We start from the raw sequence: 57,671 nt of genomic DNA, 5'->3' as shown, positions 1-57,671 counted from the left end.
GGCGCGGATCGGCTATAGTTTCTGATGGTCTTAAAGAACTGACTGCCGAGATAGGTGAATTACTGGCCAAGTCAACTTTGGGGGGTATCATGGTCGTTAGAAGTTATTGTTGGCCGCACAGGAAAGTTCAAGCTTGTGCTGGGTTCCGATGGTGTTAATCAGTGTCGACAGCTCATTCATCCAAGGGTGAGTAATGTCGCGTATCGCCCGATCATTTTTCATAATATCTTGAATAAGTTGTACTTTTTTCTTGCGTAAATCGCCACTTAGAGGTTCCACAGAACCTTCTGTTTTAAGAAGGTTAACATATTGAGTGCAGCGTGATTCCAGTGTAATCATTTGTTCCCAGTCACGGATATGTGCAGCTTCAAGCATTTGCCCGGTAATGGTTCGCACATGCTCGTAAACGGTGATAGTTTGTAAGTTATTTAGCATAATTGAAGTGTGTCCTAGGCTGTTTTTGCCAAGAGGCTAGTGGCTTAGTCAAAAAAATAACTGTTGATTTCATCTTGGTTATCGGTGTCTGATTTTTAAGTGAGTGATTAATGTTATTAATTTACGCTTTTACAGGTCATTATTACTCAAAAAAGTGCTTGCCAATTGATTGAGCTAATAGGCAAAACCCTGCGTGTAATTGATATTGCCACCGTAGCCGGGACTACCCCGCTCAATCGTCAGCTTTAGTTCTTCACGATCTGTTTCGGTAACGTCGCCCAGAGACAGTCAGGAAATTTGATACGCCGTATTATTGGTGCTGCCGATCCATTACGCGCCGACATGGGTAGATATCTTAAATGACATCATCTTTATAATGTTACTGCTAAATTTTATATGTCAACATTATGAGTATAGACATTTCTGCAGCATTGGCTGTTAAAGTCATCTATTAATTTCCCTTTTTGAAAAGCGATTCATCAAACATGATGAGTATGAAGGGTGCTTTTATGAAGTATCGATCAGGTTTTAGCGACTAGGAGGCAATAAAAATGCCTGTTATTCAGCGTTTTGATTTTACGCAACAAGGTTAAGATACCAAAAAAAATTGTAATGATGTTCTTGATGCCTTCCATATTTGCGAAATTCAGGCAAGTGTGGGGATATTATTAATAGCTTCTTTACAAACTCCCTGTTCCCCCTTTTTTCGCATAAGGTGCGTTATATGCTGATACTGCAATCTAAATTTGGTAAATACCTGGCTTTAATGATAAGTCTCTCGTTAACGATTATAGTACTGGTCGGTAGCAGTGCACTTTACGAACTGGATAAGTCCAGAGATACCATGTCTCGTCTTTATTCAGAGAACATGAAAAGCGTTGATACGCTTAATAAAATAAAATTTTTAATGCTGGATAACCGCACCCAATTTCGTGTGGCTCTATCCAATGTTTTAGTTATATCAGGTTTGGGTGTCAAGCCCGAGCTTGCCTTGGATCCAGAGTCTGCTCGCAAATCTGCGGCTACTATTAACAGTAATATGGAAGCCATTAATACCTTGTGGAGCAGCAACTTTACGAATATCGCCGATACGCAAGAAAATCAGTTGGCCAAAGACTTTGCTGATGCTCGTAGGCAATATGTTGAGGAGGCAGTGAAGCCAATTATTACTGCATTGAAAGCACTAAATTATCAGGATACGAAAGGACATGCCCTGGTTGCGCTTGAGCTATTTGTTGCCGCCAATGCCAATGTCGATAAGTTGATAGATTTTCAGTTTGCTAGCGCACAAAGCAAAAACATGGCGGCTGCAAGTCGCTTTGAAACGTTGCGAATTACTTTTGCTGTTTTTATGGTTGGCGTATTACTTATCATGGGTTGGCTCGGACAATTCATTATCCGTGGCTACAGTCATTCGTTAACAGGCGTTCTTAATACCTGTGAGGCAATGGAGCGTGGTGAATTTAATCACGTTATTAATGTGGAAGGCTCCGATGAGTTTAGCAAGATAGCAACGGCACTAAAATCCAGTCAGGCTGAGATCAATCGCTTCAGCGAAGAGAGTCTGCGTATCAAGTTGGCATTGGATAAAACCTCACTTGGGATAATTATTGTCAATAATGAGCGTATTGTTACTTATCTTAATGCGCGAGCTATTTCTTACTTACATCATGTAGAAGCTAACATACGTGAGCAGATGCCGCAGTTTAATGCTGATCGTGTAATAGGTATGAATATTGATGATTTCCATAAAGACCCTGCACATCAGGCCGCTATGCTGGGTAAGCTTACCGATACGGTTGAAGGCGAATTTACACTGGGTAAAGATCATGTAAAAATCATCGCTACTGCTATTTTCGGTGCCAACAATGAACGCTTGGGTACGGTTGCCGAATGGCATGATCGCACGACACAGAATGCCTCAGAGGTTGAGTTGTCTGATATGATCAGCAAGGTAATTGAAGGTGACTTAACCAAGCGAATCAATCATTCGGGGCAGCACGGCTTCTTCAAGAAATCAAGTGTTGGATTTAACACGGTTGTTGAGGTTGTTGATGCCTGGATGAACGAATTTGGTCGAATATTTTCCAGTATTGAGAAGGGCGATTTAACACAGAGAGTGGATGATAATGATGATGATACAGGTTCATTTATAGCCTTGGGTCGAAATGCCAATAATACTGTCGACAATCTGCATAAACTCATAGAACAAATTACTTGGGCGGCAGAAGCGATCGCTTCTGCCAGCAGTCAGATTGCCGAAGGTAATACTGATCTTTCTCAACGTACTGAAGAGCAGGCTTCCTCACTGGAAGAAACCGCTGCCAGTATGGAGCAGTTTGCTGCAGCCGTTAAAAATAATGCCGAAAACTCCAAGCAGGCTAATCAGTTGGCCTCGGCGACTTTTGATGTAGCGGAAAAAGGTGGCGTAGTGGTGAATGAAATGGTTCAAACCATGGCCTTCATTAATGAATCCTCCAACAAGATTGTCGATATTATCTCCGTCATGGATAGTATTGCTTTTCAAATTAATATTTTGGCGCTCAATGCTGCGGTGGAAGCGGCTCGGGCAGGTGAGCAGGGGCGTGGTTTTGCGGTAGTAGCTAGTGAGGTTCGCTCGCTGGCGCACAAAAGCGCCGATGCTGCCAAGGAAATAAAGTTGCTTATTTTCGACTCGGTTAAAAAAGTCGAAAGTGGTTCAAAACTGGTGTCCGAGGTTGGTGCTACGATGACGGAAATAATCTCTTCAGTTAGGCATGTTACCGATATTACCAACGAAATTAGTGCGGCGTCCTCTGAGCAGAGTGTTGGTATTGATCAGGTCAATCAGGCCATCATGCAGATGGATAGTGTTACTCAACAAAATGCGTCATTGGTGGAAGAATCTGCTGCTGCTGCTGCATCAATGGCACAAGAGGCGCAAGTTCTGATGAAAATAGTCGGTGAGTTTACGCTTACTAAAACCAGTTCATTGCCAGCAGTAAAAGAAAAAGTAACTCGTCAGGTAGCTCAACATCCCGGCAAAACCACCCCTATCAAGATGGCACGTAGTAAATCCAAGTTGGTGCATACTGCTGATGCCAACGACTGGGAGGAATTCTAAAGCCTATTTACTTTAGCCGGGATAAAAATATCGGAGTTAGACCTGACAGGTTTATAAAATTTGTCAGGTCTGTCCTGTCTTAAGGTGATCGCTCTCTTATGGAACGTATAAATGACAATATTTATGTTGCTTGGCAATGATATATGGCACTAACTCCGAATTTGGATGGGCTGGGACGTGATTTTCAGTTTACTGAAACAGATTTTCAGGATATCAGGCAGCTTATATACGCACATGCAGGAATCAGTCTGTCCAATACCAAAAAGGCTATGGTGTACAGTCGGGTAGGGCGACGACTTCGTGCTAACGGCTTTATTCGTTTTTGTGATTACCTGGATTTTCTCAAAGCCGGTGATGAGCTAGAGTGGCAGGCTTTTGTTAACGTACTAACAACTAATCTGACTGCATTTTTTCGTGAGAAGCATCACTTCCCTATTCTTGCCGAGCATGTTCACAGTATCGGGCATGATCATCCCATTAAATTATGGTGTTGTGCAGCATCTACCGGTGAAGAGGCTTACACTATGGCGATGACTATGGTGGAGGTGTTTGGTAGTTACACACCGCCGGTGCGTATCTTGGCCACCGACCTCGATACACAGGTGCTGAAAACGGCTATGGCTGGTATCTATCCTATAGAGCGCGTTGAGAATCTGCCAGCGAATATTCTGCAGCGATTTTTTCTTAAAGGGACAGGTAGGAATGCAGGTTGTGTGCAGGTTCGTCAGGAATTGCGCGATATGATTAGTTTTCAGCAACTTAACTTGCTGGATAAAAATTGGCCGATTCATGGTCCGTTTGATGCTGTTTTTTGCCGTAATGTGATGATCTATTTTGATAAGCCGACCCAACATAAGGTTTTGCAAAAAATTGTGCCTGTTATGCGTCGTGATGCACTATTTTTTGCCGGGCATTCGGAAAGCTTTCATCAGGCGCAGGAGCTGTTCTCCTTGCAAGGTAATACCGTTTATAATATCGCCAATGAGGCGCTTCATTTGAGTGTTTCTAAATGATGAGCTCTCATTGGTATGAGGAAAATATTGCGCCCAAGTTGTACTTTGACACTACTTTTGATATTGATGCAGCGAGGATTTTACCGGGTGGATATTACGCGACTCCAGGTCATATGATGTTGGTCACTACTTTGGGGTCCTGTGTCGCTGCGTGTATTCGTGATCCTCTTAATGGGGTCGGCGGTATAAACCATTTTATGTTACCGGAAAATGTTCAAGAACAGGGTGGGTGGGGTTCAAGTTCGGCCCGCTATGGTTCTTATGCCATGGAGATGTTAATAAATCAACTGCTTAAAATGGGCGCCAAACGGCAGAATCTGGAAGCCAAGTTATTTGGCGGAGGTGCCGTTATTAAGCATATGAAAACAATTAATATTGGTGAACGTAATGCAACATTTGCTTTGGATTATCTTAAAACAGAGGGTATTCCTGTCGTTTCGACGGATCTGCTGGATATATATCCGCGCAAGATATGCTATTTCCCCCAGAGTGGCAAAGTACTGGTCAAAAAGCTTTACGGTTTACATAATAATGAGGTTCTTAACCGCGAACAGGATTATCGGATGTTGCTAAAAAAATCCAAAGTGGAAGGTGATGTCGAGTTATTTACTTAAATTGTAAGTAAGCTGTTATTTTGGTGAAACTGTTTTTATGCCCTGTTTTTTGATTAGTAAAGCAGGTGAGTTGAATTGCTGGGTCTATTAATAGGATGTTATAGTATAGTATGCTCATAAAAAAACATGAGGTTAGACTATTAAATCCCCTATCAATCCTGCCAAAATCATTGTAGTTGACGATCACGATATTATTCGCCTTGCCGTAAAATATCTTGTTAACGAGACAGATTATCTTCAAGTTGTGGCAGAAACCGGTGAGGGTGGCGAGGCGTTAGCGTTGTGCCGCAAGCATTCCCCTGATCTGTTGGTGCTTGGCATCATGCTAAATAATCGTGATGGTCTTGATATACTGATACAAGTAAAAAAAGAATTTCCTAATCTCCCTGTGTTGATATTGACAGCACATGACGAAAATACCTATGGAATTCGCTCTTTTCAGGCAGGTGCGTCAGGCTATCTCAACAAACGATTTGCTGGTGCCCAGTTACTAACAGCGATTGATTGCATACTTACTGGAAATAAATACATTACTCCCTCAATGACGCAGATACTGGCTAGTTGGGTACAGACAGGCATGCAGGAAAATGCTCACGAAGCTCTTTCTGCCCGCGAATTTCAGACCATTCAACTAATCGCCAGTGGAATGTCTGTCGGTGATATTGCCGAAAAACTACATTTATCAGTTAAAACCATCAGTATGTATCGGGCTCGTATTTTGCAAAAGTTGGTGCTACGTAATAATGCCGAGCTTATGCGGTATGTATTCGATAACAATCTGGTATTGGACAGGCGGGAGTGAACTGTCGTGGTTTTAGTAACTTGGATTAATGCTTGGCAGTTAAAAATAGAACGCAGATGGACTTGACTGAATAGATATAGATAAAAGAAGTTTTTCATCGCATAAAAGTATTAATCATGCTCTGCATGGAGTATATACACTTTAGTTGTTTTTTCAATTAAAGAAATTGTAATTATTAGTTAACTTGAGCATTTTAAAGCCCATATACCGCTTGTTGGAGCTTAGGAGTTCCTTGGTGATTCGTATGTTTGGCCCGTGCGTACTCCTGAAATAAAAAATCCGTCTAATCCGTGTCCTATAGATTCTAAGATAAATTTTAATCCCAATCGATAAGATTGTCCAAGGACTTACGGGTTATTATCTGTAGATGCTTAAAGTGATGTGTAATCAAAGTTTACTTTCTGAAAACCTATATAAACGAAACCAGTATCTGGTGAGTAGTTGGATAATTTTTATAAAAAAATGATTTGGTTTGTATTTTATGGATAATGCCATTAATTTTACGTTTAAAGGCCTTATTAATAATATTGTCATGCTGTAATATTAAACATTATATTTACCCGAAATGCCTGTTACTGCTCTATTTATCTATCTATTGTAAGTTATCTTACTATTAAATAACCTGGCTTGTAAGACAAACCCTGTAGTTTATGTCTTTTTATCTGTATTAGTTAACAGCGCTAGGCTCATTTACGATTGCTGGCGAATCAGTCAATATCATGTTGACTGACTATTACTTGTTTACTGGTCATCATAACTAATGAGATATAGTATGAGTGCAAATAATATGGTGCAGGAAATTCGTGACATCAATCTAAGTTATCTGATGCTGGCTCAACATTTTATCCGAACGGATAAAGATGAAGCAGTATTTCGTTTGGGTATCAGTCGGGAGATTGCCGATTTACTTGGAGATTTGAGCGTCGCCCAAGTTATGAAGTTGGCTGGCGGACCAATGATGTTAACCCGTTTTCGCTTTGACGATGTGGCTATTCTTGGTATGCTGACTCACGATAGTAAAGTGCAATCCATGGCGCACTTACATGCATCAATTTTGCTGGCCAGGCAGCCTGTAGAAACAATATGCTGATCATGCAATGGTTAATTTAATACCCGATATCAAGATCACTTTTACTATTTTTTCTGAGTATGAAGGTTAAATCGAGATGGCCAAGAAACCCAAAAGTGTTCTTGAAGAATCGAAAGAAATCCAGCTTGCAGTTGAGCTAATCCAGTTCGGTGCCCGGTTGCAACTGCTTGAGTCTGAAATATCACTTTCGCGTGATCGCTTGATTAATCTGTATAAAGAATTGCGTGGGGAGTCTCCACCTAAGGGTATGTTGCCTTTTTCTGTCGATTGGTTCCTGACCTGGAAGCCAAATATTCACTCATCACTTTTTTTAGGTATATACCGACAACTGGTTGAGCATACTGATGCGAGCGGTATTCAGGGGATTATTAAGGCTTATAAGCTTTATCTTGAACAAATCCCACCAGACGAGGGCGAAGAGCCTATTCTATCGTTGACGAGAGCTTGGACTCTGATTCGATTTTTGAATAGTTTCATGTTGACAGTCACTCAGTGTGAAATCTGTGGCGGCGAATTTGTCGTTCAACCGTACGCTCAGCACCATTTTGTTTGTGGTTTGTGTCATGTGCCCAATCGGGCCGGGAAAACACGTAAAGTCGCGGTTGCGACCCGGATAATCTCAGTGGCTTGATTAACGAATTCAAATGAACAAAACTATCGCTGCGTCACCTCAATGGATATCTGTTTTAATCCTGTTATGTAGTTGGTTATTAGGTCAGATTTTTGCCACCGAAACCGTTTACTGGTTAGGACTCGACTTTTCGCCAGAAATGCCGATATGGTGGCAAGTCAGTCTTGCAATTGCAATGACTTGGTGCCTCTCTCTGCCCTCTTGGTGGTTGATTATTAATGCGGCTTTTCCTGCGGCTGTATTCTACACAGTAGAGTTAAACTGGCCGCCAATCGTCTTTATGGGGGCGCTGCTAGTCTTGGTGTTAAGTTATGGGGCAATTTTTTTGACTCGTGTGCCCTATTATCCATCACATCCAAAAGTTCATGGCCTGGTGGAAAAACTGGTCCCGGAAGGTCCCGGGCAGCAGTTTCTGGATTTAGGTAGCGGTATGGGAGGAATGTGTCTGCATCTGGCAACACAGCGTCCCGACTGCAAGGTATTCGGAATTGAGATGGCACCATTGCCTTGGTTGGTCAGTTGGTTACGCGCACGTTTTAGGCATATATCTTGTGTGTTTGTGCGCGGTGACTATCAAAATTATTCTTTGCAAAATTACAGTGTTATTTTCGCTTATTTGTCGCCTGCGGCCATGTCGGCATTATGGGAGAAAGCTTGTCTTGAAATGGTGCCTGGTACTTTACTGATAAGTTATGAGTTTGGTATTCCTGGACAGCTGATAATGCCGACATATTCGACGGATGAAACTGGGGCGGCAGCATTGTATGTTTGGCGTATGGGTTCAAATTCTATTTTGATGCCGGAACAACTGTCGGATTAACAATGAAAGTCAGTGAAATTATGAGTACGCCGGTTTTATCTGTGTTGTTGGATGATACCCTGCAAGAAGTTGAAGAAATCTTTGCAAGCAAAAACATTCATCATTTAGTTGTGATAGAAGACGGTAAGTTATTTGGCGTGCTGAGTGAGTGTGATCTTTTGCGTGCGATCAGTCCTTATGTTCATACCCATATTTATACGACGCGGGATTTGGCTAGCCTTAACCAGCGAGTTCATCAGATTGTGATACGAAATCCGGTATCATTAAATCTTCAAGCCACAGTTCAAGAGGCCATTTCGCTGTTCAATACCTTGCATGTAAGTTGTATTCCGATTGTCGATTTGGCTGAAATGCCGATTGGCATAATTACCCCCAGTGATGTCATAGGCAATTTTTATAATATTTGTGAGGCTAATGTCAGTAATAAGAGAGCGTAAGACGTGTCGGTAATTATTGGCTATGTTATTGTGATGGCTTCTGTGTTTGGCGGTTTCGCTTTGGCAGGGGGGCATGTGGCAGCGCTGTTTCAGCCATTAGAGCTATTGATGATTGGTGGAGGTGCTTTGGGGGCTTTTGTGGTCGGTAATGACATGAAAGTGATTAAGGCAACCCTCAAAGTGATTCCTACCTTGTTCAAGGGTTCCAAGCATACACGTGAACTTTATATTCAATTATTACTTTTGCTTTACCGGATGCTAAGCAAGATTCGTAACGATGGCCTGATGTCCATTGAAGCGGATGTTGAAAATCCCAAGGAAAGTCCGTTATTTACTGATTATCCATTGATTATGGCTGATCATCATGTGGTGGAGTTTTTAACTGATTATTTACGCTTAATGGTATCCGGAAACATAGATCCTTTTCAGCTTGAAAATCTGATGGACAACGAAATTGATACTCATCATGCTGAAGGCGAATTTCCTTTGCATTGCATAGCGAAAATTGGTGATGGTTTGCCTGCTTTTGGTATTGTGGCAGCCGTGATGGGTGTAGTGCACACCATGGAATCGGTTGGCTTGCCGCCTGCCGAGTTAGGGATGTTGATTGCCCATGCTTTAGTAGGGACTTTTTTGGGGATTTTGCTTGCCTATGGGTTTGTGTCGCCATTAACCGGTCTTGTTGAGCATAAATTACACGAATCTGCCAAGCCGATGCATTGCATCAAAGTTACCCTTATTGCCAGTCTTAATGGTTATCCACCGGCATTGGCGATTGAATTTGGTCGTAAAGTATTATTTTCCACCGAGCGTCCCTCATTTACGGAAGTCGATGACGAAATCAGGCAGTCAAAGGCCAAGTAGTTATGGCAGATACTCCGCAACGTCCTATTATTGTTAAGCGTAAAAAAATAATTAATGGTGGTAGTCATGGTGGTGCCTGGAAAATAGCTTACGCTGATTTTGTGACAGCTATGATGGCGTTTTTTTTGTTAATGTGGCTACTCGGTTCGGTTGATGGTTCTACGCGCGGAGGTATTGCTGAATATTTTAAGACACCGCTTAAAGTTTCTTTGTCAGGTAATAGCACCCTTGGGGAAAGCGCCATTATTCTTCATGGTGGTGGTAAAGATCTGACTAAAAAGTCCGGGCAAGCGAATAATATTGCTCCTGCGGAACCTTCCAAGACCTTCAATTTAAAAAATGCTAGTGAAGCCTTGGAACGAGAGGAGATGATCAAAATGCATGGCATGAAAAGTAAATTGGATACGCTTATTGAATCCGACCTCAAGTTGCAACCCTACAGAAAACAGTTGTTGATTGATATTTCTTCCGAGGGGTTGCGTATTCAGATTGTCGATGAGAGTAATCGACCGATGTTTGCTCTCTCCAGTGCTGAATTAGAGTCTCGTGCACGCGATATTCTTCGCGAGTTGGCACCAACACTTAATAGTATGCCAAACAAAATTAGTCTATCCGGACATACCGATGCCAAACCGTTTGCCCAAGGAAGTAAGATTTATAGTAATTGGGAGCTATCATCCGATCGTGCTCATGATGCGCGCCGGGTACTGGTAGAAGGGGGAATGGATGAGTCGAAGTTAATGCGGGTAATCGGCTTGTCATCATCGGTTTTGCTGGATGAGGAAGATCCCTTGAATCCTATCAATCGACGTATTAGCATTATTCTTTTAAACAAACGAGCTGAGCAGTCCGCTATCAATGAGGGGCGTCGGCAAATTGCACCACCATTGAATTAATTTCTCTATGCTTACATATGATATCGTAAGGTGGGTCTCTCGTATTTAAACAAATAGTTCTTCAGAGCATCGCTTTTAGCCCGCATAAATAATAGCAGTTAATACCGGGGATATTCCGTACGCGAATGAAGTTGTAGTCTACTATTGCCAGACTAAATTCGCTCTGATATTTTTCCAGTCCGCGTATTAATAAAGTGCTTTATACCTGCACGATATTTAGGATTACGAAAGGGGCGGTCTGCCAGTGTGTGGCGTTTTTTCATTATGCCCTATTTTGGAGCCATACGCTGTTGATGGCTTATCCTGTCAAAAGCTTCGGTGCTCTTAGTAGCAAACGGGATTGCGACGACCTGCCGGGTCATATCAGTTATTTATTCTGGAATCCATAGTGCTTCAAGTCAGTCGGTATCATCAATATCAGGTCGTTTTTGCCCTGTTCTTTCCTCTTTAATACATTACTTCAACTACTAAAATAGGCGAATACTATTGCCCTAGAGAGGAGGGATGTGTCCTATGAGTAATAATTTAGAAGATATTGATGATCTGTTTGAACAGGCTGTGACGGAATGGGACATTGCAGTTCCGTCTACAGTTGTTTCTGATGCTTTGAGTGCTCCTGTCGAAGATCATGCTTTATATGATCGTTTGGGGTCTGTTGTGCGCCAATTACATGATGCGCTACAACAATTAGGCTATGGGCAAATTTTAGATGCTACGCTAAGAGACATCAGTGATTCTCAAGACCGGCTCGAATATATTGCATCCTTGACTGAGCAGTCTGCCAATAAGGTATTAAATGCAGTAGACGAAGGCTTACCTGTCCAGGATGAGCAAATGATAAAGGCTGGTAATTTGGAGCGGCGTTGGAATGATATGCTCGTTGGCGAGTTCGCCACTGCCGAGTTGAAGTTGTTGGCACTTGATTCTTGTGATTTTACCAGGAACGTAGCCAGAGATTCGGAAGCAGAAAAAGCACGTCTGATGGAAATTATGATGGCACAGGATTTTCAGGATATTACCGGACAGATTATCAAAAAAGTCGTGACACTGACGCAAAAGCTGGAAAAAGAGCTTACTCAGTTATTACAAGATTATGCGGTTACGCCCTTACCCAACAAATCTGTTGATTTGCTTGCCGGGCCGTCCACTCCTGATTTGGCAATGGATCAAGATGATGTTGACAGTATGCTCGCAGATTTGGGTTTTTAATAGTCAAGACATTTTATAGTTTTTAATGCACTGGATTTGATGAGTCAGATTCAAGGCAACACTAAAAAATAGATCATATTATTTATTACCAGTAGTTTTAAAAAACCAGCGAATAATTAAATAGTAATAAGAAATATAGGGATGATAAATGTCGTTTTTTGAATATGTATGTTGGGGGCGGTTTATTAAGTCCTCTATCCGGACTAGAGAGCTGTCTGTTTACGACATAATAATGAAAAACGATAAGGCCAGCTATGAAGAAGCAAAAATACTGGTTGGAAAATCTACGTAGTGAAACTAGTTATAAAAATATCTGATTTTTTTGATCTGATAAATAATGTGACTTTTTTTTACATTAATATTACCCATTGTAATATTACTATTAAAATAAGGCTGTATTACCAGTCAAATTATTGTAGAAGGGTATATATTACAGTGAGTTTCAGTAATTAAATTAGATAATTTATTAGTGAAAGTCATCTACCCTTTGTAGAACTGTTACTAATCGCTGATGGCTGATTAGTTTAGTTGTCCTGATTTGTTTAAGGCAATATCCAGGAATAAAAAGATTGGTCAGTTAGATGAATTTCTTGTAGAAAACGGACTAGTACTCAGTCAATCTGATAATGTCGGATGCCATGTCAGTAATTTCGTTATTACAGGGCTACTTTTATCCGACATATCAACGCTGACTGAGTACTAGGTACTAGTTTTTAGGGATTACCTTAATACAAACATGAGCTCTGCAAGTAAAAATAACTTTGAATAATCTACTTATCGTCAAGTTTGTAAATTGAGAAAATATTATGTTTGAGAGTACTGAATCAACACCCAGTTATGGGCTTTCCTCAATCGGTGACAGAGAATCTATAGGGAAGGAGTTTTTGTCTTTTACCTTGGGGCAGGAAGAATATGCTATTGATATTTTGAAGGTTCAAGAGATTCGTGGTTACGAGGCGGTGACACGAATCGCCAATGCGCCTGAATTCATCAAAGGAGTTATTAATTTGCGCGGAATTATTATTCCTATACTGGATATGCGTATCAAATTCAATCTGGGGACACCTGTTTACAACGAGTTTACTGTGGTTATTATACTCAACATTACCGGTCGAATAATGGGTGTCGTAGTGGATGGTGTGTCTGACGTCATTATGCTCAACAATAATCAAATCAAGCCGCCCCCGGAAATGCGTGCAGCATTTAACACCGATTACCTCATTGGTTTAGGTACTATAGATGATCGTATGCTTATCCTGATAGATATTGATAAGTTGATGTCGAGCGACGAAATGGGCTTGGTTGAATCTGTCAACGATTCTTCTGTTAACTAAAATAATGACCATTAAAGTCCTCATCGTCGATGACTCGGCGTTAATTCGTTGCGTATTGACCGAGATGATCCAAAGCCAATCTGATATGGAGGTTGTAGGTACTGCATCAGATCCTTTGATTGCAAGGGATTTGATCAAGCAGACTAATCCTGATGTGCTAACTCTTGATGTTGAGATGCCTCGGATGGATGGGCTTGATTTCCTGGAAAAACTCATGCGCTTAAGGCCGATGCCAGTAGTGATGGTGTCCTCGCTAACTGACAGAGGATCTGAAATCACTCTGCGTGCGCTTGAATTAGGTGCCGTTGATTATGTGACAAAACCTAAGTTGAGCATTAAAGCCGGAATGCTCGAATACACACAGCTGTTAGCCGATAAAATACGGATTGCTTTTCAAGCGGGTATGAACATGAATTTTCGTACCAATATGGTGAAAAGATCTCTTCAGTATGAGCCATTGCCTCTTGTTGGTAACCGGTTTCTCAGTACCGAGAAATTGATTATTGTCGGTGCATCAACGGGAGGTACAGAAGCCATTAAGACATTCCTGTTACAAATGCCTGTCGATTGTCCGGGCATTCTCATTACCCAACACATGCCGGAAGGTTTTACCCGATCTTTTGCTCATCGACTTGATGGCCTGTGTAAAATTAGTGTTATGGAAGCAATGGGGGGTGAAAGGATTTTGCCCGGGCACGCTTATATTGCCCCCGGACATTCCCACATGCTACTGGCTCGTAGTGGTGCCAATTACATTACCCGCCTGGATCAAGGGCCGCCGGTAAATCGACATCGTCCTTCAGTGGATGTTCTGTTTCGCTCGGCAGCTCTACATGCCGGGAAGAATGCCGTGGGCGTAATTTTAACAGGGATGGGAAAAGATGGGGCCTTGGGGTTATTGGAAATGAAAAAAGCAGGTGCATACAACTATGCCCAGGATGAAAACTCTTGTGTGGTTTTTGGTATGCCCAAGGAAGCAATTGAGATTGGTGCGGTACACGAAGTGGCTCCATTATCAAGATTGGCCGGCATAGTAATAGATCATTTTGGCAAGCATGCGGTGAGCATACGTGAGGGATTGATGCCGCTGGCACAGCCTACGATCACCAACATTAAAGATTAAATTTTCGGAGTGAGTATGTCTGAGTTAAGTAAGATGCGTTTTTTGGTGGTGGATGATTTTTCTACCATGCGTCGAATTATTCGTAATTTATTGAAAGAGCTAGGTTATACCAATGTTACTGAAGCCGAAGATGGTAATAGCGCTCTTACCCAGTTAAATCGGGATTCATTCGATTTTATCGTTTCCGACTGGAACATGCCGGGTATGGATGGTTTACAGTTATTGCAGGCTGTGCGTGAGGCCCCCTCTCTATGTAAGATACCTATGCTAATGGTGACAGCAGAAGCCAAGAAAGAGAACATCGTTGCGGCAGCCAAAGCGGGTGCGAGTGGTTATATAGTAAAGCCTTTTACCGCTGCGACACTGGATGAAAAAATCAGCAAGATTCTTGAAAAACAGAATAAACCTTTATGAAGACCATGGACGACCGCATTGAATCAGCAACGGTTGTTCTACTTTCCAAGTTGTCGGACATAATTGATTCTCATCTTTTGGAGGCTGTAGACGATGTATGCCAGACACGTCTTATTCTAAATGAAGCAATCATCAAACTTGAACGCAGTTTTTATGGTATTCAAGATGAACTGGCGAAGCAACACAGACTGGCAGAGGCGACGGTCAATGATGCAGGCCAGGATAGACTGACAGCACATCTCCATCAAGCAATTATCGGGTTGCAATTTCATGATTTAACCGATCAGTTGCTTCAACGTGTTAATGCCCGGTTCGATGGTTTGCGTGAGATGTTGGTTGTCATGGATTACAAAAAAACAATGGTTAGTGGTCATGATCAAGCTGAAGATATTTCGATATCTCTGCGAAAAGCTGATGAAACGCTGACAGCGCTTAGCGTAAAATTGCAGCTTACGTTGAGTAAATCTCTGCGGCAAGAACATATGGGAAGTGGCGATGTTGAATTGTTCTGACCTTTACAATAATAACCAGGAATACATACAATGAAAACTATACTTGTTGTTGACGATTCGCGTTCGTTGAGACAAATGGTCGCTTTTTGTCTTACTTCTGCCGGCTATCAAGTCAGTGAGGCGGCAGATGGAGTGGAGGCTCTGGAAATCACCCAAGGTCAACAATTTGATTTGATATTGACTGATCAAAATATGCCGCGCATGGATGGGTTGGCCTTTATTGAAAGTTTGCGCACACAAACGGCTTATCAAAAGATACCGATTTTGATGTTGACAACCGAATCAAGTGATGAGATGAAAGCGAAAGGTCGTGCCGCGAAAGCGACTGGTTGGCTGGTGAAGCCCTTTGATCCGGAAAAATTGATCGCAGTCGTCAAAAAAGTTATTAGCTAAGCACTAAGGAAGCATTCGTATGAGCATGGATATTAGTCAGTTTTCCCAAATATTTTTCGATGAAGTCGAAGAATTACTGGACGATTTGGAGAGACTGGTTCTCACCGTGGATGTTGAGATTCCGGATTCCGAAGATATTAACAGTATTTTTCGGATCGCACATTCAATCAAGGGGGGAGCTGCTACTTTTGGCTTCTCTGATTTAATCGATATCACGCATGAGCTTGAATCGATGCTAGACAAAATTCGTCATGGCGAACTTAAATTTACGTCAAGGCATCAAGAGATTTTACTGCAATCACGGGATGTACTGAAAATGCAGATTGACGGACTAAGGCTTAATGCGCCCGTCGATAAGGAAAAAGTAGCCGAAGTGAGAGCAATGGTTGTTGAGGCCATGATTGACGAGTCAGCTTTGTCATCAGCTCATCAGGTACCGGATCTACATAACGAAAAGAATTTGGTCGTTGCAGACTCAGGTTGTACTTATGCACGGCGATTCCAAATTGACTTGCCGGCTATGTCCCAGATAGATGTCGAAGCTTTAATTGATGAGTTATCGTTGCTTGGAGAGCTAACTGTTAGTTCATCAAACCCTGAGAAAACTATTTTGGATCTGTGGACTAACGATGGTAGTTTGGAGATTCTTGCTTTATGTTCTTTTATTCTTGATCCGGATGATGTTCATGTTAGTGAAATTAGCGGTGATAGTGCTCTGAGTAAGAGTGCGCATATTGTCATTCAATCAGAGGAACCAGAAGATTCCGGTTTTGGATTTTTTGATTCACCATCACTATTTGTCGAGCCGATACAGGACGAAATAGTAGTCTCACCTGACGTATCTCTGCCAACTCCAGATAAGTTGCCAGTCAAGAAAATTTCGGTCAAGGCTGATACGGTGACTGCGGTTGCAGAATCCTCTACCGTTCGGGTAAGTATTGAAAAAGTAGACCAACTAATAAATTTGGTTGGCGAACTGGTCATTGCCCATGCCATGATTACAAAACGCGCAGAGGGCCTTGATCCTGCGCAGTATGAAATGTTGTTGAATGGTATTGCCCAGCTCGGCCAGAATAGCCGCAGCTTGCAGGAGTCGGCAATGTCCATGCGAATGATGCCAATGGACGTCGTTTTTTCGAGATTTCCTCGTATGGTTCGTGAGCTTTCAGGTAAGCTTGGCAAACAAATTACTCTGGAAACGAAAGGCAATAGCATTGAACTGGATAAAGGATTGATTGAAAAAATAGTCGATCCACTAACTCACTTGATCAGAAACAGTATTGATCACGGCATTGAAAGTCCGGATATTCGCGCGGAATCCGGCAAGCAAAAAATGGGGTGTTTGAGTTTATCTGCTGCGCATCAAGGTGGTCATGTGGTAATCAAAGTGATTGATGATGGTGCTGGTTTAAATCGTCGAAGAATTCTTCAGAAAGCCGGCGAACAAGGTCTTCCAGTAGACGATGATATGACTGACGAAGACATCTGGAAACTGATTTTTGCCCCGGGCTTTTCAACCGCAGAAACCGTTACCGACGTTTCCGGGCGAGGCGTTGGTATGGACGTAGTTAATCGTAACATCACCAGCCTTGGTGGAACCATTAGTATCCACTCGGTAGAGGGTCTCGGAACCACTACAACTGTTTCGTTGCCCTTAACTTTGGCGATTCTTGATGGCATGTCCGTTAAGGTAGGGGAGGAAACCTATATTCTGCCATTGAGCAATATTGTTGAATCTTTTCAGCCTGTCGCGACTAATGTTAAGGAGATTAGTGGTCAGGGGTCGGTGGTTTATATTCGGGGCGAATATCTCCCCATTATTCCTGTTTTTAAAGTTTTTACCATTGAGCCTATTCATCGACATCCTGTAACCGGTATGTTGGTGGTTATTACTGCTGATGGTCGGAAAGCCGCTCTGCTCGTTGATGAGTTGGTTGGTCAGCAACAAGTTGTTGTCAAGAATATCGAATCAAATTATCGTAAGGTATCCAATATTTCAGGTGCGACTATCATGGCAGATGGGAGCGTATCCTTGATCATCGACGTTAACGGGTTGCTACGGGAACATCATACAAAGACAGGCTCTTAGGCGATTTCTTGCGAATAATATATCCGCGACTTGTTGGTCTTTTTGTTCATTGACGCCGTAATCGTTACGTAGCCAGCTACATACCTGTTTTTTCACCTCGGCAACTGCTTCTGAATCTCTTAATGAGTCTACTGTTGCTGTCCTTGATCACTGTTCCGACGAGATTCTATCTTCCGCCACTTGGGTTATTAATTCTTGAATTTAACCTTAACCATTGACGCGCTTATTTAAAATTTTTAAATAAGACAAGAATCAAAACTTGGTGTGGAAAATTTATTTATAAGAAGATATATTTCAATTTTTTTACCATTTTTAGTGGTCATTTTTTATAAAAGTCAATGTCATAAGTTACTTGGATGAAATTAGATAAAATAAAGGAGCTTATAAAAAGTTGATAATGGCGATTTAATAATTAATTACACATTATTAGTAATAATCCTGTAATAATTTTTATCTATATTGATAAATATACCAAAAAATTCTTCTCGATTTATCGAGAATGCCAAAATCTCTGTCTAAGTAATAAATAATCATCCAGCAACGTCATAAAAATTGACGTTAATTATTCTTCAAATTTTTCAAAAAGCTTATATTCTAATATGTCCATTAAATCCATATCGAAGTTAGTCAGTTTGACGCTCGGAGTTATTTTTATTGGCTTTGCAGTTGCTGTCAGTTGGTCGTTAAATCATCTAAATCAATCTTTTGCCTCGGTCGAATTTTTTGGTCAGCAAAAAGACAAAATTTTTACCCAGGTTAGTCAACCCATTTTTAGTTATTTACTGACGAGTGAAGCCACCATATTGGGTGATGTTGAACAAGCACTCAGTCAAATCAAAGCTGAAGTTGAAGGGCGAGCTAATCTATCTGCCTCTTTACAAGCCCCGTTTATAGCGCTTATCAATGAGTTAGAACAAACGACTTTGGTAGAGCTTACCGCTACCGGTAAGCTGACTGACCCACAAACGCTACTGATAAATAATGAAAAACAACTGTCCAGGCATCTGCAAAAGTTATTGTTATATGTTAATCAAGCAAAAAAAGCATCACTGCCAAAGCAGCAACTTTATTTGCAATTAGTCAGTGATTCCCAGACCAAGCTCATCAATCTTGCAGGTGCAAGGCAAAGTTTTTTTACTTCTCACCAGCAAATGTCAGCAGATAATATTAACCGGCCATTACAAGAGCTGATTACTTTATCCGGTGAATTTAAAAAGTTGCCTTTGCTGGGAGTTATGAAACAAGAGTCATCGGGTAATACTGTTTTTAGTCTAGGTAACCAGTCAGAAAAAAAACAGCTTGAAGATATGGCGATTGAACCCATCCGTGAAATCCCGTCCTTGCTGCAACACTATGGTAAGGATATGGAAGTCGCTTTGAAAGTTGCGCAGAATAAAGTGACAGGCCAGGTAACGGTTAATCAGCAAATCAAAACGCTTCAGGAAAAACTGTTAACGCTGGAAGCTGAACTTACTAGTGAATATCAGTTCTACGAACACCTGATGTTCATCATCATGATAGTATTTTTATTATTGATAATTTCAGCCGTATTGATCTGTATTTTCGGTGGAACGCGAATTTTGCGCAGGGTGTCTGATCTGGAATTAATCATGTCAAAAATTGCCCATACCAGTGATTTGTCTCTGCGAGCTGAAGCGTTGCATACGGATGAAATTGGTAGCATGGCGAGGTCTTTTAATTCGATGGTCGAGAAGCTACAAGAGACATCAACCTTAGTCAGGCAAAAGATTAACGATATTCAAACAATGCTTAAAAATATGCCACAAGGTTTACTGAGTTTTGACGATCAAAACAAGGTGAAATCGGAATATTCCGCTTATTTGGAAAAAATATTGGAGACAGATCAGATTGCTGGTGCTGATTTGATAAAACTGATTTTTGAAAACTCTAATATTGGCTCTGATTCCATGTCGCAAATGTCAGCGGTCTCTGGCGCTTGTGTTGGAGAAGACGCCATGAATTTTGAATTTAACCAGCATTTATTGGTTAATGAAATTGAGAAAGTGATGCCGGATGGTTTGACCAAAGTCCTCGATTTAAATTGGGCGCCGGTGATTAACGATAATGATGTCGTGGAGCAAATACTGCTATGCGTGCGTGACGTAACCGAGTTGCGTAAATTGAGCGCAGAAACCGCAGGGCAAAAGCGAGAACTGGATATTATTGGGGAAATTCTTGGTGTTAATCAGGAAAAATTTCACCAGTTTATTACCTCAACGATCACTTATATCGCCGAGATTGAAAATATCATTCGGGATACTCCGAATGGTAGTCTGGATGCAATTAACATCATATTCAGAAATATTCATACGATCAAAGGCAATGCCAGGACATACGGTCTGACCAATTTAAGTAACCATGTTCATAATACAGAGTCAGTTTATGATGAGTTGCGCCAACCTGATTCCAGTATTGCCTGGGATCAGCTTCGATTACTGGATGATCTGGCACAAGTACACCAACTGGTTGAGCATTATGCCAAGATTAATGAAGTTAGTTTGGGTCGAAAAGGACCGGGCCGCAAAGGTAGTATTGAAAAATACGTTATGGTTGATAACAAGCAAATTCAAGAAACCATCAAATTACTGGAAAAAGTCAGTTATTCCAATGTCCACGATTTGATGGTGGCAAAAAACGCGGTACACAGCATGCTAAGGCAACTCGGAACAGAGTCCCTTGATACGGTTTTTTCTGCAATTGTTGAATCGTTGCCGGCGTTGGCAGAAAGCTTGGGGAAACAAGAGCCTAAGGTGTTAATAAATAATGGAACGCTGCTACTGAAAAGTAAAAGTGTTGGCGTGATTAAAGATATTTTTACGCATTTATTCAGAAATTGTGTTGATCATGGCTTGGAAATGCCTGCTGAGCGATTGGCTAATGATAAGCCGATACAAGGATGTATTGATGTGTCCATTGAAGTGGACGGTGAATTACTCAAAATATCTATCAACGATGACGGTTGTGGTCTTGCCCTGAACAAAATTCGTCAAAAGGCTTTGGATAATGGACTGCTACAGGAAAATGAAAGCTTGAGTGATGAACAAATCGCAGCGCTGATTTTTCTGCCCGGATTTACTACGGCTGACAAACTTACCGACATCTCCGGACGGGGTGTTGGCATGGATGCAGTTATTGGTTTTGCCAGAAAAGAGGGTGGACATGTAAAAATCAATTTTCTGGACAATAAGGACGGCTTTGATCAACGAACTTTTGAAACTGTTGTGTATCTTCCCGGTCATTTTGCTGTGAGTGCCAAAGCCCCAATAATGGTGGCCGCATGAGTTATCAATACACATTTAATCGGCAGATTGCGTACCGTATTTTGCTGTTAACGGTCTTTACAGAAGTTAATAAGCCTTTTGTTTACCTCTTGAGTTATTAAAGCCAAACTGACATGCAAATTACAATTTTGGCTTTTATTTTGGGATGTGTATTGGCATCCGGCCTTAGCGTCGCTTTACTTATACGTAGCAATAAAAAAAAACTTGGAGAGTCAATACTGACACACCAGGCTGCAGTTGATATTTTGACGATGAAACTCGTTAAGGCCAAAGAAAAAATAGATAACTATAAAGAAGAGCTGCAATTAAAAGTTACGGATATGGATTATCACGTGGAGCAGTCAACGCGCTTGGAGCAAGAAAAAACTGAATTATCAGCTCAAGTTAACCAGCTCCTGCAAAAGCATGAGTTAGCGCTTGATCTTTTGCAAGAAGAAACCGAAAAGCAATTGAGCCTTAACAAGCAGGAGCTGGAATTAAATCATCAATTGCAACAATCAGTGCTGCTGGAACAAGAACAAATAAAGCTTCTTGAACAAATTAATCAGCTTCAACAAAAACATGATGCTGAGTTGAATTTTTCTGAAGAGAAAAGAAATGCTGAACGACTGGATTTTCTTGAAAAAGCCGGTTGTCTGGCAGATAAAATAAGTCAGGCTACTAAATTTGCGGAAGTCTTTGAGCGTTGGCATACCGACATGAATACGTTGATGACTCAGAATATGGAAATGCATCAGCAAAATGACAAGTTTGCCATGATTGTTCAAACTATCGTGATCTTGTCATTGAACGCAGCTATTGAAGCCGCCAGAGCCGGTGAAAGTGGGCGCGGATTTGCCGTTGTGGCCATTGAAATTCGTAAACTTGCCACTGATTCAGAAGCGCTTTCCAAGAACTATGGCAAGAATCTGTACAAGAACGACTTGATAACTACCGCGACTTTTCAGGATATACAGTCGGGCGGAAAAATGATTACCTCTGCTTTGATTGGCCTTGACGTAACCGGTAAAAACCTGATTAACAGTCTACAGCTGAGATAAACGCATATGATCAGTGAGCAGGCGAAAATTGGGTTTGAACATATTTTCAAAAAAGCAGTGATGGCTAATATTACGGTATCTCCTGATGATATTTGTGAAATAGAAGCCATCAATAACCCGGAAGAAATTAGTGAAGGTGAATTTTCTGTCCTGACAATTTCATCGACCTCTTTTCGGTTATTGACGCTTTTTCATTTTAATAATAATGCGGCCACAAAAAAATATTTTGAAAAAAATTCCTGTCTTGATGCCGAAGCCGAAGATAACGGCGCATTTCTCGATATTTTTCAGGAGTTTTGTAATATTTGTTGTGGCGCCATGAATAGGGAACTAAACCAAACTTATTTTTTTTTGGGGATGTCAACGCCTTATATATTGTTAAGACAGTGTGCAGATTTCGTTTCGGCTCTTGATCCAGGGTATGTCAATTATTACCGGATCACTATTAATCATTCGTTAGTGTTACATGCCACTTTGTGCCTCTGTGATTATAGTGATGTGGATTTTACCGTTGATACCAGTGAAGTTGAAGACAACACGGGTGAGCTGGAATTTTTTTAAAAGCTGATTATTAAGGGATTTAAGTATGAGTGATGTAACACCATTAGTAAGCAAGGTCTTTGTTTTGGAGAATGCTTCAGAGGCTCTTGGACATATTAAGCAATTCTGTGATCAAAACAGGCTTATTGGTCTGAAGGTCATTTATGCCAGTAATATTATGGCCATTTTGAATTCCAATGTTGATTTGGGCGCGATTTTATTGGCTGAAGATTATTGTGATTCACTGGACAACACCATTGATTTGGCACGTCAAATAAATAGGGCAAGACCTGAATTACCGATTGTGCTGCGTAGAACATCGCCAGCCACTTTTGATGAGTTGTCAGAAAAACAACGTAAACTGTTTTGTGCGACGTATACAATTGATGACCTGTCACCACTTAAGAAAGTTATCGATGAATATATCTTTAGTCTTGTTTATCCCAATGCCTTGGTCAGAGGAATTTCGGATATTACAGTAAGCGCGTTGGCAAATCAGTTTAAGCATCTTAAAGCGAGTGCCCAAACCCCTTATATTGTTAGAGATCGGATCATCTTCGGTGAGGTATTTAGTCTTATTCCGTTGGCAAGCAGTTGGTGCAGGGGACATATGATGTTGCAGGCAGAAGAGAGTGCTATTCTCGATATACTAGGGTTTGATGAGTTAACCAACGAGGAAAATCCAGCTAACTTTAGAACAGTCAATAATGTGTTGGGGGAAGTAACTAATCTTGTTTGGGGATCCTTTAAGACACATTTTATTGCTATCGATGATCCAGGCCCAGGTTCGACATCGGAAGTACCCATGGTCATCAATCATCAACATAAATACATTTCATTTGGTTCTGAAAATCCGCATCTTTGTTTTAAATATACCTTAGCGGATGAAAGTAAGGATTACTGTATTTCGATTTATCAATGGTTTGTGTTCAATTTATATTGGTCCCCTGAGGATTTTAAGGAAATTAAAGCATCGGTTGATGATTTTGTTGACTCGGGTGAACTGGAATTATTTTAATAACTGTATTTGGAAAATTATTTTATGGCAAAGATTTTAATCGTTGATGATTCCAGCACTGTCAGAGATGAGGTTGGTGGTTTTTTGACAAAAAATGGCTTGAAGGTTATTACTGCAGTTGATGGCAAAGATGGTCTTAGCAAGTTAAAAGCCAATCCTGGCATCAAACTTGTGTTGAGTGACGTCAATATGCCTAATATGGATGGCTTAACCATGGTTGAGAAAATTCGTAGTGAGCTTGGAAATAGCACTGTCAGTGTGATCATGCTAACGACAGAGAGTAATCCAAATTTAAAAGAACGAGGCAAAGCTGCCGGCGTTAAGGGTTGGATCGTCAAGCCATTTAAGGGCGAGAGTGTCCTTGAGACATTTAAGAAGTTGTCGGCTTAAATTAACCGGATCCAGGACTGGTAAGCGCAATATTTATTAATAGTTAAGACTCTCAGATAAATAACTTCGATGCCAACAGATACCATCCCTTGAAGGGATGTTATCTGTGTCGACTTAGTGAGGTGTATTGGGAGTTTAATTTCTGAAAGTCTAAATATACTAAATTCAATTGTAGATATTTCGATTTGCCGGGTTACATCCTCCGGGGTACAAGCGCTGTCGCTAACCCTGGCTACGCGACTGGTAGAATAGCATCGCTTTTTATCAGTGAGAATTGCTGATCTAAAATTGACCGGTAAGATTTACAGCGCCATTGTGTTAACATTTGCTTATTTGTACAAGCCGGTAATGCTGCATGAGTATCATGCTTGTACTTCGGCGTTGAATTTAACAACGTCATAATTGCCAAGGAACCTCAATGTCCGCTAACCGTCCTGTTGTAATGTCATTTTCCGGTCATGATCCTAGCGGAGGCGCGGGCATTCAGGCTGATATTGAGACGCTGGTGAGTCATCAGTGCCATTCTGCCAGTGTTATCACGGCTTTGACCGAGCAAGATACCCGAAATGTAAAAAAGCTGATTCCGCAAAGTCCCGAAAACATTATCAGTCAGGCCAAGACCTTACTGGATGATTTGCCTGTTAATGTTTTTAAAATCGGTTTAATCGGGCATCATGAAACAGCGATTGCCATCTACGCGATTTTAAAACAATATCCGCATATTCCGGTTGTTTTTGATCCGGTATTGGCGGCCGGTGGTGGTACTGAACTGTCTAATGACCGACTGATTGCCACTATTGTTGATTTACTGTTGCCTTGCACTACCGTGTTAACGCCCAATAGCGAAGAAGCCCGCAGACTGGCAGGATTTGATGACCTGGAAGAATGTGGCTTGGAATTGCTGGAGCAAGGCTGTGAATATGTGCTGATTACCGGAACGCATGAAACGACACCGGCAGTCAGTAATCAATTATTTCATGACAACCGTAGCTGGGAAACCTATACCTGGGACAGATTACCCGCCAGTTATCATGGTTCCGGTTGTACCCTGGCTACCAGTATTGCTGCCTTAATGGCGCATGGCCTGGAACCTGTTCAAGCCGTTATGGAGGCTCAGGAATATACCTGGAATTCGTTAAACAGTGCTTATAAACCAGGACGAGGGCAGTTTATTCCCAACCGGTTTTTCTGGATGGAAGACGATACATGAGATTTCCGGCACGTGGCCTTTATGCCATTACCCAGACTGACAATAAATCTGCCGAGACGATAATTAATGAAGTTATTGCGGCGATTAGCGGCGGTGCAGTGATTGTGCAGTATCGTGATAAAAATCCGCTTGACGCTGATTTTTTAGCGAAAGAATTGGTTAAAGTCTGCCATCAGCACAAGGTTCCTTTGCTTGTTAATGATGATGTTGAGTTGGCTTTCAGGGTGGGCGCTGATGGTGTCCATCTAGGCAAAGAAGACGGTGCAATTGCTCAGGCAAGAAAACGTTTAGGTAACAACGCCATCATTGGTATTTCCTGTTATAACTTTATTGAACAAGCTTTGGAGGCACAAGGGCAGGGGGCAACTTACGTTGCTTTCGGGCGCTTTTTTCCGTCATCCTCGAAGCCACTGGCAGCCCCTGCGCAAATTGAGACGTTGCAACAAGCCAAACTTTTATTGACTATCCCCATTGTCGCCATAGGCGGTATTTTACCGGAAAATGGTGCACAATTACTGACCGCAGGAGCCGATTTGTTAGCCGTTATCGGTGGCTTGTTTGAGCATCAACCCGAACAATCAGCCCGAGCTTATCAGGCTTTGTTTGATTAAATCTAATCCCGGCTAATGATGGATTCCTTAAACCAGGCTTTGGTTATTTGGCTCTCACGGGCATGATCAATTATTGGTGCCGGATAATTACCGGGATGGTGCTTTTTGTCCCATTGATGGATGGTTTTTGGTGATAACGCTTTAAGCTCTGGTATCCAGTGATAAATATAGTGGCATTCAGCGTCAAATTTTTGTTGCTGTAGCCAGGGGTTAAATATTCTGAAATAAGGTTGGGCATCACAGCCGGTTGATGCGGCCCACTGCCAGTTGCCGTTATTGACACAGGGATCATAATCAATTAAATGTTGGGCAAAATAACGCTCACCCCAACGCCAGCTGACGCGTAAATCTTTGACCAAAAAAGAGGCAACTATCATGCGCAGTCGATTGTGCATAAAGCCTGTCGCATTTAATTCACGCATTCCCGCATCGACAATAGGGAAGCCGGTTTTACCTTCGCTCCAGGCTTGAAAATAATCGCGGTTATTATCCCACTGCAGATTGGCAAATTTTTCCAGAAACGGCCGGCCAAAAATTTGTGGAAAATGATAGGCAATATGCGTGAAAAAATCGCGCCAATATAATTGCCTTAACAGAGGATGTTCAGTGCCGAGCTCTTCAGTAATGGCATAATAAATTTCCCGGACCGAACAGGTACCAAATTTTAAATGTGCGGACAGTTTGCTGGTGCCATCCAGCGCAGGAAAATCACGCGTATTTTGATAATCGGCTTGTTTCTTGAGCTGGTCGAGAATAGTAAGGGCCTGATCACGGCCACCCTGAAGGACATCCGGCTTTGATGCTATTAACGGCAAACCCAGCTGATTGACGGTAAATTCAGACGCAGATGTCAAGAAGTGGTTATTGGTTAATGCATGCGGCAAGGGTACGGGGAATTGTCTCGCATTATTATAAAATGCCGTAAAAACTTTATAGGGCGTTTGGTCGTTTTTAATGGCCTGTTCAGGTTCATTAAGTAACGCATCAGTCAGTACATGTAAGCTTATGCCCAATTTTTGACAGACATCCGCCAGTTCATCATCGCGCCGTCGACTAAAAGGCGTGTAATCACGGTTAATAAATACGGCTTGTATGTGCTGCTGATCATACAATTGGCGTAAAACCTGCTCTGGTGCATCATGATAAAGCGCTAATTTGGCACCGACTGTTTGTAATTGCTGTTGAAGATCGTCAATAGACTGCAACATAAATTGCAATGCAGGTTTACTTTGATAAGGATGCGGCTCTATTTGTCTGGGATCAAAAATAAAACAGGGTATCACCTGTTTGGAAAGGCGGAGTGCTTCATTAAGTGCGGTATTGTCATGTACACGCAAATCACGGCGGAAGATAAATAAGGCGTTTGCGTAGAGGGTCATTTACAGTTCTGTAGATAATAGTAAGGTTACTTTATAAACAAGGGAAAAGACTGTCGTTGAATTTAGGGATATAGAAAATACTAATGTGCCGCTTAGGTAATTAAATCTTTTAGAGCGGTAATTGTAAATTATCGGCTGGTATTTTAACTAATACAATCCCGTTTAATCAATCATATGTGCTTTTTGCAATTGTAGACGTAGTGCTTCCACACGTTTACGATTAACTCCAAAGTCACTATGGCCGGTACGTGAAGCCGAGCGGATATGGATAACATTGGTGTCGGTATCAATAATAACGTTAATGTCATCGACAAATTGAAAAATCAGGCTGGTTGCCTCGGCATGAAGCGTATCGGCAGTTTCATGGGTAATAACCATGCGATTCTGGTTGTTAATAGCCTCTTTTAATGCCTGCCAGGCTTTGTCACGGTCATCGCTAATTTTAAAAGGTTCAATAAAATGCTTGGCATCCTGTGCTTGACTGGAAACACAGTTAGGGCTGTCTCTGCAGAGTGGTAATATTTTTTTTGACGCTGAATTTACCGGATTTATTGTGCTGAGTGTCATAAGGATAATATAAAAAAAGATTTTAAATATCATAAAAAAAGTCGCGCATAAAAATTTTTTAAATAAAAAATGTAACACCCAATGTTACATAAATTTTAGAAGAGTCAAATTGTTGCATGATGTTTTTAAATTTGGTTTATATGAGTTCCCATATAAATAAATTCGATGTTAAAAGATACCATTCTTTCAAGGGATTACGGGTTATTATTCATAAAGTTACAGTGACGTAAGCGGGAAGTTTAATTTTTGAGAGTTTATAGCTGTTTTAAATAATTTCACCAGATATCAGCGTTAAGGTGCTGATTTATAGCTTTAAATTTATATATACAGGATTCGCTAAGCACCATTAAAATCCTGTTAAAAAATACTGTTTTTTTTATATATGACCACTTTTAGGAAACACACTCTTTCCATAAAATAAATAATTTTGCTATTTCTGAATTTAACTTTATATTGGCTGAGTGTTAAATCCTATTACGCACTATTACGCAGGAAGGTCATATGAAATCAAATTATATCTCAGTAAAACGTTCTTTTTTGGTGTTATCCATTGCGGTTTTTGCAACGCTATTTATTAGTCCGGTCGCCTCTGCAAGTGATTACGAAACCCAGTGTTTTAATGATGTTCAAGGCAAGATACCTTGGTCTGATGAAAAAATTAATTGGGAACCGGAAAATGTAAAACAACTTTGTAAAGGTACCACTAAACCATCCGAGCCCGGCCAATGCTTTCTGAGTGTCAAATCAGGTCAAGTAGAATGGGGTAAAGGCAATAAAGTATGGGAGTGGAAAAATATCATTAATCTTTGTGCCGGAACGAATAACGCCAAAGAAAGAGTCGATTGTTTTACTAAAGGTGTCAATGCTGGTGCCGACTGGAGAGACGTTATCTTGTCGTGCCAACGTAGTGAAAATATCCAGTCAAAAAAGAATGAGTTAATGAATTAATTAGAGATCATGCTTTTTGTCGACAGTTTTATGGCTCGGGCATAATATTTATGCCCGACTTATAATAATAATTAAACATAGCCAAGCTATCCTTTTTCAAGGCGGTAGCCAAAATAGATTTAAGGTGTGGAAATTAAATAAAATGAATGTTTTGACGCAGTATTTTTACTCGTGTTTACCAAGTTCATAGTATAAAATTACCATTCCTAAAGTGGCAATAGTAATAATGTTAGTGCCATTGGGAGTATCAGCAAAAAATAATAATTTAAGTTGAGTCATATTCTCAACCGGGAAGGGTATTGCAGTGCAAATTAAATTTTCATTTGATTCATCCAAGCCGATTGCTGGTGAAGCAAGTATTGAGATCGATAAACCGATCAATGATGTCTTTGCTTACATAGGAGAACATTTCTATGATAATTATCCTAAATGGGCATTAGAGGTTGTTGAATTGGAACCATTGGACGGTAACAAGGTTTTTGTCGGTGCCAAAGCAAAGCAGGTTCGTGAAGATAATGGCTCAAAAGTTGAATCGGTTTTTGAAATCACCGATTATCAGCCGGCCATGAAGCTCATTTTTAAAGGCTTGACTGAACCATATACTCATAGTTATCTATTGGAAAGTAGCCAGGAAAAACAATGTACGCGGTTGACTTTTCGTTTTGAATTAGCAGAAATCGACGTCTTTATGCGGCCATTTCAAAAATTGATTCGTTCCGCCATTGAAGATGGCGCAGAAAACACCGTTGAAAACATTAAAAAATTACTCATCACTGATCGCAACCAAAATTTGACTGCGTCATAATATTACAAGAATTGGAGTTTAAATATGTCTTTTATTGTTGAAAAAGATAGCGGTCTTATTCCGCAAGTGCTTTCCGCTATTTTAGATGAGTGTATTAATGGCGTAACGTTAGCCGATCCGGATTTAGACGACGCTCCAATTATTTACGCCAATAAAGCCTTTGAACGTTTAACGGGTTATACCCAGGAAGAGATCATTGGTCATAATTGTCGTTTTCTTCAGGGTGAGGATAGGGATCAAGCCGGACGTTATCAAATTATTGAGGCAATGAAAATTCATGAGCCTGTTGAAGTAACATTGCGTAATTATAAAAAAGATGGAACCTTGTTTTTCAATCGCTTGAAAATAACTCCCTTGTTTGATAAAAAACATCGGGTTATTTATTATCTGGGCGTTCAGTACGACATAACCAAACAGGTTGACGCAAGCAATGAAATCAAAGAGCTGAATGATTTATTAGCCGCCATAACGAATAAATAATCACGTTTTTTTAAATAAAGCCAAATAAAATATAAAGGTAAGTTTATGAATGCAACTGATAGTAACGGAGGCATGTTTTTTAATGAAGCTTTATTTGGTCTTGCCATGTTGGCTTTTATTTTATTGGTGATTATTGAGAAGCGGATTCCTTACCGAGAATTTCCTAAGAAAATTTTTAAAGAATCGTTTGCGACCAATACCACTACATTTTTGGTTAATAATGTTATTTTGACCGTATTAAGGGCTTCATCACTGTTTATTGTCGCGCAGCAATTTGCATCGTACGGGATATTTGGTGGTTTGCCTGATGGTCCATTAAAATGGCTGCTGGCATTCGCTTTTTTTGATTTGGCCATTTATCTTTGGCACGTTGCCAGTCACACTTATCCGACTCTGTGGCGATTTCATAAGGTACATCATAGCGACAAAGGCTTTAATGTTTCTACCGGTTTTCGATTTCACGTTTTTGATTTACTGCTGGAAATTATTTATAAGTGTGTATTTGTTGTCATTATTGGCGTCAATGCGTATTTGATACTTTCTATTGAGATTGTTGAGTTATTTTTTATCATGTTTCATCATGCCAATATTCGTGTTCCCAAAGAAGAGCTTATTTCGCAAGTATTTATTACGCCATCGCTGCACCGAACACATCATTCAACCTTGCGTAGTGAGCACGACAGTAATTACGGCATTGTTTTTTCACTCTGGGATCGTATTTTTGGAACTCGAAAAGAACTGGTTCCTGAGCATATAGGTCTTGATTTAATTGAAGCTGATAACTTTATCCAACTGTTTTCGCTGGCATTTATTACTGAAATTAAAATTAAAAAATTATGGAACCGGATTCCCAGAGGGAAAAAATAATGGTTAACTGTTCTGGTTTGTTGGTGTAGCCATGCAAAATAAGTTCCATTCTGCTTAACTTATGGTGTGCTGCCCACGCCTGCTAAATGCAATATTATTAAGTCGAGAACCATAGAGAGAGAAAAACTCTCCTGAACAACGGTATTAATTGACTGTTAGGTAAATTTAACAATGATAATTAAAACAGAAAAAGCTATTCCCGCTAGTGAGATTACCGATCCTTTGGTTTTTAACAAGCGACGTCAGATAATTAAAGCAATGTTGGCGACTATGTTGACCGGTTCGGGTATTGTTCCGGCGCTGGCTAATAACAATAAACCGGTCTGGGGGGATTTGCCAAAAAGTAATTTATCTAACGATTCTTTACTACTTACGCCGGCTGAAATTATTAAAAATCATACCAATTATTATGAGTTCTCCTTTAATAAAACCGATGCAACAACGTTAGCGCAAAGTCTGCCTGTTGATCCTTGGTCAGTAGAGATCAGTGGCGAAGTAGAAAAGCCGGGTAGTTATTATTTGGAAGATATTCTACGTCAGCAGACGCTTCAGGAGCATATCTATCGTTTTCGTTGTGTGGAAGCGTGGTCAATGGTTGTTCCCTGGGTTGGTTTTTCGCTGGGTAGTTTATTAAAAATGGTTAAACCTTTATCAACAGCCAATTTTGTAAAATTTACTACGGTTTATCAACCAAAAATAATGCCTAGTCAAGCTAATAATACCATGCTGGAATGGCCTTATGTTGAAGCACTACGTATGGATGAAGCCATGCACCCTTTAACGATATTGGCTGTTGGGATGTACGGCGATACTCTGCCAAAGCAAAATGGTGCGCCATTGCGTTTGGTTGTGCCTTGGAAATACGGTTTTAAAAGCATTAAAGCGATTGTAAAAATTGAGTTGTTAAAAAGACCGCCCACGACAACCTGGAATAAATTCGCACCTAACGACTATGGTTTTTACGCGAATGTAAATCCGGAAGTTGCCCATCCACGCTGGAGTCAAAACAGTGAGCGCCAATTAGGCAGCAGTTTTTTTACCCCACGTCGACAAACTGAATTATTTAATGGTTATGGTGAGCAAGTCGCATCATTGTATAGTGATATGGACTTACGGCACTTTTTCTGATGGTTTTTCAATACAACAAGTTGCAGTCCTTAACTATAATCGCTTGTTTACTGCCCTTGCTATTGTTGTTGGTTGATATTGCTTTCAATAATTTAGGCGCAAATCCCATTCAAGCATTGCATATGCGTTTGGGAGATTGGTCGTTACGTTTCTTATGGCTGACATTGGCTATTACGCCTATCCAATCAGTTACAAAATGGCGTGGTATGACCGATTATCGGCAAATATTAGGGCTGTATGTTTTCTTTTATGCAACCTTGCATGTACTGGTCTACTTGCTGGTAGATCATGCTTTGGTGTGGCATATTATTGGCATTGATATTATTGAAAGCTCTTACATCTGGCTGGGAATTCTGGCTTATTGTATTATTTTTCTACTTGCGCTGACATCGCCCAAATGGGCTAAAAAGCGCATGGGTAAAACCTGGAAAAAACTCCATCGCTTGATTTATATTGCAGCGGGTGCCGCTATCCTCCATTATTACTGGCAGCTTAAAGGTAATCTTGCAGAGCCACTGTTCTATTTAATCATCATTATATTATTACTGAGCTTTCGTGTTGCCGTCTGGTTTAAAAACCGTAAATTTAATAAAATGATGATCCCGACCGGCCAAAAGGTGCAGGTGATGGTGGCAAAACAAGTGGTAATGTCCGAAACAATCCGTGAACCACAAGTAACCATATTAAAAAGCGATATGAAGCGCTGATTCCAAGATGATATCCAAGAATTAATAGTCCCAAAGTGGCGCAGGATATTTATTTATAACGACTGCAGGGACAGATATTTGCTCCTGTAAACTCTGCATTCACCATATCCCTGTGGATTATGCAGGAGTTATATAGCCATGGATGGTAGAAGGTAGAGTCGCGTATGGAACAGCGATCGAGAGCACCAACAGTAGGCTTCTTAAGAAACGCAGGGAGCAGTTGCCAAGGCACGAAGTTTTCAATGCATTGAATAAAGAGCATTATTTTTCTTCTTGTTCTTCGTGCCTTCGTGGTGAATAATGTTTTTAACCCGTTTTTTATAATACTTTCACAATCTCGTAAGCTTAAATCCCCCCTCTCTTAAATAACCATGATAAAAAAAATTCCTATCGGTATTAGCAGTTGTCTACTGGGTGAACAAGTGCGCTTTGATGGTAGTCATAAACGTGATGCCTACATTGTTGGTACGCTCAGTAAATATTTTGATTTTCATCCCTATTGTCCGGAAGTCGCTATTGGCTTGGGTGTCCCTCGCCCTACCATTCATTTGGTAAAAATCGATAACACCATACGCTGTGTGGGGATTAAAAATCCGGAACTGGATTTAACCGCCCGTTTAAGTGATTATGCCGGGCAGCAAAAAAAGTCTCATGCCGATTTATGCGGTTATATTTTAAAAAAGGATTCACCCAGTTGCGGTATGGAGCGCGTTAAAGTTTATGTAGGTAATCAGCCGCACAGAGAAGGTTTTGGTATTTACGCTCAGGAGATGATGCGCAATAATCCGCTTTTGCCGGTAGAAGAAGAGGGGCGATTAGGCGATCCGGGATTGCGTGAGAATTTTATTCAGCGTGTTTATGTGCTTTATCGCTGGAAACAATTACTAGCCGAAGATCTTACCCCGCAAAAATTGACGCATTTTCATGCCCGTCATAAATTGATTATTATGAGTCATGCCGATTACCGCGAAATGGGGCAATTATTAGCGAGTTTAACAAAGGACAATTTGTTACCGATTGCTGAGCGTTATATTTTCATGTTAATGAATATACTTAAAATAGTTGTTAACCGCAGTAACCACGTTAATGTGTTGCAACATATTCAGGGCTACTTAAAAAAGGAGTTAAGCATTGATGATAAGGCGGAGTTGTGCGAAATTATCGAGCGTTATCGAAATGGAGAAATACCGCTGATTGTACCGTTGACAGTGCTTAAGCATCATTTTCGTAAATCCCCTGATATTTATATTGATGAATCTTATTATATGTCGCCTTATCCACAGGAATTACAGCTTATTAATCAGTTGTAATCGACGTAAAAATCAGTCGATTATAAGGCTGATTGATGACTTTTTTGTTAAAAAAACTTCTATAACTTATGGCAAAAATCTTAATTATTGGTTGCGGCTCTATCGGTATGCAACTGGCACAAGACCTTTCGGCTAAAGGCCACCAGGTAACCGGACTAAAACGAAATCCGCCGACTACCGCTACCGGTTACGTTAATTATTTTACTGCGGATATATCGTCAGCTGACGACATTAAAGACTTGCCCGCAGATTTTGAGGTGGTGTATTTTATTGTTTCGCCGGATGGTCGAAATAAAGAAAGTTATCAGGCTGTTTATGAGTCGGGATTGAATAATCTACTAGATAGATTTTCCAGGGAAGGCGCTAATCCTCAATGGATTTTTGTTTCATCAACCGGCGTTTATGGGCAATCGCAAGGTGAATGGGTCGATGAGAATTCTGTGGCGCAACCGGAAAACATTACCAGCCAACTCATCAGACAGGCAGAACAAAAACTGATGGATACCGATATCAATAATATCGTGGTTCGTTTTTCCGGAATTTATGGGCCAGGTCGCGAGTATCTGTTAAAAACGGCCGCGCAAGTACCCGCCATACAAAAAAATCCATCTTATTTTACTAACCGTATTAATCAGTTGGATTGTGTTGGTGTATTGGTATTTTTACTGGAATGTCGTCTGGCGGGTAAGGCTTTAGAGCAATGCTATATAGCCAGTGATGATGATCCTGCATCAATGTGGGATGTTATGGTCTGGCTTACCGAACATATGGACTGCCCATCGCCTACGGTTAAAAGTACCGGTAATGACAGCGTTATGAATAAACGTTGTAATAATCAACGCTTAAAAGCCTTGGGGTATAAATTTCACTATCCCGACTTTAAAGCCGGTTATATTGAGTTGATAAAATGAATTATTTGCCAGTGATATTACTGATTTTATTGGCAATATTTGGCATTAGTATTGAAATAAGTCCTGCGGCACAAGCCTGGCAGTTATTTACCGGGTTTCACCTCGCCGGTTTGTCGGCAATGGTTTGGATGTCTTTATGGGGACTAAAAAAGTTGCCGACAAAAGATAAACGTTATGGCTTTATAATTTTACAGTTACTGGCATTTCGCATCGCCTATTTCCCGATTGTAGTTTTTTCAGCAACGGTGGCTTGTTACTCGGAGTTATTGCTGCAACAATTTTTTGGAAACTGGCCGATAACGATATTTCCGGTTTTCTTTGTCAGTGCCGCTTTGTTGTTTGCAATGATTGGTTGGATTTTATTTTTGGCGCTTAACGGTAAAATCGTGCTTTATGGGCTACTGATTGTTTTGGGTATGCCGGCTCTGTTGATTTCATTTGCCGACACCAAAGACCTGACCTTTTTACCGGATAATAATTGGTTGGATATAAAGCCTTTGCCGCCGGTCAGTCTTCCGCAGGCAAACCCCTATTTATCAGGACTTACATCAAAAAACGGCAGTGCCGGACAAAAAATGATTAGTTTGGCTGGTAGCGTACTTTATGACTTTATCCCTAAAGCACCGTGGTCTCAAATGGTTCAGGGAATACTTGAGCAGGAGTTTAGAAACCATCCTGATGGCAATTCACACGATCAGTTAACTGACCATTACGCTGCTTTTTTGGCAGCTCATCAGGCAATCAAATCAAGATAATAGAAGTTATATTGAGAACAGCATCTTATTCACCACGAAGACACGAAGAACACGAAGAAAGAAAAAATTTTGTGTTTTTCGTATCTTTGTTGTGAGCAGCTTTTAAAATTAAGCTTCCGTTTGTTGCAGACTGGCCAAATCAATAACAAAGCGATACTTTACATCACTTTTTACCATGCGATCAAAGGCTTCGTTAACTTGCTGAATAGGGATGATTTCGATATCCGAAGTAATTGCATTTTCAGCACAGAAGTCAAGCATTTCCTGGGTTTCTTTCAAGCCGCCAATTAGCGAGCCGGCAATGGTACGACGCTTAAAAATCAGGTTGCCGATAGAAGGTGAGGGATGTGGCTGATCAGGCAAACCGACCAGACATAATGTACCATCACGTTTTAGTAAGGCCGTGAAAGCATCCAGATTATGCGGTGCAGCGACGGTATTCAGGATAAAATCAAAGCTGGCAAGATGCTTTTCCATTTCTTCCGGATTTTTGGAGATCACTACTTCATCAGCGCCGAGTCGTTTGGCATCTTCAGTTTTACCGGGTGACGTGGTAAAAAGTACAACATGAGCGCCAAAGGCATGGGCAAATTTTATTGCCATGTGGCCTAGTCCACCCAAACCAACGATACCAACTTTATCGCCTTTACCGACATTCCAATGTCTTAATGGCGAATAAGTGGTAATTCCCGCGCATAACAAAGGGGCTACTGCTGCCAGATCCAGTTTGTCTGAAACATGCAGTACAAAATCCTGGTCAACGACGATTTGTTTGGAATAGCCACCGTAGTTAGTGCCACCGCTATGCTTGTCGGGGCTGTTATATGTAAACACTGCACTATTACAAAATTGTTCCTGATGATCGTTACAATCCGGACACACCTTACAAGAGTCAACCAGACAACCGACACCAACGCTATCGCCAATTTTAAACGCGGTTACTGCGTTACCTATGCGGGTAACTTTACCCACAATTTCATGACCGGGCACCATAGGAAATGCAGCGTTGCCCCACTCGTTGCGTACCTGATGAACATCGGAATGACAAACCCCGCAAAAAAGGATCTCAATTTGTATATCGGTCGGTAAAGGCTCGCGTCGTTCGAAGCTGAATGGTTCCAATGGTGACTTGTTATCATGGGCAGCATAACCAATAGTTTTTTGCATAAAGCGCTCCGGATAGTGATAAAAAACAAAAATCGTATTTAAGTATTTAATTAAATACAGATTTTATTTATGGTAATCCAATATTGCATAAAATAACAACTTTGCAACTTTTTAAATTAAAATTTCTGGCAGTTTTGATTACATCAAAACACCGTTTATCGGTTCGAGTGGCACAAGAGTCGTGGTTTCTCCAAGCTGTTGCCTTAAGTCGATCTCAATGGTTCGGCACAACGCCGACATCGGAGTGTCATTGATACGGTTTTCAAACGGATCGCGAAGTTCCGTACCCAAGCGTTCGATGGTTACGAACAAGAAAGCCAACAGGGTTTCCGTGATCATTGCCACGACATCGAAAAGATCGTTTTCAATCAGACAAAAGGGAATAAGTATTGCCAGTAACCAAACAAAAATACGGGTATGAAAATTAAAACGATCAGGAAATGAACTGCGCTTTATTCGCTCACAGCCACCCTGAATATCATTAAGAAGGTTTAGAGAGCTATCCAGTTGAAGGAGAATTTGTTGTTCGCCCCAATTCTTACCGGTTAATGCACCCAGAACTTTGGCCTGTTTTTGCAGCAGTTGAGTCATAACATTACCGGCACTTTTTAAGTCAGTTATTTCACTATCGGGTAAAAATTGAGCCATAAATCGCCAGTCCTTTTCTGATAGTTTACCGCCTGAGCGTAAGCTGATTCTCAATATATTGACGAAAGCAATATGCCGATAAAGTAGTTCTTGATGAAACTTTGCCGCACTTTCCTTGTTGGTAATATTGGCGATACGTTTATCGGTTAACAAAGTGGTAATTTGCCGGCCCAATGATCGGCTGACATTGACAAGCTGTCCCCATAATCGTCTGGCTTCCCACCAACGGTCATAACTTTGGTTGATTTGAAAGGCAAGAAATATCGACATTGCGGTGATCAATACGCCCAAAGGTAATGAGGGTAAAGCGGTTTGTTGCACCGGCAGGTATTCATAAATAACTTCTGTACCAACAGTCAGTGAAGAAAATAACAGTAAAGTAGTCCAGTCATCGCGCAGGGCACGAAGAACGGTGGTTCCACCACGAATAATCATTTTTTTTAATACCGGATTTGAGGGAATGGAAATAGGCGATAAATCCAGAAAGCTGTCCATCACATAAACAGGTGTGTTTTTATTATCAATCCACAATGTTTAGCAATGTGTCTTTTAAGTCATTGGAAAAAGGTTCCTTGCCAAACCAGATGTTCAGGTAAGCCAGGCTTTGTGCAGGATCATCCAAAGTGGCCAGCAGTTTACTGTTTAGTTGTAGTTTTAAGCCGGTTTTTGGATCATAAACAAGATCATAGTAATCACCTTCCTTGATATCCTGATAATGACTGTTGAAGGCGTCAAACTCAGCTTGCCAGTCAGCGTATTGTTGGCCAAGATTAATTTTCAGATATTCTTCTGAAGCGTCTTTAAAAGCTTTTGCCGGTATGGCTTTTTCATATAAAAATCGCAAGTGCTTGGGGCCTGCAGAAAAAATATGGCTGACTTTCTTGCAATCGTCCAAATACAAAGCGGCATTACCGACATGAATTAAACGAAAGGCCTTAAGTTCGGCTTGACTACAACGAAGCAGTCGGGTGTTATTAACGGTATCAATATATTCAGGAAAGAGTTCGTCAGCCTGAACTACAGACAGGCCGGTAAGCAAAGTAATTAATAATCTTGCAAGCCATTTTTTATCCATTGCAATATACCTCCAATGATTGGTAAGTGTTGATAAAATCCCTGCATACTATCCCAGTAGTCCTGATGCAGAATTATTTTTCCATCGCTATTAAAGCGTAAGTGACTCATACCGACAGATTGTATATTTTGACTTTGTCCCATCACCGTAAATCGGGTATTCATGGTCCAGCGAACGAACATATCATTACCTTTTTCCTGGGTACCGAGCACTTCAAAGCTCATGGAATCGAGGCTTTTTTGAGTATGTTGCATATACTTCAATAAATCCTGCCGGGTATGCAAAGTGACTATCGTGTCATTAAAATATAACTTTTCAGCGTAAGTTTTAGCTATCTGATCAGCCAGAGAAACCGTCTCAATTTTATTAAAAAGTTTGATTAGCGGCTGGATTCGCTGGTTTTGCTTAACGTCAGATTCTGCAGGTGCCAGGGCCAGATAGTCTCGCACTGAGTTGGGTTCAACGTGACTACAGGCATTAAGCATCAAGGCCATCAGTAACAAGGACAAAACTGGTTTCATTGTTTACTCCGATTTGGTGGTAATAGTATGTTTGCCGCTAATAATTTCAGGCACCCGTTTCAATCACTGTCTTTAAAACAGGCCTAAGTTCCATAATAGCATGCACTATTCTATTTTCATTAATGCCGGCAATCTTTTCTTAATAATGCCGTAGAGTGGGGACAAAACAAAGCTTCAGTCCAAGGTTTATAACGGCTTGGTCCATGAGAAATGTTGACAGCAAGCCCGTCACTCCCTGTTTGGAGCAGTAACAGATAGACGTCAAAATAATTTCTCACGAGCATTTTCCAGCACCGCCGTCACGGCCGGATGTTTCATTTTCCTGCGTGCAGTGATGGCATAGAAGCGTTCCTTTACGGCATCGATTCGGCCGATAATTTCTACATCATACTGGCGTTGTATTTCCGTTTCTACGGTGGTGGGCGCGACAAATAATCCGGCACCGCCGCTCCCAAACGTTTTAATCAACGCACTATCTTCTATTTCTGCTTGTATTTTTGGGTGGATGTTTTCGGTGTCGAACCATTGATCCAGAGAGCGTCGGAGCGCGGTGTTGCTGGTTGGCAGTAGAAACGGTGCTCCGGTCAGGGAACGGGGGAAATCCGGACGGTAAACAGCAGCCAATTGCGGCGTTCCAAATACCGTAACAGTACATTCACCCAAAAGATGATTGAAGGCATTGGCACTACTGGATTGCGCGAGAGGTGCATCTGATAAAACCAGATCAATGCCTTGTAGGGATATCTCTGCCATCAGGCGTTCAGCTTTATCTTCATAACAGACAATCTGCACCGGCTCCGGGAGCTGAAATACCGGTTCAATAAGACGATAAACGACCAGCTTGGGTAAAGCATCCGCTACGCCGAGAACCAGTCGCAGCGGTCGTCCGGTTGGACGGCCTTTCAAGGTATTAGTCAGCTCCTGGCCCAGCGAGAAAATCTCGTCCGCATAGCGAAACACCACGCGACCGGTATCCGTCAGCGCCATTTTTCGTCCGTTCTTATAGAACAGTTTTTCCCCAACCGCTTCTTCAAATACGGTCAGCTGGCCGCTAATGGTGGGCTGTGCCAGATGTAGCTTTTCACAGGCACGAGTGATGCTTTCCTCGCGCGCTACGTTCCAGAAATAAAACAAGTGCTGATAGTTGATTCGCTGCATAGATATTGAATGTATCGTAAATTCCGATGCTTTTATTCTAAACATTCTATTTAACAATAACAATGTCTTTGTGTAGGCTATAACTCATCAACTCACCCAAGCGAGGATTAGCGATGCAAAATATCAATATTACCGGGCAAGGCTTTTTAGTCAGCCGTTTTTTAGTCGATCAAACCCCTAATTGTAAGGAATCCAACTTGTGAATATAGCATCCGATGATAAAGAGCTTCGCCACTCGATCCGCTTGCTGGGATCATTACTAACACGGGTATTGAATACTCAGGTTCGACCGGAAATAGCGGTTGCAGTTGAGCAATTACAGCGTCGTTTTACCGGCATGTTGCGTGATGGAAGTCTCCCCAAGCGCAGGCATCTGCTCGAAGCGGTAGAAGGATTGGATACCGACGTTATCAGTGAAGTGACACGTGTATTCAATCGTTATTTCAGTCTGCTTAATATCGCTGAGGAATCTTATTACCTGAAGCTACGCAGGCAGCAGCAAAGTGGTCACTATTGGAAAGGTTCTTTTCACGACACTTTGTTGGCATTAAAGGAATCGGGAGTAACAGCGGATAAACTCCAGGTATTACTGGACGAACTGTTATACTTGCCGGTAATGACTGCGCATCCGACCGAAGCCAAACGACGTACTGTCAAGAGTGCCTTACGCAATGTGTTTCTAACCCAGGAAGCTTTGGGTGATAACCGCTTGAAGGGCTATTTACGTCGAGAAGTGCTGGATCGGCTGCAATGTCAAATTCAATTATTATGGAAAACCGATGAAGTACGCACCCGCAAGCTTGGGGTAGCAGACGAGATTGATGCCGGTTTGTTCTATTTTTCACTGTCACTGTTCCAGGCAACAGCGCGTGTTTACCGCAATTTTGAGCGCTCTCTGAGCGACGTATATGGTGAAGAAGTGGCCGGACAAATCCGTGTACCCAGCTTTTTACGGTTTGGTTCATGGATAGGTGGTGACCGCGATGGCAATCCCAATGTCACATCCGAAACTACTATTTTGGCCTTGCGCCTGCAAGCACAAGTTATTTTGCAGGAATATATTCGTCGATTGGATGAGTTGCGTAATCAGCTTTCTCATTCTGAGGGATTATGTGAACTCTCCTCGGGTTTTATCGACAGTATTGAGGCCGATCGGGCCATGCTGGGTGAATCGGTAATTAAACTGGAAAAGGCTTATTTACAAGAGCCATACCGCCATAAGCTGGTGCTGATGAAGTATCGTATGGAATGCGCTCTGATGCAGGTACAACTAAACTTGCGCGGTAAGCCTGAATCGGCGAACAGGCATGCTTATTCAGGCATGACCGAGTTTGTTAGTGATCTTCGCTTGATTGATGCGTCCTTACGCGGTCACGGTGATGCGAACGTTGCTGATTTGGAGTTGCACGATTTAATTCGTCTCGCTGAAACCTTTGATTTTCATTTGATGCAATTGGATGTGCGCCAGGAATCAACCCGTCATACCGATGCCGTGGCAGATATTTTGGCAGCTGCACTGGGACTGGATTATCACGCTTTGTCTGAGAACCAACGCCTTGAGTTGTTGAGCGAAACCATCGCAGCACCCGGTGGATTAATGTTCGATGATGCCGTGCTGTCTGCGGCTACCCGCGAAACCTTGGAAGCGTTTGAGGTTATGGCTCGCATGAGACGGGAAATAGGTCCGGACTGTTTCGGCAAGTATGTGATTTCCATGACCCACAACGCCAGCCACATTATGGAGGTGATGCTGTTGGCGGCACAAAGCGGTTTGGTTGGCCGTCTTGGCGGTCATTGGCATTGCCATATTGGTGTTAGTCCGTTATTTGAAACCATTGATGATCTGGACAGGATTGAAGAAGTACTCACCCAGCTGTTTGATAATACGACTTACCGTGAGTTACTGCGAATTTCAGGTGACAGTCAGGAGATTATGCTGGGGTATTCCGATTCCTGTAAAGATGGCGGCATTCTGGCTTCAGCCTGGGGACTGTCGCGAGCACAACGGCAAATAATCGCCATCACTGAACAACGCGGGTTAAAATGTCGTCTGTTTCATGGTCGTGGAGGTACGGTAGGACGAGGCGGCGGCCCAACTCATGAGGCTATCCTGGCACAGCCGCCGGATACTGTGCGTGGGCAGATTAAATTTACCGAGCAGGGTGAGGTGTTGTTCTACCGTTATAACAATATGGAAACTGCTATTTATGAATTAACCATGGGTGTCACCGGGTTACTCAAAGCCAGTGTCAGCCTGGTGCAACCGGTGCGGCATGATCGTCCTGAAGATTTGGCGGTGATGGATGAACTGGCGCGGATCGGTGAACACAGTTACCGTGAATTGACCGAGCGTACCCCCGGATTTCTGGATTACTTTTACGAAGCAACACCGGTCAGCGAAATTGGTGGTCTCAATATCGGTTCACGGCCGTCACACCGTAAAAAAGGTGATCGCTCAAAAAACTCGGTGCGTGCCATTGGTTGGGTATTTTCATGGGCACAATCTCGGCAGACTTTTCCCGCCTGGTACGGCATCGGCATAAGTCTTTCAACCTGGTGTGCAGGTAAACCGGAGCGTCTGGAAATGTTGCGCTCAATGTATCGGGACTGGCCGTTTTTTCGCAATCTGTTGAGTAACGCTCAAATGGCGCTCAGCAAATCCGACATGAGTATCGCCAAAGAATATGCGGGTTTGTGTGTTGATCCGGAAACCGGCAAGCGGGTTTATGGTTTGATTGCCAGTGAGCATCAACGTTGTGTGGAGTGGATTCTGGAGATCGCGGAAACCGATCGGCTGTTAGCCGATAACCCGGCCTTGGCCGCTTCCTTGAATCGCCGGAATGCCTATCTGGGGCCGCTCAATTATCTCCAGGTATTTTTGTTGCGCAAATTGAGGGAAATTGACCCTGAGCATCCGCATGACAGTCCCTGGATGAAGCCACTGTTGCGTACCATTAACGCTATTGCAGCAGGGATGCGCAATACCGGCTGAAGTAGAGTCTTTAAACACTTTGAAGCGAAAAGTGGTTATCAACTTATGCCGGGATAAATACCATCCCTGGAAAGGATGGTATTTGTTAAATCGTCCGGCATTTAGTGGTAGTCCGAAACGTATCATCAGTATCTGCTTTTGCTTAAGGTGATATCCAAGAATAAAAAGACCAGTAAGTTGGGACTATTTTTCGTAGGAAATCACCTAAGTTACTAATAACAGGATTTTGGTTCAGATGAATATTGCCAACGACGATAAGAATAATCAGCTGCGTAAACAAGCCAGGCAAACATTGCTTGGTTTTCTGTTGGGGTTATTAGAATTAGAAACCGGATTACCCAAGTCATTGGATCGTTTCATTTGTCTTGATTCTGATGATGAGTTGAATAATCTGTCTGATAGCGCCGAAAATATCGGCTTGCGTATGGAGCGCGTGGTTTTGGCTCCAAGCACTGCGGCCGAGGCATCGGCTGCACAGACACCACTGGTGGCGCTTCTGTCCAACGGCCACGGCTGGCTTATTGTCTACGGCTTTCGTGCCGGTCGGGTTCGCGTCGCTTTGGTACACGGCGAGGTGATTGAAGAACGCCGAATCAGATCCTCTGCTGTGAGCGAGCTGTTGGGACTATCTGACGGAGAGCTTGGTGAGTGGTTATTGGTTCAAGCGCAGGCACCGCTGGCTAATGCAGTCAGTCAAGATCATCACAAGCATCTTTCGCCGTTACATCGGCTTATTGAACTAATGCGTGCCGATCAGGCTGATTTATGGCTGGTGTTGGGCTTGGCATTGGGTTCCGGTTTGCTGGCTCTGGCTTCGCCGGTTGCAGTGCAGGCATTGGTCAATACGGTGGCAATGGGTGGCATGGGACAACCCTTGCTGGTGTTGTCGACTATCCTGTTTTTCTTTCTGACGTTTGCCGGCGGTGTTTATGTGCTGGAATCATATCTGGTGGAAATTGTGCAGCGACGTATTTTTGTACGTCTTGCCACAGATTTGGGTTGCCGCTTGCCCAAGGCGCGGCATGATACCTACCAGCAGCATAATGGCGAGGAGTTGGTTAATCGTTTTTTCGATGTACTCACCGTACAGAAAGCCGGATCCTCATTACTTCTGGATGGCTTGAGTACAGCGGTTCAGGCTTGTGTCGGGCTGATAATGCTGGCTTTTTATCATCCGTTTTTGCTGGCCTTTGACGTTGTGTTGTTATTATCGATCAGCTTCATTATTTTCGTGCTGGGACGCGGTGGTGTCGCTACCGCGATTCAGGAATCGTTATCCAAGTATGCCTTGGTTGCCTGGTTGGAAGTTATTGCCGGTAATATGCAAACTTTTAAATTTAACGGTGGACCCGAACTTGCAGCCAAGCGAACCGATATACTGGCACTCGCCTATCTGGATGCAAAGCGCAGCCATTATAAGGTATTGCTGCGGCAGATTATTGGCTCGGTGACTTTATATGCGTTAGCCAGTACGGCTTTGTTGGCTATCGGTGGTTATCTGGTTATTGATGGTCATCTGTCTCTGGGGCAGTTGGTGGCTGCGGAATTAATTGTGTCTTCGGCACTTGTTTCGTTGATTAAGTTCGGCAAGCATTTGGAAGGTTTTTACGATTTGATGGCTGGTGCTGACAAGATTGGCCATTTACTGGATTTGCCAATCGAACGTGAGTATGGCGTTAAGCCTGTTATGACCAGTCCGGTATCGCTTGAGGTGCGCGACTTACGCTTCGGTTTTGGCGCTAAGCGGCCGGTATTTGCCAATCTTGGTTTTTGCGTTCAGCCGGGTGAAAAAGTTGCGGTATTTGGTCGTTCAGGAAGTGGTAAAACTACGTTGGCGAATTTTTTGTGTGGCCTGCAGCAAGCGGCAAAAGGATCTGTTGAAATAAACGGTGTCGATTTGGGCAGTTTGCGCCTGGAAGTCTTGCGTAGCAGAATTGCCGTGGTTGGCCGCATAGAAATCATTGAAGATAGTCTCTTTGAAAACGTTCGTCTCGGGCGGGCAGAGCTTGGCCTGGATGAGGTAAAGCTGGCGCTTGAGGCAGTTGGCCTGCCGGGAGAAATTGCTGATCTGGATACTGAACTTGGCCCCGACGGTACTCCCTTATCTGCTACTCAGGCACAACTGTTGATGATGGCTCGGGCGATTGCAGGCTCTCCTGCTTTATTGATTTTGGACGGAATTCTTGATGATATTGATGACGTGACGCTGCGCGGTATTGTTCCTGTACTGTTCGCTAACGATGCACCCTGGACAATGCTGATATTGACCGGTTCGGTAACGGTTGCCGGCCTGTGCCAACGGGTGCTGAATTTACAAGAGGTCGATGTTCATGCTTGATTCACCTTCTCGCCTTTCCGCACTCTCTGTTGCACACACCCCACGCCTGATCAGTTCTTTGGCGCGTGCCGCTGTCTGGCTGTTTTTGTTAACGCCATTGGCTTTACTGCTGACACCCTGGCAACAAAATATTACCGGCACAGGACGGGTTACCGCCTTCGCTCCACTCGAACGCCAGCAGAATGTCGATGCACCGGTTGCCGGCCGGATTGTGCAATGGCTTACAAAAGAGGGCAACAAAGTAAAGGCTGGCGACGTTTTGTTGGAAATTGTTGATGTTGACCCAGACCTTCTTAAGCGTATGGGTCAGCAACGTGAAGCTGCTGCCGCCAAACTTGTGGCCAAGGAAGAGGAGTTAAGCTCTTACCGGTTACAGATCGATAATCTGGTTGCCACCCGTGATTTACAGGTTGCCACTGCACAGTACCGGTTGGATGTGGCTCGCCAACGAGCTATTGCCGCTAATGAGGCGATAGTTTCAGCGCGTGCAACTCTGGAGACAGCATCGATTCAGAGTGAGCGATTGCAACGGTTATTGGTCGATGGGCTGGTATCAAAGCGTGATGTTGAGATTGCACAACGTGACGGAATTGTTGCCTTGCGTAATCTAAATAGTGGTCAGGCTGCGTTGAGTGGAGGCTTGGCTGAACAGCGTGCCACCGAAACCGAGATCGGGCGCATTCGCGCCGATGCCCAGGCACGTATCGACTCTGCCAGTGCTGCGGCCAACAAGACTCAAAGTGAACTGGAAGATAGTCGTACCAGCCTGCTGAAAAGCGAGGTTGATTTGTCGCGTCAACAATCACAAGTGGTGAAAGCTCCACGCGACGGTAGTATTTTGCGTCTTTTAGTTAATCCGCAAAGCGATATCGTCAAGCAGGGCGATCCTTTGTTGGTTCTGGTGCCGGATCCGGATGTCAAGGCTGTGGAGCTCTGGGTGGATGGCAACGATGCCGTTTTAATTATGCCGGGCCGCCATACACGCTTGCAATTTGAGGGTTGGCCAGCCCTGCAGTTTGCCGGTTGGCCTGAAGTGGCAGTGGGTACTTTCGGTGGTACCGTTGCCTTTGTGGATGCTACCGACGATGGCAAAGGCAAGTTCCGTGTGTTGATTATTCCTGATAAAACTGACCAGCCTTGGCCGGCAGAGCGCTTTCTTCGTCAGGGTGTGCGTGTTAAGGGCTGGGTTTTACTCAATCGCGTCACTATGGTCTATGAACTTTGGCGTCAGTTAAATGCCTTTCCGCCACAACTGACACCGGAAACCCCGGTGGCTGATTTGGCTCACAAAAAATTGAAATAACCAGTTATGAAACGATTTTTACTTTTTTTCCCCAATGATGCTGTTTCCAGGAAAAACAGTCCTGTTTTTTATTTGGCGTATCCTGTCTGGATGCTCTTGCCTGCGTTAACCCCTTGTCTCGCTGCTATAGGGAACGGCGGCATGAAAGTTTTTCCCTTGGGTTTTTTACTTTTTTTGCCCTTGCTGAGTGCTTGCAGTTATTACTTTGATACCGGACTTGATAGACATTTGGAGCGCCGCGTTGAGGAACGCCTCAACAACGATGAAGGGCTGCCGCTGAAGTTGCTTTCCAAAACTTCGCCGGTTAGCATTGAACAAGCCTTGCCTAAGTTCAGGGAGGGCCGATCCCCAACCAATCGAACCTTGCCGCCGGTAAAGCCGATACTGAGTGGAGCTGAAGGGCTTGATGATCCTGCGACGTTAAAACCCTCGCCTAAAGCCGTTAAACAGTTATTCCTCGAACCGGTGCAGACCCCGGAGGTGGATAAGACTCTGATGTCAGAAAAGCCACCTCTATTGGCAAAGTCTGTCATAAGCGGTGCGCCAAACCCTGATGCTCGGCTTATGCCAAAAGCCCAGCCTGAAAGCAGCAAGCAGTTATCGATTAGCGAGGCAAGAACGTTGGCACTGGAAAATAATCTGGACTTAAAAATTGCCCGGATTGATCCCAAGATTGCGGCTACAGTAATGAGCCAGGAAGAAGCGAAATTTGACGATCTTATTTTTGCCCGCGTCAAATATGGCAGCAAGAATACTCCCGCTCAAAACCTCGATGTGGTGACGTTTACCCCGGCTGATCCGGACCAGTCGTCACTGAGCGGTCAAGTGGACAAGTTGACTGCTGTCCCGCAACTCACCCAAATCATGGAAATGGATACCGGTGTGGTTATTCCTTTAAGAACCGGTGCCAAAATGACTCTTAGCGTACCCTTCGATGAAAAAAAGCAGTTTAAGGGCGTTGCCTCTGATCAATATCTCAATGCGTTGCGCTTTTCCATCAGTCAGCCTTTGTTGCGTGATGGCGGGATTGACAACAATGTCGCCAGTATCCGTATCGCCGAGTATGAACAACAAGCTGTGGATGTGAAGACCCGCTTGCAGGCTATACGGGTACTGGCCACCGTCGAGCGCGCTTATTGGGGACTTTATGTCGCCTGGGGCGAGTTGGAGGTGCGTCTTCAGCAATACGAAAATGCGGCAGAAAATTTGGCTATGGTTAAAAAGCGCGTAGCGGGAGGGTTAACAGCGGCAGTAGAAATCAATCGAGCCGAAATTGGTGTGTCCGAGCGAATGGAAGGGCTGATTATTACAGAAACTACACTCAAGCTTAAAGAACGCCAACTTAAGTTGTTTCTTAATGATCCTCTGTTGGATCTGGATTCGCCTACCCTTTTGATTACGGAATCCACACCAACGCTGGTTGAATTTAAATTCGACCGCAAACAATTGGTACAGCGTGCCTTGACCGGACGGCTTGAATTGCTGGAGCTGGAGCTAAAGCTCGCTGCCGATCTGACCAAGATAGACTATCTACGTAACCAAACTTTGCCAATGTTCATGCTTGACTATAGCTATGCTTCGCTGGGACGGAGTTCATCGTCTTTTAGTGGTGCTTTTGACCAGACAACCGGTGGGGACTATTCTGACTGGTCAGTGGGAGTACGCATGGAAATGCCGCTTACCAACGAAGTGCGTCGTGCCAAGCTGGATAGGGCGGTACAGGAACGTCTGCAACGTTTAACGACCGCGCAGCTACGGGAGCTCAATGTGCGTCGGGAAATTTATGATGCCCTTGATCAGGTAGGGCAGAATTGGCAACGTATTCTGGCTACGCGTCAGAATGTTTTGCTCGCAGGGCTAAACTACGATGCCGAGCTGAAGCAATTTCGCGAAGGTTTACGAACCATGACTGAAGTGCTGGAAACCCTCACTCGCCTCGGGGAGTCGCAAGTACGCGAAGTACGTGCGATTGGCGACTATCAGGTTGCGATTATTGATCTTGCTTTTGCTACCGGCACCACGTTGGGTCATAGTCGTGTGGGTTGGGAAACACCAGCAAAAGGCAGTCAGGAAGCCAGGGTAGACTGAATTTTTCCAAGTCCATTTTTTGTAGTAGGGAAGGTCTTACACGCGCTACATAAGAGTGACAAAACATATCCATGTAACTATATGATCAAAAAAAGCACCCGGTATGGTAAAAAATGAACAGGATAAATATTCTGTCATGTTATTGACGTATGCAAACGTTATGTTACGTTAAAGTTTGCAGAGAGTTTAAGGTTGCAAACCTATCCACAAGGCAGATGCAACTATGCTTTAAGAAGCATTAACAATAATCCTGCTTTGACTGTCGATACGTGTGTAAATAATGGGTTTTTATTTGACTGAATAACTTGGGTTATTTCCTGAGAATAACCTAAGTTTACCGGTTTTTTATTGTTTTACGGTGCTGTCAAAATAGTTACGTAGTGTGTCACGTGACTGTTTTCTCGTGTCGGCAATTGCTCTTGTATCTTTGCGGTCGTTGTAAATAAACAAAATTCTGCGCTACTTAGGTAATTAATTATTTATTGGATATCACCTAAAAAAACAAGTCATTTGTTGTAAGGGTATTTTTTACAGAATGGTTTGTTTATTCCGGATTACAGGAGTGCCTTTAGTCATCCTGACAGCAGTCAGAATCCCCGTTTTAATTAAATTTTCTTAAATAATCACAACTGTGGAGTGGTTGATGTCTTTGCAAGCAATAGTGTCCAAAGTGCTTATTTGGTTTGATAACAGCAATGTAAAGGTCGCTGATAATGTGGGTGAAGCGATTGACTGGATGCGGGTAATTCCTTTTATTGCCATGCATTTGATCTGTTTACTGGTATTGGTAGTGGGCTTTAGTCCGGTGGCGTTATGGGTAGCTTTGGCTTCTTATCTGGTGCGCATGTTTGCCATTACTGCTTTTTATCATCGTTATTTTTCCCATAAGGCATTTAAAACCAGTCGCTTATGCCAGTTTTTATTTGCGCTGTTGGGAGCGACGGCAACCCAGCGAGGTCCTATCTGGTGGGCATCGCACCATCGACGTCATCATCTTTATTCCGATACCGATAAAGATATTCATAGCCCCAAGTTTGGTTTTTTATGGAGTCATATGGGCTGGTTTTTATGCCTGAAAAACTTTACGACACAAGAAAATTGTGTCCGCGATCTGCTTAAATATCCTGAACTGGTTTTACTGGATCGCTTTGACAGCATTATTCCGATACTTTATGCCTTGTCCATGTTGTTTTTAGGCATGTATCTGGAACAGGCTTTTCCGGAGTTGCACACCAATGGCCCGCAAATGTTGATTTGGGGTTACTTTGTGTCGTCCATCATATTGATTCACTGCACCTTGCTGGTTAATTCTTTGGCTCATGTGGTAGGAAGCAAGCGCTATGAAACCGGGGACGAGAGCCGCAATAATCTGTTTATAGCATTGTTTGCGTTAGGTGAAGGCTGGCATAACAATCATCATCATTATCCGGTATCGGCCAGGCAAGGATTTTTTTGGTGGGAAATTGACATTAGTTATTATCTGCTTCGTTTGATGTCGCTATTGGGTATTATCTGGGATTTACAGCCAGTTCCGGCTAACCGGTTACACTCAAAATTGATTAAAAAGGTCCAATTATAATGAAGATAGCCATTGTCGGTAGTGGTATTTCAGGGCTTTATGCGGCGCACTATTTAAGTAAGCAGCATCAAGTTACGGTGTATGAAGCCAATAGCTATTTGGGCGGTCATACAGATACGCATACGATTACCCTGGCCGGAAAAAACTATGCCGTTGATACCGGATTTATTGTTTTCAACGAACACAATTATCATTATTTCTGCCAATTTTTAAATGATTTGGGTGTTGCTTCGCAGTCGTCTGATATGAGTTTTAGTGTGACTAATGCACTTACCGGACTTGAGTACAACGCGACCACCCTGGATAAATTGTTCTGTCAGCGACGTAATTTATTACGCCCGTCATTTTATCGTATGGTCAGGGATATTTTGCGTTTTTACCGCGAAGCACCGGTATTGCTAAGCAGTACCGATGATGTGTTGACGTTGGGTGACTATTTACAGCAACAGCATTATAGCCAAATTTTTATTGATGACCATATTCTGCCGATGGCCTGCGCTTTATGGTCTGGCCCACCGGAGGTGGTAAAAAATTTCCCTGTCCGGTATTTTGTCGCTTTTATGGCTAATCACCAAATGCTGAAAACCGACAACAGACCTGAATGGCGAACCGTTTGCGGTGGTTCTTCACAGTATATTGAAGCCTTTAAGCAGCAATTTAACGGTGATTTGCGGCTTAATTCTCCCGTACAGGCAATCACGCGAAACAAAACCAACGTGACGATAAAGACCTCTGACGGTGAGCAACAATATGATCATTTGATTTTAGCCTGTCATAGCGATCAAGCTCTGCGTTTATTGCAGGATGCCAGTGCAAACGAAACTGAAATTTTAGGAGCGATGACTTTTCAGGAAAATGATGTGGTGTTGCATACCGATGCCGGTTTAATGCCGAAGCACCCTAAAGCTTGGGCCAGTTGGAATGCGCTTAAATTAAGCGAAACGCAGGCACGGTGCACGGTAACTTATTATATGAATATGTTGCAAAATATTGCTGCGCCAGAGCCTTTATTGGTGACACTTAATTGTACCGACCGAATTGATCCTGCAAAAATATTACAGCAGAGAAGCTATCATCACCCGGTTTATAACCCGGCCAGTTTGGCGGCACAAAAACGGCGCAGTGAAATTAACGGCAATAATAATACCTGGTATGCCGGTGCTTATTGGGGCTGGGGCTTTCATGAAGACGGTGCCAAGAGTGCGCAGGAAGTTATTGATTTAATTAATCAGCAAACATGATGGGTTTAAATAGTCGATTATTCCAGGGCTGGATTCGTCATCGTCGTTATTTACCTAAAAAACACAGCTTTAAATATCCTGTTTTTATGAGTTGGCTGGATCTCGATGAGTTGGATCAAGTGAGTGCAATAAGCCCTTTTTGGTCTTTAGAACGCTTTAATCTGGTTGGTTTTTATCGTAGCGATTATCTGGATAATATCGAGCCAAATTTATCCGATGCTGTAAAAAACCGTATTCAGGCACAGACCGGCGAGTCTTTTAAAGGACGAATTTGTTTGTTAACGCATTTGCGGTTTTTGGGTTTCGGTTTTAACCCGGTGAGTTTTTATTTTTGTTTTCCCGAAGGTAGCGAACAGCCTCGATTTATTCTCGCTGATATCAATAATACGCCGTGGAATGAGCGTTACTGCTATGTGCTGGATGCCGGTGAAAAGCCATTACATAACAATAAATTGATCTTTGAATTTGATAAAGAATTTCATGTTTCCCCATTTATGCCCATGCAGCAACACTATCGTTGGCAGTTTAGGTTACAGCAATCAAACCTGACCATTCATATGCAGTTGCAGCAGGATAACGCCTGCTGTTTTGACGCGACGTTACAGTTAAAAACACAGGCAATGACGGCCCCTGCCATGCGTAATCTGCCTTTACGCTATCCTTTTTTGACGTTATCTGTAGTCCTGTCGATTTATTGGCAGGCTTTGCGTTTGTGGCTAAAAGGTGTGCCTTTTTATGGACACCCTGATAAACAATCCGAATAGAAATATTGAGAACACTATGAATGCAGTTACTGAAACATTATGTAAAGCCCCGACACGAATTGATTTACTGTTACGCAAAGCCTTTCTGGATAAACTTGCCCGCCTTGAAAATGCCGTATTAACGGTATCAGATCCTTTGGGCGAAGTGGTCTTGGGATCTAAAGGTGATGATGGTTTACAGGCCAGAATTGAAGTGCTGGACATGAGTTTTTATCGGCAAGTAGCGCTGGGTGGTTCTGTTGGCGCAGCCGAATCTTATATGGATAAAGGCTGGCAGGCAGATGATCTGTGCCGGGTTATACAAATACTGGTGCGTAATCGGGATTTACTCGACAGCATGGAAGGCGGATTGGCCGTGATGGCTAACCAGTTGCTTAAATTATGGCATTTTGCCAATCGTAACTCCCAACAAAACAGCCGAAAAAATATAGCGGCACATTATGATTTGGGTAATGATTTGTTTGCCTTGTTTTTGGATGAACATGGCATGTATTCATCTGCCACCTTTTATCACGAGGAACAGAATCTTGAACGGGCTTCTACCGCCAAGCTGGAACGTATCTGTCAGAAACTGCATTTACAACCAAGTGATCATGTTTTGGAAATTGGTACCGGTTGGGGCGGCTTTGCGACTTACGCTGCCAAAAACTATGGCTGTCAAATAACTACGACCACTATTTCCAAAGAACAATATCAGGCGGCCAAACAACGTATTGCCGATGCCGGTGTGGCAGATCGCGTAACCGTATTGATGGAAGATTACCGTGAGTTAACCGGTAGTTATGACAAACTGGTTTCAATAGAAATGATAGAAGCGGTAGGACATCATTATCTGGATACCTATTTAAAACAGTGTGCGGCTTTGTTGAAACCCAATGGCTTAGGCTTGATTCAAGCAATTACCATTGAAGACAGATATTACTACCAGGCCTTAAAAAGTGTGGATTTTATCAAGCGTTATATTTTTCCCGGCAGTTTTATTCCCAGCGTGAGCGCAATTGTTGCCAGTGCTTCACGCTGTACGGATTTGCGGTTGATTAACCTTGAAGATCAGGGCGAAAGCTATGCCTTGACCTTAAATAGTTGGCGAAAACGTTTTATGGCAGCGCTTGATCAGGTCAGGGCGCAAGGTTACAACGAAGAGTTTATTCGTATGTGGGAGTTTTATTTGTGTTATTGCGAAGGCGGTTTTAAAGAAAAATCAATTTCCAATGTGCAGTTATTATTAGCCAAACCCGGCAATCGTCGTCAGCAGTGGTTACCCGTTTATGAATCTTAATAACGGAATCAACATGCTGTGGATGCAGGCCTTATGGTTTGGGGCCATTATTGGTGCAGCGCAACAACTGTTTTGGCTGGCTCCGGTTGTGCTGGCCGGTTTTATCTGCTGGGAATTTCGCCCGGCCAGACGTGTACATGGCGATGTTCAGTTAATGCTGATAGCCGTATTAATAGGCCTTATCCTGGATACGACCTGGGTAAAGCTCGGCTGGATTGATTACGCGGATAATCTGGACTTATCCGAGAGAGCGCCGTTATGGATACTGCTGTTATGGGCGGGACTGGCGTTAACACTTAATCATTCTTTGGCCTGGTTACAGTCACGGTTGGTGCTGGCCGGCGTATTAAGCGGTTTGAGCAGTCCATTATCTTATCTGGGCGCCGCACGCTTGGGGGCAGTTGATATTGTCAGCGAATCCTGGTTATGGGCTGTGGTGTTGGGTTTTAGCTGGGCAGTTACCGTGCCGTTACTGCTGTGGTTGGCGAAATATTTAAAACTAAAAAAAGAGGCGCAACAGCATGTGTAGTCTGACTGTTCTGGCAGTATTTAGTCTCGTGGCGATGGTCTTAGCCTGGCTCTGGCAAAAAAAACATAGCAATGCCGGTATTGTTGATGTCGTCTGGGCTTTTGGAATGATGGTTGCGGGGCCTTGGTATGCGTTAACAGGTTCGGCACCGTTGTTGTTAAAGTTGAGCTTGGGCATACTGACGTTTAGCTGGTTTTTGCGCTTGGGAAGTCATTTACAGCGCCGCGTATTCTCAGAAGCTGAAGATGGTCGCTATCATGCCATGCGTAATGCCATGAAAGAGCATGCCAACCTGGGTTTTTTGGCATTTTTTATAGCGCAGGCCGGATTTATTTGGGTATTATCGTTGCCTTTCTGGGCAGTTACCCAAAATACACAAGTACAAACCCCACTGGTTTTTGCCGCCCTGTTGCTTGCCGCTTTAGCCTTATATGGCGAAACTACCGCTGATCAGCAATTGGCTGAATTCAGGAACAACCCGGAAAATCGGGGCTTAACCTGTCGCAAAGGCTGGTGGCGATATTCCAGACACCCTAATTATTTTTTTGAATGGCTACATTGGTTTGCTTATCCGCTGATGGGGTGGGGCGGTGATTACCAATACTGGTTATGGCTGGCTCCTGTATTAATGTTTTGTTTTTTATATTTCTTTACCGGCATTCCGTTTACCGAACAACAAGCCTTGCGTAGTCGTGGCGACGATTATCGCTTGTACCAGAAAACCACCAGCTTATTTTTTCCGTGGTGGCCTGATACTTGAATTTAAAAGCTATTGTTTACGAACATCAGTTTTATCCAATGCCAATAACAGTTAAAAATACCACCCAAATACAGGAAAATCATGAGTCTTATTAGCTTTGCAGAACGTAAATTATTACCGGATAAGCTGATCCGTTTCGGCATCAAAAGATTGTTAAAACAGCGCTTGCACGATGAATACGCCAATGATCCCGAGCAACGCAACCTGCGCTATCAGCAATTACTGGAAAATCTCAGGCAAAGCCCGATTGCCATAGAAACCGGTGCTGCCAATGCACAGCATTACGAAGTACCTGCTGCCTTTTACCAATACGCGTTGGGCTCACATCTTAAATACTCGTCTTGTTACTGGGATGAACAAACCGAAAATCTTGATCAGGCAGAAGCGCGTATGTTGGCCATCACAGCGGAGCGTGCCGAACTAAAAGATGGCCAGCAAATACTGGAATTGGGTTGTGGTTGGGGGTCATTGACCTTATGGATGGCAGAGCATTTTCCGGGTAGTCATATTACCGCCGTTTCCAACTCCAACAGTCAGCGGGAATATATACAGCAACAAGCAAAACAGCGCGGGTTGGATAATATAGAAGTGCTTACCTGTGATGTTAATCAACTGACTTTTGATAAGCAATTTGACCGTATTGTCTCGGTTGAAATGTTTGAACACATGCGTAATTATGACAGCCTGTTAAGTAAAGTTGCCGGTTGGTTAACAATGAACGGCAAGTTGTTTGTGCATATTTTTTGTCATAAGCAGTTGGCTTATCCTTTTGAAACAGAGGGTGACGATAACTGGATGGGACGCTATTTTTTTACCGGCGGATTGATGCCGGCACAAGATACCTTGTTGCATTTTAAACAAGATTTACAGCTACAGCAGCAATGGGACTTATCCGGTAGTCATTACCAAAAAACAGCCGAGGCCTGGTTGGATAATATGGATAAACATCAACAAGAAATTCTTGCGGTATTTACCAATACCTATGGCGAAAAACAGGCGCGTATCTGGCAACAACGCTGGCGCATATTTTTTATGTCTTGTGCAGAATTGTTTGGCTATAGCGAAGGTAATGAATGGCGGGTAGCGCATTATCTTTTTGTTAAATCCATCTGAATACCTTCCCGATTGTTACCTCACTGCCTTAATTTTTTGTAGGGCGCCTCGTGCTTGCAATATAAGCAAAAGCCTGATGGGGTTTGTAACCCCGTTACTCACGCTTTAAAATTATTGAAGACTTTCAAACGTACCACGTGAAGATACGCACGTACCACGTGCAGATTACCGGTTTTTATTTAAAGCGTGACTGAGTTCGTAACCCCGTTACTCACGTTTTAAAACTATTGAAGGCTTTCAAACGTTCCGGTCAGGGTTACAAACCCAGACCGGCATTGAAGTTAATCAGTTAACTAATAGACAAGTAGCCATGAACCCCTAAGTCATCAGTGGTTTGTCCAACAATAAAATGCGTATTGGTACCATTGATAATTTGAGTATTTAAATCCGCCAAAGAAGACGCGCCAAATTGAGCCAAGGTATGTCCGGTCAGTGTCAAAGAGTTTAACGCGGAATTAGTCGCGCCACTGACAGAGCCATCTGGTAGCAGGTTCTGGATATGTAAAGTCAAGCCGGTATAATCGGTTGCGCCGCCAGTGTTAAAGTCGGTAAACCCGGCATTAATCGTGCTGACGCCTTTAACCCAACCCCAAATCGTGGCTTTATCCTGACCTTGAGTAAAATCAGTCAGCGTTGACCATGTCACCCCCGTTGCTCTGCCATCCATAAAGAAAGTATTGATACCATCGCCACCACTCAAAAAGCTGGAGCCGGTTGAACCATCAAGAACATCATTGCCACCACCACCATTGGCTGCCTTATTACCTGTGCCGGCCAGCTTGATAAAATCATTGCTGGTACTGCCGATAATGACGGCATCAGCTGACTTGTCAATTATCTGATATTTCAAATCCAAATTTTGTCCGGAATTTTGTACATACGCCTCAGGTTTAATATAGGTATTGGTACCATTGCCAAATGATTTGAACAAGTCTGCAACCGGTTCAGCGGTTAATTGAACGGGTGTAATATCCAGTGTCGCTGTGGCTGCCACCAACCCTGCAGTCGGACTGACACTATCGGTAATGGTGTAGTTAAAACTCACCGATGTAGCATCATTTAATAACGGCGTATAGCTCCAGGTACCATTGGCATTGTCGACCAAAGTACCGTTGCTGGACGCAAGGCTAAGGTTAGTAGCGGTAAGGGTATTAGCATCCAAATCAACGGCATTGCCTAACAACTCAGCTTGGGTAATTACGCGGGCTTGGCTGTGCTCGGCAATTGATACCAACGTGACGACAGAAGTCGTCGGCGCATCATTAACATTAACGACGGCAGTGGTTGCAGTGCTGGTTACAATTTCAGGGGTACCTAACAGGTCAGTATAGCCGGCTGTTACAGTAATGGTTTTATCGACTTGTGCTTG

54 protein-coding genes (1 of these 54 running past the window's edge) are annotated in these 57,671 nt (G+C 42.7%); 44 read left to right on the top strand and 10 right to left on the bottom strand.

The genetic code is table 11. The features are described from left to right. Together fliK and N7974_RS10900 are read right to left on the bottom strand one after the other, a co-directional pair. Nucleotides 1–91, bottom strand: partial view of a flagellar hook-length control protein FliK gene (fliK, locus tag N7974_RS10905; protein ID WP_262965641.1) — the 5' end (the start) only. The gene continues 896 nt to the left of window position 1, outside the view; 91 of the gene's 987 nt are visible here — the first part of the coding sequence; the start codon lies at nucleotides 89–91; the stop codon falls past the left edge of the window. 5 nt (nucleotides 92–96) lie between these two features. Next, the gene (locus tag N7974_RS10900) at nucleotides 97–435 is read right to left on the bottom strand and encodes a flagellar protein FliT (protein WP_262965640.1); all 339 of its coding nucleotides are present in this window, start codon (nucleotides 433–435) and stop codon (nucleotides 97–99) included. A 724-nt stretch (nucleotides 436–1,159) separates the two neighbouring features. Here N7974_RS10900 and N7974_RS20675 point away from each other — a divergent pair. The 24 genes from N7974_RS20675 to thiE all read left to right on the top strand — a co-directional run bounded on the left by N7974_RS20675 (nucleotide 1,160) and on the right by thiE (nucleotide 25,890). Next, entirely contained in the window at nucleotides 1,160–3,538 is a 2,379-nt protein-coding gene (locus N7974_RS20675) for a methyl-accepting chemotaxis protein (protein ID WP_317451600.1), read from the top strand. 143 nt (nucleotides 3,539–3,681) lie between these two features. Continuing rightward, nucleotides 3,682–4,551 (top strand): CheR family methyltransferase, encoded by an 870-nt coding sequence (locus tag N7974_RS10885; protein ID WP_262965639.1) that lies wholly within the window; start codon nucleotides 3,682–3,684, stop codon nucleotides 4,549–4,551. Next, a complete protein-coding gene (cheD, locus tag N7974_RS10880) occupies nucleotides 4,548–5,165 on the top strand; it encodes a chemoreceptor glutamine deamidase CheD (RefSeq protein ID WP_262965638.1) in 618 nt (205 codons plus the stop codon). The genes N7974_RS10885 and cheD overlap by 4 nt, the downstream gene beginning before the upstream one ends. A 139-nt stretch (nucleotides 5,166–5,304) precedes the next feature. After that, nucleotides 5,305–5,967: a response regulator transcription factor gene (locus tag N7974_RS10875; RefSeq protein WP_317451603.1), complete on the top strand. Its 663-nt coding sequence runs from the start codon at nucleotides 5,305–5,307 to the stop codon at nucleotides 5,965–5,967. Nucleotides 5,968–6,739: 772 nt separating this feature from the next. Continuing rightward, complete coding sequence (gene flhD / locus N7974_RS10870; RefSeq protein WP_262965637.1) at nucleotides 6,740–7,057, top strand: flagellar transcriptional regulator FlhD; 318 nt, start codon at nucleotides 6,740–6,742, stop codon at nucleotides 7,055–7,057. A 76-nt stretch (nucleotides 7,058–7,133) separates the two neighbouring features. Further along, complete coding sequence (flhC, locus tag N7974_RS10865) at nucleotides 7,134–7,688, top strand: flagellar transcriptional regulator FlhC (RefSeq protein ID WP_262965636.1); 555 nt, start codon at nucleotides 7,134–7,136, stop codon at nucleotides 7,686–7,688. A gap of 13 nt (nucleotides 7,689–7,701) precedes the next feature. After that, a complete protein-coding gene (locus N7974_RS10860; protein ID WP_262965635.1) occupies nucleotides 7,702–8,508 on the top strand; it encodes an SAM-dependent methyltransferase in 807 nt (268 codons plus the stop codon). A gap of 2 nt (nucleotides 8,509–8,510) precedes the next feature. Then, complete coding sequence (locus N7974_RS10855) at nucleotides 8,511–8,945, top strand: CBS domain-containing protein (RefSeq protein WP_262965634.1); 435 nt, start codon at nucleotides 8,511–8,513, stop codon at nucleotides 8,943–8,945. Nucleotides 8,946–8,948: 3 nt separating this feature from the next. Continuing rightward, complete coding sequence (gene motA, locus N7974_RS10850) at nucleotides 8,949–9,809, top strand: flagellar motor stator protein MotA (protein ID WP_262965633.1); 861 nt, start codon at nucleotides 8,949–8,951, stop codon at nucleotides 9,807–9,809. A 2-nt stretch (nucleotides 9,810–9,811) separates the two neighbouring features. Continuing rightward, nucleotides 9,812–10,705 carry a flagellar motor protein MotB gene (motB, locus tag N7974_RS10845; RefSeq protein ID WP_262965632.1) on the top strand — a complete coding sequence of 298 codons (894 nt, stop codon included), beginning with the start codon at nucleotides 9,812–9,814 and terminating at the stop codon, nucleotides 10,703–10,705. Nucleotides 10,706–11,218: 513 nt separating this feature from the next. After that, nucleotides 11,219–11,914, top strand: coding sequence for a protein phosphatase CheZ (locus tag N7974_RS10840; protein ID WP_262965631.1), 696 nt, complete (start codon nucleotides 11,219–11,221; stop codon nucleotides 11,912–11,914). Between the two features lie 806 nt (nucleotides 11,915–12,720). Beyond that, nucleotides 12,721–13,248, top strand: coding sequence for a chemotaxis protein CheW (locus N7974_RS10835; protein ID WP_262965630.1), 528 nt, complete (start codon nucleotides 12,721–12,723; stop codon nucleotides 13,246–13,248). Between the two features lie 4 nt (nucleotides 13,249–13,252). Next, nucleotides 13,253–14,371: a protein-glutamate methylesterase/protein-glutamine glutaminase gene (locus N7974_RS10830; protein WP_317451599.1), complete on the top strand. Its 1,119-nt coding sequence runs from the start codon at nucleotides 13,253–13,255 to the stop codon at nucleotides 14,369–14,371. Nucleotides 14,372–14,386: 15 nt separating this feature from the next. After that, complete coding sequence (gene cheY / locus N7974_RS10825) at nucleotides 14,387–14,785, top strand: chemotaxis response regulator CheY (RefSeq protein ID WP_449566807.1); 399 nt, start codon at nucleotides 14,387–14,389, stop codon at nucleotides 14,783–14,785. Continuing rightward, a complete protein-coding gene (locus N7974_RS10820; protein ID WP_262965629.1) occupies nucleotides 14,782–15,297 on the top strand; it encodes a hypothetical protein in 516 nt (171 codons plus the stop codon). Before cheY ends, N7974_RS10820 begins: the two co-directional genes overlap by 4 nt. A gap of 30 nt (nucleotides 15,298–15,327) precedes the next feature. Next, nucleotides 15,328–15,690: a response regulator gene (locus N7974_RS10815; RefSeq protein WP_262965628.1), complete on the top strand. Its 363-nt coding sequence runs from the start codon at nucleotides 15,328–15,330 to the stop codon at nucleotides 15,688–15,690. A gap of 19 nt (nucleotides 15,691–15,709) precedes the next feature. Beyond that, a complete protein-coding gene (locus N7974_RS10810) occupies nucleotides 15,710–17,779 on the top strand; it encodes a chemotaxis protein CheW (RefSeq protein ID WP_262965627.1) in 2,070 nt (689 codons plus the stop codon). Nucleotides 17,780–18,378: 599 nt separating this feature from the next. Next, nucleotides 18,379–21,081 carry a HAMP domain-containing protein gene (locus N7974_RS10805; protein WP_262965626.1) on the top strand — a complete coding sequence of 901 codons (2,703 nt, stop codon included), beginning with the start codon at nucleotides 18,379–18,381 and terminating at the stop codon, nucleotides 21,079–21,081. Between the two features lie 113 nt (nucleotides 21,082–21,194). Continuing rightward, nucleotides 21,195–22,121: a methyl-accepting chemotaxis protein gene (locus N7974_RS20670; RefSeq protein WP_317451598.1), complete on the top strand. Its 927-nt coding sequence runs from the start codon at nucleotides 21,195–21,197 to the stop codon at nucleotides 22,119–22,121. 60 nt (nucleotides 22,122–22,181) lie between these two features. Further along, nucleotides 22,182–22,682: a hypothetical protein gene (locus N7974_RS10795; protein ID WP_262965625.1), complete on the top strand. Its 501-nt coding sequence runs from the start codon at nucleotides 22,182–22,184 to the stop codon at nucleotides 22,680–22,682. 25 nt (nucleotides 22,683–22,707) lie between these two features. Then, on the top strand, nucleotides 22,708–23,679 hold the full coding sequence (locus tag N7974_RS10790) for a chemotaxis protein CheX (RefSeq protein WP_262965624.1): 972 nt from the start codon (nucleotides 22,708–22,710) through the stop codon (nucleotides 23,677–23,679). A gap of 24 nt (nucleotides 23,680–23,703) precedes the next feature. Further along, nucleotides 23,704–24,069 (top strand): response regulator, encoded by a 366-nt coding sequence (locus tag N7974_RS10785; protein WP_262965623.1) that lies wholly within the window; start codon nucleotides 23,704–23,706, stop codon nucleotides 24,067–24,069. 418 nt (nucleotides 24,070–24,487) lie between these two features. After that, complete coding sequence (gene thiD, locus N7974_RS10780) at nucleotides 24,488–25,279, top strand: bifunctional hydroxymethylpyrimidine kinase/phosphomethylpyrimidine kinase (protein WP_262965622.1); 792 nt, start codon at nucleotides 24,488–24,490, stop codon at nucleotides 25,277–25,279. Further along, nucleotides 25,276–25,890, top strand: coding sequence for a thiamine phosphate synthase (thiE, locus tag N7974_RS10775; protein WP_262965621.1), 615 nt, complete (start codon nucleotides 25,276–25,278; stop codon nucleotides 25,888–25,890). Before thiD ends, thiE begins: the two co-directional genes overlap by 4 nt. A gap of 2 nt (nucleotides 25,891–25,892) precedes the next feature. Here the strand turns inward: thiE and N7974_RS10770 are convergent, their stop codons facing one another. Together N7974_RS10770 and N7974_RS10765 are read right to left on the bottom strand one after the other, a co-directional pair. Next, on the bottom strand, nucleotides 25,893–27,269 hold the full coding sequence (locus tag N7974_RS10770; RefSeq protein WP_262965620.1) for a cryptochrome/photolyase family protein: 1,377 nt from the start codon (nucleotides 27,267–27,269) through the stop codon (nucleotides 25,893–25,895). Between the two features lie 162 nt (nucleotides 27,270–27,431). Next, nucleotides 27,432–27,836: a DUF1499 domain-containing protein gene (locus N7974_RS10765; protein WP_262965619.1), complete on the bottom strand. Its 405-nt coding sequence runs from the start codon at nucleotides 27,834–27,836 to the stop codon at nucleotides 27,432–27,434. 501 nt (nucleotides 27,837–28,337) lie between these two features. On the opposite strand from N7974_RS10765, the gene N7974_RS10760 reads away from it, so the two are divergent. From N7974_RS10760 to N7974_RS10720, 9 genes are all read left to right on the top strand, one after another. Next, the gene (locus N7974_RS10760; RefSeq protein ID WP_262965618.1) at nucleotides 28,338–28,784 is read left to right on the top strand and encodes a hypothetical protein; all 447 of its coding nucleotides are present in this window, start codon (nucleotides 28,338–28,340) and stop codon (nucleotides 28,782–28,784) included. A gap of 304 nt (nucleotides 28,785–29,088) precedes the next feature. Further along, a complete protein-coding gene (locus N7974_RS10755; protein WP_262965617.1) occupies nucleotides 29,089–29,589 on the top strand; it encodes an SRPBCC family protein in 501 nt (166 codons plus the stop codon). 24 nt (nucleotides 29,590–29,613) lie between these two features. After that, on the top strand, nucleotides 29,614–30,069 hold the full coding sequence (locus tag N7974_RS10750; protein WP_262965616.1) for a PAS domain-containing protein: 456 nt from the start codon (nucleotides 29,614–29,616) through the stop codon (nucleotides 30,067–30,069). Between the two features lie 45 nt (nucleotides 30,070–30,114). Continuing rightward, nucleotides 30,115–30,936, top strand: coding sequence for a sterol desaturase family protein (locus N7974_RS10745; RefSeq protein WP_262965615.1), 822 nt, complete (start codon nucleotides 30,115–30,117; stop codon nucleotides 30,934–30,936). 171 nt (nucleotides 30,937–31,107) lie between these two features. Further along, nucleotides 31,108–32,064, top strand: a complete 957-nt coding sequence (msrP, locus tag N7974_RS10740; protein WP_262965614.1) for a protein-methionine-sulfoxide reductase catalytic subunit MsrP — start codon at nucleotides 31,108–31,110, stop codon at nucleotides 32,062–32,064. Continuing rightward, nucleotides 32,064–32,771 (top strand): protein-methionine-sulfoxide reductase heme-binding subunit MsrQ, encoded by a 708-nt coding sequence (locus N7974_RS10735; protein ID WP_262965613.1) that lies wholly within the window; start codon nucleotides 32,064–32,066, stop codon nucleotides 32,769–32,771. The genes msrP and N7974_RS10735 overlap by 1 nt, the downstream gene beginning before the upstream one ends. Nucleotides 32,772–33,145: 374 nt before the next feature. After that, the gene (locus tag N7974_RS10730; protein WP_262965655.1) at nucleotides 33,146–34,081 is read left to right on the top strand and encodes a YbgA family protein; all 936 of its coding nucleotides are present in this window, start codon (nucleotides 33,146–33,148) and stop codon (nucleotides 34,079–34,081) included. 68 nt (nucleotides 34,082–34,149) lie between these two features. After that, nucleotides 34,150–34,992: an SDR family oxidoreductase gene (locus tag N7974_RS10725; protein ID WP_262965612.1), complete on the top strand. Its 843-nt coding sequence runs from the start codon at nucleotides 34,150–34,152 to the stop codon at nucleotides 34,990–34,992. Continuing rightward, nucleotides 34,989–35,747 carry a hypothetical protein gene (locus tag N7974_RS10720; RefSeq protein ID WP_262965611.1) on the top strand — a complete coding sequence of 253 codons (759 nt, stop codon included), beginning with the start codon at nucleotides 34,989–34,991 and terminating at the stop codon, nucleotides 35,745–35,747. Before N7974_RS10725 ends, N7974_RS10720 begins: the two co-directional genes overlap by 4 nt. A 108-nt stretch (nucleotides 35,748–35,855) precedes the next feature. Here N7974_RS10720 and N7974_RS10715 read toward each other — a convergent pair whose 3' ends face one another. The 5 genes from N7974_RS10715 to nhaR form a co-directional block, all read right to left on the bottom strand. Continuing rightward, a complete protein-coding gene (locus N7974_RS10715) occupies nucleotides 35,856–36,914 on the bottom strand; it encodes an NAD(P)-dependent alcohol dehydrogenase (protein WP_262965610.1) in 1,059 nt (352 codons plus the stop codon). Nucleotides 36,915–37,052: 138 nt separating this feature from the next. After that, nucleotides 37,053–38,093 carry a bestrophin family protein gene (locus N7974_RS10710; RefSeq protein WP_262965609.1) on the bottom strand — a complete coding sequence of 347 codons (1,041 nt, stop codon included), beginning with the start codon at nucleotides 38,091–38,093 and terminating at the stop codon, nucleotides 37,053–37,055. Further along, complete coding sequence (locus N7974_RS10705; protein WP_262965608.1) at nucleotides 38,083–38,637, bottom strand: chalcone isomerase family protein; 555 nt, start codon at nucleotides 38,635–38,637, stop codon at nucleotides 38,083–38,085. The genes N7974_RS10710 and N7974_RS10705 overlap by 11 nt, the downstream gene beginning before the upstream one ends. After that, on the bottom strand, nucleotides 38,607–39,158 hold the full coding sequence (locus N7974_RS10700; RefSeq protein WP_262965607.1) for a nuclear transport factor 2 family protein: 552 nt from the start codon (nucleotides 39,156–39,158) through the stop codon (nucleotides 38,607–38,609). Before N7974_RS10700 ends, N7974_RS10705 begins: the two co-directional genes overlap by 31 nt. Nucleotides 39,159–39,419: 261 nt before the next feature. After that, nucleotides 39,420–40,316 carry a transcriptional activator NhaR gene (gene nhaR, locus N7974_RS10695; protein WP_262965606.1) on the bottom strand — a complete coding sequence of 299 codons (897 nt, stop codon included), beginning with the start codon at nucleotides 40,314–40,316 and terminating at the stop codon, nucleotides 39,420–39,422. Between the two features lie 199 nt (nucleotides 40,317–40,515). Here nhaR and ppc point away from each other — a divergent pair, with 199 nt between their 5' ends. From ppc to N7974_RS10640, 11 genes are all read left to right on the top strand, one after another. Then, on the top strand, nucleotides 40,516–43,308 hold the full coding sequence (gene ppc / locus N7974_RS10690) for a phosphoenolpyruvate carboxylase (RefSeq protein WP_262965605.1): 2,793 nt from the start codon (nucleotides 40,516–40,518) through the stop codon (nucleotides 43,306–43,308). 235 nt (nucleotides 43,309–43,543) lie between these two features. Further along, on the top strand, nucleotides 43,544–45,646 hold the full coding sequence (locus N7974_RS10685; protein ID WP_262965604.1) for a peptidase domain-containing ABC transporter: 2,103 nt from the start codon (nucleotides 43,544–43,546) through the stop codon (nucleotides 45,644–45,646). Then, on the top strand, nucleotides 45,639–46,949 hold the full coding sequence (locus N7974_RS10680; protein WP_262965603.1) for an HlyD family secretion protein: 1,311 nt from the start codon (nucleotides 45,639–45,641) through the stop codon (nucleotides 46,947–46,949). Before N7974_RS10685 ends, N7974_RS10680 begins: the two co-directional genes overlap by 8 nt. A 6-nt stretch (nucleotides 46,950–46,955) precedes the next feature. Continuing rightward, nucleotides 46,956–49,037, top strand: a complete 2,082-nt coding sequence (locus N7974_RS10675; RefSeq protein WP_262965602.1) for a TolC family protein — start codon at nucleotides 46,956–46,958, stop codon at nucleotides 49,035–49,037. 643 nt (nucleotides 49,038–49,680) lie between these two features. Then, nucleotides 49,681–50,616: an acyl-CoA desaturase gene (locus N7974_RS10670; protein ID WP_262965601.1), complete on the top strand. Its 936-nt coding sequence runs from the start codon at nucleotides 49,681–49,683 to the stop codon at nucleotides 50,614–50,616. Continuing rightward, nucleotides 50,616–51,857 carry an NAD(P)/FAD-dependent oxidoreductase gene (locus N7974_RS10665; protein WP_262965600.1) on the top strand — a complete coding sequence of 414 codons (1,242 nt, stop codon included), beginning with the start codon at nucleotides 50,616–50,618 and terminating at the stop codon, nucleotides 51,855–51,857. The genes N7974_RS10670 and N7974_RS10665 overlap by 1 nt, the downstream gene beginning before the upstream one ends. Next, entirely contained in the window at nucleotides 51,854–52,621 is a 768-nt protein-coding gene (locus N7974_RS10660; protein ID WP_262965599.1) for a DUF1365 domain-containing protein, read from the top strand. The genes N7974_RS10665 and N7974_RS10660 overlap by 4 nt, the downstream gene beginning before the upstream one ends. Before the next feature lie 16 nt (nucleotides 52,622–52,637). Continuing rightward, the gene (locus tag N7974_RS10655; protein WP_262965598.1) at nucleotides 52,638–53,900 is read left to right on the top strand and encodes an SAM-dependent methyltransferase; all 1,263 of its coding nucleotides are present in this window, start codon (nucleotides 52,638–52,640) and stop codon (nucleotides 53,898–53,900) included. Then, a complete protein-coding gene (locus N7974_RS10650) occupies nucleotides 53,890–54,429 on the top strand; it encodes a DUF2878 domain-containing protein (protein WP_262965597.1) in 540 nt (179 codons plus the stop codon). Before N7974_RS10655 ends, N7974_RS10650 begins: the two co-directional genes overlap by 11 nt. Next, nucleotides 54,422–55,189 (top strand): DUF1295 domain-containing protein, encoded by a 768-nt coding sequence (locus N7974_RS10645; RefSeq protein WP_262965596.1) that lies wholly within the window; start codon nucleotides 54,422–54,424, stop codon nucleotides 55,187–55,189. The genes N7974_RS10650 and N7974_RS10645 overlap by 8 nt, the downstream gene beginning before the upstream one ends. Nucleotides 55,190–55,270: 81 nt before the next feature. Next, a complete protein-coding gene (locus tag N7974_RS10640) occupies nucleotides 55,271–56,302 on the top strand; it encodes an SAM-dependent methyltransferase (RefSeq protein WP_262965595.1) in 1,032 nt (343 codons plus the stop codon). A gap of 289 nt (nucleotides 56,303–56,591) precedes the next feature. Here N7974_RS10640 and N7974_RS10635 read toward each other — a convergent pair. Next, nucleotides 56,592–57,671 (bottom strand): cadherin-like domain-containing protein (locus N7974_RS10635; RefSeq protein WP_262965594.1); only part of this gene is annotated, 1,080 nt, incomplete at its 5' end.

The sequence above is a fragment of the Methylobacter psychrophilus genome (genome assembly GCF_025583945.1).
Classification (GTDB): Bacteria; Pseudomonadota; Gammaproteobacteria; order Methylococcales; family Methylomonadaceae; genus Methylobacter_C; species Methylobacter_C psychrophilus.
This window is presented reverse-complemented; position numbering and strand designations above follow the sequence as displayed.

Bases quoted from the DNA above. Each gene is read 5' to 3' on its own strand.
- N7974_RS10900 (WP_262965640.1), bottom strand. From the start codon at position 435: ATGCTAAATAACTTACAAACTATCACCGTTTACGAGCATGTGCGAACC.
- N7974_RS20675 (WP_317451600.1), top strand. From the start codon at position 1,160: ATGCTGATACTGCAATCTAAATTTGGTAAATACCTGGCTTTAATGATA.
- N7974_RS10885 (WP_262965639.1), top strand. From the start codon at position 3,682: ATGGCACTAACTCCGAATTTGGATGGGCTGGGACGTGATTTTCAGTTT.
- cheD (WP_262965638.1), top strand. From the start codon at position 4,548: ATGATGAGCTCTCATTGGTATGAGGAAAATATTGCGCCCAAGTTGTAC.
- flhD (WP_262965637.1), top strand. From the start codon at position 6,740: ATGAGTGCAAATAATATGGTGCAGGAAATTCGTGACATCAATCTAAGT.
- flhC (WP_262965636.1), top strand. From the start codon at position 7,134: ATGGCCAAGAAACCCAAAAGTGTTCTTGAAGAATCGAAAGAAATCCAG.
- N7974_RS10860 (WP_262965635.1), top strand. From the start codon at position 7,702: ATGAACAAAACTATCGCTGCGTCACCTCAATGGATATCTGTTTTAATC.
- N7974_RS10855 (WP_262965634.1), top strand. From the start codon at position 8,511: ATGAAAGTCAGTGAAATTATGAGTACGCCGGTTTTATCTGTGTTGTTG.
- motB (WP_262965632.1), top strand. From the start codon at position 9,812: ATGGCAGATACTCCGCAACGTCCTATTATTGTTAAGCGTAAAAAAATA.
- N7974_RS10840 (WP_262965631.1), top strand. From the start codon at position 11,219: ATGAGTAATAATTTAGAAGATATTGATGATCTGTTTGAACAGGCTGTG.
- N7974_RS10835 (WP_262965630.1), top strand. From the start codon at position 12,721: ATGTTTGAGAGTACTGAATCAACACCCAGTTATGGGCTTTCCTCAATC.
- N7974_RS10830 (WP_317451599.1), top strand. From the start codon at position 13,253: ATGACCATTAAAGTCCTCATCGTCGATGACTCGGCGTTAATTCGTTGC.
- cheY (WP_449566807.1), top strand. From the start codon at position 14,387: ATGTCTGAGTTAAGTAAGATGCGTTTTTTGGTGGTGGATGATTTTTCT.
- N7974_RS10820 (WP_262965629.1), top strand. From the start codon at position 14,782: ATGAAGACCATGGACGACCGCATTGAATCAGCAACGGTTGTTCTACTT.
- N7974_RS10815 (WP_262965628.1), top strand. From the start codon at position 15,328: ATGAAAACTATACTTGTTGTTGACGATTCGCGTTCGTTGAGACAAATG.
- N7974_RS10810 (WP_262965627.1), top strand. From the start codon at position 15,710: ATGAGCATGGATATTAGTCAGTTTTCCCAAATATTTTTCGATGAAGTC.
- N7974_RS10805 (WP_262965626.1), top strand. From the start codon at position 18,379: ATGTCCATTAAATCCATATCGAAGTTAGTCAGTTTGACGCTCGGAGTT.
- N7974_RS20670 (WP_317451598.1), top strand. From the start codon at position 21,195: ATGCAAATTACAATTTTGGCTTTTATTTTGGGATGTGTATTGGCATCC.
- N7974_RS10795 (WP_262965625.1), top strand. From the start codon at position 22,182: ATGGCTAATATTACGGTATCTCCTGATGATATTTGTGAAATAGAAGCC.
- N7974_RS10790 (WP_262965624.1), top strand. From the start codon at position 22,708: ATGAGTGATGTAACACCATTAGTAAGCAAGGTCTTTGTTTTGGAGAAT.
- N7974_RS10785 (WP_262965623.1), top strand. From the start codon at position 23,704: ATGGCAAAGATTTTAATCGTTGATGATTCCAGCACTGTCAGAGATGAG.
- thiD (WP_262965622.1), top strand. From the start codon at position 24,488: ATGTCCGCTAACCGTCCTGTTGTAATGTCATTTTCCGGTCATGATCCT.
- thiE (WP_262965621.1), top strand. From the start codon at position 25,276: ATGAGATTTCCGGCACGTGGCCTTTATGCCATTACCCAGACTGACAAT.
- N7974_RS10770 (WP_262965620.1), bottom strand. From the start codon at position 27,269: ATGACCCTCTACGCAAACGCCTTATTTATCTTCCGCCGTGATTTGCGT.
- N7974_RS10765 (WP_262965619.1), bottom strand. From the start codon at position 27,836: ATGACACTCAGCACAATAAATCCGGTAAATTCAGCGTCAAAAAAAATA.
- N7974_RS10760 (WP_262965618.1), top strand. From the start codon at position 28,338: ATGAAATCAAATTATATCTCAGTAAAACGTTCTTTTTTGGTGTTATCC.
- N7974_RS10750 (WP_262965616.1), top strand. From the start codon at position 29,614: ATGTCTTTTATTGTTGAAAAAGATAGCGGTCTTATTCCGCAAGTGCTT.
- N7974_RS10745 (WP_262965615.1), top strand. From the start codon at position 30,115: ATGAATGCAACTGATAGTAACGGAGGCATGTTTTTTAATGAAGCTTTA.
- msrP (WP_262965614.1), top strand. From the start codon at position 31,108: ATGATAATTAAAACAGAAAAAGCTATTCCCGCTAGTGAGATTACCGAT.
- N7974_RS10735 (WP_262965613.1), top strand. From the start codon at position 32,064: ATGGTTTTTCAATACAACAAGTTGCAGTCCTTAACTATAATCGCTTGT.
- N7974_RS10725 (WP_262965612.1), top strand. From the start codon at position 34,150: ATGGCAAAAATCTTAATTATTGGTTGCGGCTCTATCGGTATGCAACTG.
- N7974_RS10720 (WP_262965611.1), top strand. From the start codon at position 34,989: ATGAATTATTTGCCAGTGATATTACTGATTTTATTGGCAATATTTGGC.
- N7974_RS10715 (WP_262965610.1), bottom strand. From the start codon at position 36,914: ATGCAAAAAACTATTGGTTATGCTGCCCATGATAACAAGTCACCATTG.
- N7974_RS10705 (WP_262965608.1), bottom strand. From the start codon at position 38,637: ATGGATAAAAAATGGCTTGCAAGATTATTAATTACTTTGCTTACCGGC.
- N7974_RS10700 (WP_262965607.1), bottom strand. From the start codon at position 39,158: ATGAAACCAGTTTTGTCCTTGTTACTGATGGCCTTGATGCTTAATGCC.
- nhaR (WP_262965606.1), bottom strand. From the start codon at position 40,316: ATGCAGCGAATCAACTATCAGCACTTGTTTTATTTCTGGAACGTAGCG.
- N7974_RS10685 (WP_262965604.1), top strand. From the start codon at position 43,544: ATGAATATTGCCAACGACGATAAGAATAATCAGCTGCGTAAACAAGCC.
- N7974_RS10680 (WP_262965603.1), top strand. From the start codon at position 45,639: ATGCTTGATTCACCTTCTCGCCTTTCCGCACTCTCTGTTGCACACACC.
- N7974_RS10675 (WP_262965602.1), top strand. From the start codon at position 46,956: ATGAAACGATTTTTACTTTTTTTCCCCAATGATGCTGTTTCCAGGAAA.
- N7974_RS10670 (WP_262965601.1), top strand. From the start codon at position 49,681: ATGTCTTTGCAAGCAATAGTGTCCAAAGTGCTTATTTGGTTTGATAAC.
- N7974_RS10665 (WP_262965600.1), top strand. From the start codon at position 50,616: ATGAAGATAGCCATTGTCGGTAGTGGTATTTCAGGGCTTTATGCGGCG.
- N7974_RS10660 (WP_262965599.1), top strand. From the start codon at position 51,854: ATGATGGGTTTAAATAGTCGATTATTCCAGGGCTGGATTCGTCATCGT.
- N7974_RS10655 (WP_262965598.1), top strand. From the start codon at position 52,638: ATGAATGCAGTTACTGAAACATTATGTAAAGCCCCGACACGAATTGAT.
- N7974_RS10650 (WP_262965597.1), top strand. From the start codon at position 53,890: ATGAATCTTAATAACGGAATCAACATGCTGTGGATGCAGGCCTTATGG.
- N7974_RS10645 (WP_262965596.1), top strand. From the start codon at position 54,422: ATGTGTAGTCTGACTGTTCTGGCAGTATTTAGTCTCGTGGCGATGGTC.
- N7974_RS10640 (WP_262965595.1), top strand. From the start codon at position 55,271: ATGAGTCTTATTAGCTTTGCAGAACGTAAATTATTACCGGATAAGCTG.